Genomic DNA, 57050 nt, shown 5'->3' with positions numbered 1-57050 from the left:
GACCCGCTGGGTGACGATCGTCTGGGGATCGCTCGTGGGAGTCATCGCCGCGGTGCTGCTCGTCTCCGGCGAGGAAGGGAGCGGGCTGAAGTCGCTGCAGAACGTGACCATCATCGCCGCGCTGCCCTTCGCGATCATCATGGGGTTCATGATGATCGCCTTCATGAAGGATCTGCGGCGTGATCCGTTGATCCTGCGTGAGCGCTATGCCAAGGCGGCCGTTCGGCACAGCGTCATGGCGGGCCTCGAGGAGTACGGCGACGACTTCGCGCTGGTGCCGGTGGAGTACGACCACTCCGAGGACGACCTCGACTGGATCGACGAGTCGACCGTCGACGACTCGCTCGCCGAGGTGTACGAGGCCGCGACGGAGGCGATCGACATCATCCCGCCGGCGGAGGTCGATGCGGTCGTCGACGCGGCGCTGGATGCCGGCGCCACTGAGCCCACGGACCCCGATGCGACGGATGCTCCGGAGCGGCCGCGCACGGACTGAAGCGCGAGGTGGCCGGCACCGGCCCGCGCGGGATCAGGCCGTCAGGCGGGATCAGGCAGTTTCGCGTCGGATCGGCCTGATCCCGCGCGATCGCCTGACGTCGCCGTGCCTGCCTGCTCCGCCTCGGCCTGCTCCCCGCCGGCCTGTTCCGCGGCGCTCGTGATGCGCGCCGCCATGCCCGCGAAGATCAGCCCGTGGAACGGCAGCACTGCGAGCCAGTAGAGGCGTCCGCTGAGCCCGCGGGGGAAGAAGACCGCCCTCTGCTCGTACCGCGCTCCGGCCTCGTCGGGCACGGCGCGCAGTTCGAGCCAGGCCTCTCCCGGCACCTTCATCTCGGCACGGAGCCTCAGCAGGGATCCGGCATCCGTCGTCTCGACCGCCTCGACGCGCCAGAAGTCGATCGCGTCGCCCACTCGCGCGGCGGTGCGACTGCGGCGTCCGCGGCTGAGGCCCACGCCGCCGACGATCCGGTCCATGAAACCCCGTACCGCCCACAGCAGGGGGGAGGAGTACCACCCGTTCTCGCCGCCGATGCCCAGGATCACGCGCCACAGCTCCGCGGTCGAGGCGGTCGTCGTGACCGAACGGGAATCGGTGAAGACGGTGCGACCGGCCCACTCCGGGTCACTCGGCAGTGGGTCGCTGGGGGCGCCGGAGACCTCCGCATCCTGCCAGCTGGTCTCGATCGTGTCGGCTTCCAGTCGCCCGAGGGCCAGATCGACGGCCTTCCGGTAGGGGGTCAAGCCGTCTTCGGGACGGGGGATCAGCTCGTCGACCGCGTGGTCCTTCATGATGCACTCGTTCTGCAGCGACGCGACGAGCGGCCGGGCGATCGACCGCGGCACCGGAGTCACGAGGTTCACCCAGTGCGAGGCGAGCCCGGGAGTCAGCACCGGGAGCGCGGCGATGGCGCGCTGCGGGAGACCCGCCTCGACCGCGTAGCCGTTCATCATCTGGCCGTAGCGCAGCACATCGGGACCGCCGATGTCGACGGCCCTGTTCACGTCTGGTTCCACCCGCGCCGCCCCGAGCAGGTAGTGCAGCACGTCGCGTACGGCGATCGGCTGGATGCGATTGCGCACCCACTTCGGCGCCGGCATGTACGGCAGCACGTCGGTGAGGTGGCGGATCATCTCGAACGATGCCGACCCCGAACCGATCACGACGCCGGCCTGCAGCACGAGCGTCGGCACCCCCGACCGCAGGAAGATCTCCCCCACGTGCACCCGCGAACGCAGGTGCGGCGACAGCTTCACATCGTCGGGATGCAGGCCGCCGAGGTAGACGATGCGCTGCACCCCGGCCCGGGCCGCGGCTTCGGCGACCGTCGTCGCCGCGCGCTCGTCGCTGTCCTCGAAGCCCTTGCCCGCCGACATCGAATGGATCAGGTAGTACACGACGTCGACGTCGTCCATGGCTGAGGCGACGGCATTCGCATCGTCTGCCGAGCCCTCGAAGATCTCGCAGTCGGCTCCCCAGGGGAAGGATGCCGCCCGCACGGCATCCCGCGCCAGGACGCGCACGCGGTAACCGGCGTTGAGTAGCCGAGGCGTCAGTCGTCCGCCGATGTATCCGGTGGCGCCGAGAACGAGGGCACGCGGGGCGGACCCGTCGTCGCGCGGGATGGCGCGCAGCCCCTCTTCGCGGCCGGTGGGGTGGGTGAGTTCGGGCATGCCACGAGCGTAGGCCGGGCGGAGGACGCGAGGAACGGGGTTGCGGGGTGTGACGGCGGTCGCTAAGGGAAGGCTGCTGAACGGTTCGAGGGCACCGGCGAGGGCGTGGCGAACCGACCGGAGGACTCGTGTCGGCGAGAGCCCCCGCGGCACCGTACGATCGTAGGCATGGCTTCCATCGAATCGATTCGACGACCGGCGCCGGACCAGGCATCCCGACGCGCGCGCATCGCCGTATCCGCCCTGTTCCTGACCAACGGGGCCCTGTTCGCGAACATCCTTCCGCGCTATCCGGAGATCAAGTCCGCGCTCGGGCTCGACAACCTCGGCTACGGCTTCGCGATCGCCGCGTTCCCCGCCGGTGCGATCGCGGCCGGGCTCCTCGCGGCAGTGCTGATCCGCCGGTTCGGCTCGGCGCGCATCGCCGTGATCGGCACCGTGCTCACGAGCCTGGGGCTGCTGTCGGCCGCGCTCGCGCCGTCGGGCGTGTTGTTCGCCGTCGCGCTGTTCCTCGGCGGGGCCTCCGACGCCATCACCGATGTCGCGCAGAACGCGCACGGACTCCGCGTGCAACGACGCTACGGACGCTCGATCATCAACGGCTTCCATGCGATCTGGTCGATCGGCGCGGTGCTGGGCGGGGTGATGGCCGCCGTCGCGATCGCGCTGCAGCTGCCGCTGGGCGTGCACCTGGGTATCTCGACCGCCGTCTTCGCCACGGTCGCTCTCGTCGCCCTGCGATTCTGCCTTCCCGGCCGCGACCGCGAGGTCGATGCTGAGGGCGACGCCGAGACGACGGCCGAGCCGGGAGAAGTCGCCGGAGCGCTGCGCCGTGGCGTGACCCCGCGCACCGTGATCGCGATCATCGCCCTGACCCTCATCGCGATGGCTGGCGCTGTCGCCGAGGATGCCGGGAACTCGTGGGCGACGCTGTATCTCTCCGAGTCCCTCGGCGCCGCGGCCGCGATCGCCCCGCTCGGCTTCATCGCCCTGGTCGGCGCGCAGTTCATCGGCCGGATCATCGGCGACCCGCTCACCGACCGGTTCGGGCAGCGCTGGGTCGCCAGGATCGGCGGCATCATCGCCGCCGCCGGTATGACTCTCGCGCTCGCCTTCCCCACCGTGCCGGGCACGATCCTCGGATTCGCGGCCGTCGGCTTCGGCATCGCGACGCTGATCCCCGCAGCCATGCATGCAGCCGACGAGCTGCCGGGTCTGCGGGCGGGCGTCGGGCTCACGATCGTGTCGTGGTTGCTGCGTCTCGGCTTCCTGCTGTCTCCGCCGTTTGTCGGGTACATCGCCGAGAACGAGAGCCTGCGAGCGGGACTTCTCGTCGCCCCGGTCGCGGCCCTCGTGGCCGTGCTGCTGGCCGGCTTCCTCGAGAAGCGTCGGCCGCGGGACTGAGCCGCCGACCCGCATCCGCTCGATGCAGATGTCGGGTGGATGGACGCGCGTCGGGGGCCGGCCCGGCGTTTCGTCCTGCATCCGTGAGATCTCCCGACGGATGGTACGGCGGGCGGAAGCCTCTTCTGCAACCCGGGGGTTGCGCTAGCCTGGGCCGTGTGCAACTCTGGAGTTGCAGCTGGTCGATCGGCCGGCGGAACATGCGGGAAACCAGGAAAGGACCCATCATGGTGAACATGACCCATAACGAGGCATCCGTCGTCGACGAGGAGACCTTCTCGGTGCGGCGGAGCATCCAGATCGCAGCGTCCGTCGACAAGGTGTGGCGAGCGGTGGCTGAGCCGGAGCACGTCTCCCGCTGGTTCGGGCGCACTGTGCTCGACGGCGTCGGTGTCGGTGCGACCGGCACGATGAGCTTCCCCGACTACGACGTGATCCCGCTGCGGGTCGAAGAGTACGACGAGCCGCGGCGCATCACGTACCGCTGGAACAACGACGACGCCCTCGGGAAGCTGCCGGACGCCGTCGACGAGTCGACCTCGACCGTCTTCACCTTCACGCTCGAGGAAGCCGACGGCGGCACCCGCCTCACGGTCGTCGAGAGCGGATTCGAGCGCACCTCGGACCCGATCGGGAACCTCGAGTCGCACCGCACCGGCTGGGACCTCGAGCTCGACAAGATGGTCGCCCTGGTCGAGGGCGAAGCGTGACGACAGCCACGCTCATGCCCATGTTCGCGGCGCTCGCGGACGAGACGCGCTGGAGCATCCTGACGGCTCTCGGCGAGGGGGATGCCTCGGCATCCGCCCTCGCCGGGCGCCTTCCGGTGTCTCGCCAGGCGATCGCGAAACACCTCGCCGTCCTGCAGGAGGTCGGACTCGTCGAGCCCGTGCGGGTGGGGCGCGAGGTGCGCTTCCGCGTCGTCGGCGCCGAGCTCTCCGCCACGGCGGCGACGCTCGATGCGATCGGACGCGAGTGGGACCGTCGCCTCGCCGCGATCAAGGAGATCGCGGAAGGGCTGTAGGCACCATCCGGTCGGTGAGGCCACCGATATACGGCGGAGCCGCAGTATACGTATTCAGTCCAGCGTCTTTCTGAAAATATAGGCTTCCCTAAGTCCACTGCATACGTATACCATCGGCGTCATGGGACACATGAAGCATCGGACACTGCCGGTACTCGCCCTCGTGGCTGTGGGCATGGTTGCCCTCTCCAGCTGCGGCGCCGGGACCCGCACCGACAACGAGAACGCGACAACGGTGTCGTGCGACTACACCGCTCCTGAGGGCAAGACCACGGTCAACGTCCTCGCCTACAATTCCTCCGCCATCGACCCCTTCACCGACACCATGGTGTCGAGCTGCACGACTGACGACGTGCAGCTGAAGCACGACCCGATCGACTTCGGCGGGCAGGTGACCAAGACCACCGCCACCCTCTCCGGTGAGACGGGCACCTACGACATCGTCGAGACCTACGGGTTCGTGATTCCGAGCCTCGCGCAGGAAGAGAAGCTCGTTCCCCTGAACGACCTCTTCGACAAGTACGCCGACGACTACGGCCTCGACGCGATCAGCGAGTCGATGCGCGAGGGCATGTCCTTCGACGGCGAGCTCTACGCCCTGCCGATGCAGGCGCAGATGTTCGTGATGGCCTACCGCACCGATATCTTCGACGACCTGGGGCTCGAGGTGCCGACCACCTTCGACGAGATGATCTCGGCGGCCGACGCGATCAAGGCGGCCGGCCTCATGGACTACCCGATCGCCCTGCCCTGGCTCGCCACGAACGACGTCACGACCAGCTTCCAGGCCGCGATGAACTCGGTCGGCGGCGACTTCGTCGACGAAGGCGGCGACGTGACGCTCGATTCGCCCGAGGCGAAGCAGGCCGTCGAGGCGATGCTCGCCCTCAAGCCCTACATGGACCCGCAGGTGACCACCTTCGATCAGCCCAAGGTGCAGCAGCAGATGTTCAACGGCACCGCCGCGATGTCGATCATGTTCTCGGGTCGAATGATCGACCTGACCCTGCCCGCCAACTCCAAGCTCGCCGACTCGTTCGGGTTCGCGGGTGCGCCGAAGGTCTCCGACGATGCGGAGTATTCGTACAACCGCCTGTCGATCGACGGCTGGTCGATCCCGTTCAACACCAAGCTCGACCACGAGATGCTGTTCGTGATGATGGCCTCTGCCGTGAGCGAAGACGCCTCGAAGGCCTCGGTCCCCGCCGCCTACCCCGCACGGGAGGGCATGGTCACCGAGAAGAACTCGCCTTATGGAGCTGCCGCGAACGACTCGCTCGCCTCGGCCAAGCCGCCCATCGTATCGCCGGTGCTCGCCGACATCACGACCGGGATCCGTCCGATCCTGGTCGAGATCCTCAACGGCAACGTGTCCGTCGACGAGGGGCTGGCGCAGATGCAGGCCGCGGGCGAGAAGGTCGCCGGCTGATTCACACCCGCCAGTCGATGACTGTGGCCTGAGCATGACGTTCAGGCCACAGTCCGTCCAGGAAGGACGCACATGAAGGCCCGTGAGTTCTGGTTGCTCTTCGCCCCGAGCCTGCTGGTGATGTCTGCACTGCTGGTGCTGCCGCTGGTGCGCACGGTGCAGTGGAGCTTCGAACAGGTCCGTTACGGCAGTCCCGGCACATTCGTCGGGTTGGCCAACTTCGCGGATGCGCTCACCGATACGCGCTTCCACAAGGCAGTTCTGTTCACGGTGACCGTCACCGTGATCACCACGATCATCCTGCTGGTGGCCGGGTACATCATCGCCACCGGCATCAACCGCATCACCACATCGAGGCCACTCGTGCTCGGGATCATGCTGGTCTCGTACGTCTTGCCGAACCTCGTCGGCGCCGTCGCGTTCTCGTGGCTGTTCGACGACAACTTCGGCGGCGTCGTGAACCGGCTGATCGGCTTCTTCGGGGGCACCCAGGTGCTGTGGTTCACCGACCAGGTGCCCAACGCCATCCTCGTCATCGCGAACACCGTCTGGCACATGCTCCCGTTCGCGATGCTCATCATCCTCGCGGGACTCCAGGGCGTGCCTGCCGAGCTGAAGGAGGCGGCGAAGATCGACGGCGCGAACGCCTTCCAGACGCACCTCAACGTCATCATCCCGACGATCCGCGGTGTGCTGGGGTTCGTGACGCTGATCACGATCATGGACGTGCTGAGGATGTTCGACAACCTCATCCCGCTGTCGCCTCAGGCGCAGTCGATCGGGAACGAGTCGATCATGCTCTACGTCTACTCCGTCGCATTCGCAGACGGAGCCGAGAAGCTGGGGCTGGGCAGCGCGATTAACGTGCTCACGATCCTCCTGATCCTCGTCATGCTGATCCCGTTCATCCGGGGCATCTTCAAGGAAGCGAAGGCGGAACGATGAGTCTCCTGACGCCCGATCTCTCGACCAGGGCCATCACGACCGGCGGCTCTTCCAAACGTCGTCGTCGCGGTCCCTCGCGTCCTCCCGTCGTGACGGGTCTGCTGCTGGGTGTGCTCTGCATCGTGATGCTGAGCCCGTTCATCTGGATGACTCTCTCGGTCACCAAGCCGACCGACGTCGCGTTCGCCAATCCGCCGGTGCTGTGGGACTACGAGCCGACTTTGAAGGCGTTCGTGGACCTGTGGGAGACCACGTACTTCGCGGACTACCTGGTGAACACGGTGGTCGTCGCCGTGGTGTCCACCGTGATCGCACTGATCATCGGCATCCCGGCGGCCTACGCGCTCTCGCGGTTCCCGAGCTACATCTCGGCGCTGCTGCTGGTGGTCGCGCTGATCTTCCGGGCGCTCCCGCGGTTCGCCGTGGTGCTGCCCATGTACGACATCAGCCGTGCGCTGGGTATCTACGACACCACGTTCGCCCTGGCCATCGCCCTGGTCGCGATCAATCAGCCGTTCACCATCTGGCTGCTGCGCAACTTCTTCGCCGAGATTCCCAAAGAGCTCGACGAGGCGGCCATGATCGACGGTTGCACGAGGATCGGGATGCTGCGACGGGTCATGATCCCGCTGATGGGTCCCGGCATCCTCACCGCGGGCATCTTCGTCTTCCTGTTCGCGTTCCAGGAGTACCTCACCGCACTCGTGCTCACCGACACCTCGTCCAAGACGGTCCCGGTGTTCATCGCCACGCAGCTGGGGCAGACACTGCCGATGCTGCAACAGGCGGGAGCAGCGTCCATGCTGCTCACGATCCCGGTGTTCGTCATCGCGTTCATCGCACAGAAATACCTCGTCGCAGGCCTCAGCGATGGGGCGGTGAAGGGCTGACATGCTGCCGCTGGTGCTGCTCGCCGGCATGAACTGCACGCCCGATCTGTGGGCGGATGCCGGGCTGGGTCCCGTCATCCGCCCCCTGCTCGATCGTGGCGACATCGACGAGCAGGTGGATGCGCTGAGCGCTGTCTTGCCCGAGCGTTTCGTGCTGGTCGGGCATTCGCTCGGGGCCATCGTCGCGATGGCGCTCGCCGTATCGGCGCCGGAGCGTCTGGGCGGACTGTGCCTGGTGTCGACCAATGCCAAGGCTCCCACCGGCGCGCAGCGTGAAGGCTGGCGAGATTGGATCGCGCGGCTCGACGGAGGGGAGGACGCTCGTCAGCTGCAGTCGAGCATCCTGCCGGCGCTTCTGGGCGATGATGCCGTGCGCGAGCACCCCGACCTGATCGAGCGCACGCTCGCGATGGGCGATGACACCGGCGCCGACCTGCTGCGCTCGCAGCTGCACCTGCAGCTCAGTCGCCGCGATCTGCTCGGTGCGCTGCCGGGGGTGGCGACGCCGACGCTGGTCGTGTCCGGCCTCGACGACGTGATCTGTCCGCCGCACTTCCACACCGAGATCGTGACGCAGATGCCGGATGCGAGGCTGGTCACGCTCGACGCCGGTCACCTGCTGCCGCTCGAGCGTCCCCGGGCGTTCGGAGAGCTGCTGCGGTCGTGGAGGCAGCAGCTCTCGGGAGTTGGATCCCGCTGACGCCGTGCTCATCGCGTGGGGCGGAGAACTCCTCGTCGGGAGGACGGATGCTTCGCAGGCATCCTCCCGACGAGGAGAACTCCGCCTGACCCGGCGCGGCGGGCGGGCGGGCAGCGGCGGTCAGCGTGCGGGCGACGCCAGGTCGGTCAGGTGCACGAGCAGTGACGAAGCCAGGTTGTAGACGACGAGGTCGGCGCCCGTGGCGAAGGCGGCATCGGCCGCGGCTCTCGTGCCGACGATGTCCATCCGCAGCGAGCCGGCGGCAGCGAGGGCCGCGTGCACCGTGGAGATCGCCTCCGCAACAGGCCGGTCGTCGGGGGTCGAGCTCGCGGCGAGGTCGGCGGGGCCCACCATGATGCCGTCGAGTCGTGGCGTCGCGACGATCTCCTCGACGTTCGACACGCCCCGCGGCGACTCGATCATGCCGAGGACCAAGGTGTTCTCGAGCCACCAGTCGCGGTGCTCGGCGGGGTCGACCTGGCCGAACCGCCCGGCACGGCTGTAGGTCGCGAAGCCACGACTGCCGACCGGCGGGTACAGCGAGGCGTCGACGAGGGCCTCCGCGTCTTCGGGGGTGTCGAGGTGCGGGGTGAGAACACCCTCCGCACCCTGGTCGAGCACCCGCAGGATCTGCCCACGGTCGCCCTCCCCGACCCGGACGACCGTCGGCACCCCGTGCACGGCCGCGACCGCGATGTGCTGACGCAGCGCGACGATGTCGGCCGGCCCGTGCTCGCAGTCGATCAGCACGAAGTCGAACCCGGCGACGGCGAGCATCTCGACGAGCTCCTCCGACGGCATCCGCAGCAGCGCGCCGATCAGCTTCTCGCCCTCGTTCGCTCGCTCCCGCAGCGAGGCGCGATCGCGCGAGGCCATCACGCCACCATCCCGGCCGAGAGATCGACGTCAGCGCCGCACATGCCGGGCATCCCGAGCATCGCGACGACGGCCTGGCCGACCTCGGCCTCGGTGACCATGCGTCCGAGCGCGGCGCGCGAGACGAAGGCCTGCTCGGCGTCGTCGATGCTGGAGCCGGAGCGTTCGGCCTCGAGGCGGAAGTTCCGTTCCATCCGGGGGCCTGCGACCGGACCAGGCGAGAGCGAGTTCACCCGGACACCGGCGGGGCCGACCTCGAACGCGAGCGTCGAGGTCAGTCCGATCACGGCCATCTTCGACGCGCAGTACGGGGTGCGGTGCGCGAGCGGGCGCTTGCCCGAGACCGAGGCGACGTTGATCACGTCGCCGTCGCCGCGCGCGATCATTCCCGGCAGCAGCGCTTTGCAGAGCAGGAAGGTGCCGCGCACGTTCACGTCGAACACCTCGTCCCAGTCGTCCACGTCGATGTCGGTGAGCGCGGCGACCGGGCCAGGGATACCGGCGTTGTTCACGAGGATCGAGACGTCGGTGCCGTCGAGCGCTTCGCGCAGGGCCTCGACGGAGGCCGCATCCGACACATCGCACGACAGCCCGCGCGCCCTCGACCCGAGCTCGGCCGCGACCGCGGCGAGCTTGCGCTCGTCGCGGCCGACCAGGATGACCTCGGCGCCGGCGGCGTGCAGCGACCGGGCGATGGCCGCCCCGAGTCCGCTGCCGCCGCCGGTGATCACGGCACTGCGGCCGGTGAGGTCGGTCATCGTGATTCCGCGCCGACCGCGTGGCTCTCCTCGATCCAGGCGAACTCCGTGCCGGCGTGGCGCCAGGCGCGGGCATCACCGGAGCGTGCGTGCCCCTCGAACAGCTCGACCCGCGCAGCGCGACCGCAGACAGCGCCGAGCTCGGCGGACGACGCGGTGTTCTGCACCTCCTGGTAGGTCACGGTGCGCAGGTACTTGCCGACCCACAGCCCACCCGTGTAGCGGGCGGCGCCGAGCGTCGGCAGCACGTGGTTGGTGCCGATGACCTTGTCGCCGTAAGAGACGCAGGTGTTCTCGCCGAGGAAGAGCGCGCCGTAGTCGTGCATCTTCGTGAGCGCCTCGCGCGGGTTCTCGGTGAAGATCTGCACGTGCTCGAAGGCGAAGCCGTCGGCGATGCGGTACGCCTCGTCGAGGTCGTCGGCCACAATCACCTGGCCCCAGTCGCGCCAGGCGGGACCAGCGTAGTCACGCGTCGGCATGCCGGGGAGGATCTTCTCGATCCAGTCGATGACCTCCTCTGCGAGCTGCTGCGACGTCGTCACGAGCACGGCGGGGGAGTCGGGTCCGTGCTCGGCCTGCGACAGAAGGTCGACCGCCGTGAAGAAGGGGTCGGCGTGCTCGTCGGCGACGATCAGGATCTCGGTGGGGCCGGCGAACAGGTCGATGCCCACCTCGCCGAACAGCTGACGCTTGGCCTCGGCGACATAGGCGTTGCCAGGGCCGGCGATCATGTTGACGGGCTCGATCGAGTCGGTGCCGACGGCCATCGCCGCGACCGCCTGCACGCCGCCGAGGAGGTAGATCTCGTCGGCGCCGGCCATCTTCATGGCGGCGACGGTGGCGGCGGGGATCTCGCCGCGGATCGGCGGGGTGCACGCGACGACACGGGGGACGCCGGCGACCTTGGCGGTGATGATCGTCATGTGCGCGGATGCCGTGAGCGGGTACTTGCCGCCGGGGATGTAGGCGCCGGCGGCCTGAACAGGCACGTGCTTCTGCCCGAGGAAGACACCGGGCAGCGTCTCGACTTCGATGTCGACCAGCGAGTCGCGCTGTGCCTGGGCGAAGCGCCGCACCTGCGACTGCACGAACTCGATGTCGGCGATGACCTGTTCGGGGAGGGTGCCGATGATCTCGGTGATCTCGTCCTCGGACAGGCGGTACGAGTCGCGGCTCCAGTTGTCGAACTGCTCCGCGTACCGCCGAACGGCGACGTCGCCGTTCTCGCGGACGTCGCCGATGATCGTCCGAACACGCTCGGCGACATCCTGCTGAGCGGTGTCCGCGAACGTCTTCGTCGGCGCGGTCTTCAGATGCAGGGGCATGGCCCGTCCTTTCATTGCATACGTATGTGCTGATTATGACCGCGTATGCATTCCGGCGTCAAGGGCAGTAGAATCCCCAGGAATCGAGGGGGAGGCGTCGAATGGTCGTCACGAGTCGTGATGTGGCCCGGTTGGCGGGCGTCTCTCAGCCGACGGTGTCGCGAGCGCTGCGCGACGATTCGCGGGTCTCCGACGCCACCAAGCTCCGCGTGCGCGAGGCCGCTCAGCTGCTCGGCTACGTGCCGAGCGAGGCGGGTCGGGCGCTCTCGTCCGGTCGCACGCGGCGCATCGGCCTGCTGCTCACCGACCTCGACAACCAGTTCTATTCGCACATCATCGCCCCGGTGCACCGCGAGCTCGAGGAGCTCGGCTATCAGCTGATGCTGCAGACCGAGAGCGCCGACAACGACACGGTCGTCGAGAGGCTCGTCGCGAACGGACTCGACGGCGTGATCCTCGCGACCACCACGGTGGATTCGGTGGTGCCGCTGCGCCTGCGGGACCGCGGCCTGCCCTTCGTATACTTCAACCGCACGGGCGCGATGGTCGATGCCGACGCCACGGTCGTCGACCCGGTCCCCGGGTATCGGGAGGCGGTGGCGCGGGCGGTGGAGCTCGGGCATCGACGCGTCGCAGCGGTTCTCGGCCCGAGCAATACCAGCACGGCACAGAGTCGGGAGGCGGCCCTGCGCGACGCCCTTCTCGCGAACGGCCTCGCGTTGAGCGAGGGCGACACGCGCCGGGTGCCCTACGACGCCGCCGAGGGCGAGGCGGCTGCGGCCGAGCTCCTCGCGGCGGACCCCCGCGCGACGCTGCTGTTCTGCGGCAACGACGTGGTCGCATACGGCGCGCTCAACGCCGCCCATCGTGCGGGGCTGCGGGTTCCGGATGATCTGTCGATCATCGGCTTCGACGATCTGCCTGAAGCGGCCTGGCCGCTGATCGACCTCGCGACCGTCGGCTACGACATCGCCGGCATGGCACGCGCCGCCGCCGGCCTCATCGTGCGTCGGATCGAGGATCCGACGGCAGAGCGCGAGAGCACCCGCTTCGGGTCGGCCTTCGTTCCGCGGCGCACTCTGGCGGCCGCGCCCTCGCACTGAGCTCGCGACCGCGCGCCCCGCGGCGTTCGGTCCAGCGATGATCACGTGTGCGCTGAGATGGCTCTTGCGCCTCGCTGTGCATACGCATACACTGACGAAAACGAGGCCTGCGATCACGGATGAACCGCAGACTCTGATCTCGAAGGAGCGAAAAGCGTGTCTCTCGACCCGGTTGCCTATCTGCCGTACAAGGACCCCGACGACTTCATCCGCGAAGTCACCGACCTCATCTGGGTCGATCGGTCGATCCACTACATCCGTGAGAACTACGAGCCCGACTCGATCGTGCATGGCGGTCTCGGTACGTCCTCGAACCGCGATGAGGTGATCGAGGGATCGCTCATGCGCATCTCGGCGACCCCCGATCGCACCGGCCAGGCCGAAGACGTCATCTGGGAGCAGCGCGGCGACGACGCGTTCCTCAGCTCGCACCTCGTGCTCTCCGGTCACCTGCAGACCTCGGAGTTCAGCCGTACGATCGCCAACTGCCTGTACCGCCGAGGCCGCATGGTCGAGGAATGGGTCGTCCGTGACACCCTCGCCGGCCCGCTCGCCCGGGGCGAGGATCTCGACGAGGTCGCCAGGGCGCAGACCTTCCGCGGCTTCTCCGGTTCTTGGAACGAGCCCGCCCCCGTCGACCCGATCGCGAAGGGCGACTCCGGTGTCCGCCCGGATGAGTACCGCTCCGAGGTCGAGACCGTGATCGATCTGATCAAGACCGTGTGGAACGACCGAGACCTGCAGAAGGTCGAGAAGTTCTTCGAGCGCGACCTCGTGCTCCTGACGGTCGGCAACCGCCTGGTCATCCGTCCGGAGGGCTACCGTCGGGCGCTGTTGCGCTTTCTCGAGTCGTTCCCCGGCGGACAGTTCGAGATCCGTGACGTCCAGACCAACTACGACGTGCGGTACGCGGGCCTGCGCGTCGCCGTCGTGTGGAAATTCGTCGGGGACTACAACGGCGCCCCGAACTACGGTCCCCTCACCGGCAAGCCCGTCGACGTGCTCGGTATCTCGCAGTTCACGTTCCACAACGGTGCCCTCGTCAAGGAGGTTCGCCTGTGGGACGACATCGCCCTTCGAGCCCAGATCCAAGGCCAGCGAGACGACGAGCCCGTCGCTTTCGCCAACATCTACTGATTTTCTGAAGGAGAAAAAGAAATGAGCAACGCCATCGTCGACGCGGGCGACGTCATCGTCGACGCGAACGAGATCGATCGACGGACGATCCGCCGCACCGATTGGGTGCCCTGCAACTCGGCGTTCATCGACTGCCGCACGCCGGGGTCCGACCGCAAGGAGAACTACGCCTTCATCGGCGCCGGGGTCTCCCAGAACGCGAACCAGTACGTGAACCTCGAGGAGAACCACGGGTTCAACACGGGCGCGGCCGGCATGCCCAACGGCATCTCGAACAACCTGCACCTGCACTTCACGGCCGAGGTGTTCATCAACCTCGGCGGCGAGTTCCGCCTCCGTTGGGGTGTGGACGGCAAACAGGGCGAGTACATCAGCCACGACGGCGACATCGTGACCATCCCGACCTGGATCTTCCGCGGGTTCACGAACGAGGGACCGGACGAGGGCATCCTCTACACAGTGCTCGGTCGCGACGACAACGGTGGCATCATCTGGGGCCCGTCGGTGCTGCGCGAGGCGGAGTCCTACGGCCTGCACCTCACCGCCGACAACCAGTTGATCGACACGGTCGCGGGCGACGTGCTGCCCGACGACGTCGCACTGATCACGCCGATGAAGCAGCACTACATCGACGAGCTCACGACGTTCACGGTCGAGGACATGCGCTCGCGCGTGATCCAGCCCGGTGATCGCAAGTACTCCGCAGCCGCGCTGCTGTGTGCAGCGGTCGAGGGTGGTCGCGTCGAGCTCGCCACTGCGATCGGCTACGGCATGAGCGAGAACCGCCGCCAGGCGCCGAACGTGCACGAGCCCCACTCCTTCAACCTCGCGTGGGTGAAGGCCGAGCCCGGCCAGGGCGTGCTGCGCCACCGTCACGACAAGACGCAGGCGCTGCTGTTCAAGACCGGTCGCTGGGAGGTCACGCTGAACGACGACTCGACGACGACCGTGAACCTCGGCCCCGGCGACGCCTTCTCGGTGCCGGAGGGCGCCTGGCGCTCGTACACCTGCGTCGAAGGCGACGAGAGCGGCACCGGCACGGTGCTCGTGATCAACGGCGGTGACGACCGCGTCTACCTCGAGTGGGCACCGGAGGTCGTCGAGGCGGCCGCTGCGGCCGACTGGACGATCGACCCCAACGGCTACCTCGCACCGCTCGGAGTGATGGTGACCGCCACCGAGGATGACTGAGAACCACGGAGCGCGAGGGGCCGATGGCTCCTCGCGCTCCGGCGTCTCCACTGCCACCGTGTCTACCGCTCCACTCTCAGCCGTCGAGATCAGGGCCATGGCCCTTTCGCCGGAGATCGTGCTCGGCGACGTAGACGGCAACCTCGCCCGCATCCGGGATGCTGTCGCGGCAGCCGCCGCGCGGCGGGCTCGGCTCATCGTGCTGCCCGAGCTCGCCACGAGCGGCTACGTGTTCGCCGATCGGGATGAGGCGTGGGAGGCGGCGATCGCCGCCGACGATGATCGTTGGGATGCTGTGCAGGAGGTCATCCCCGACGATGCGGTCGTCGTGGTCGGCTACGCGGAACGGGCCAACGACGAGCTCTTCAACACCGCCGCCGTGCTCACGCGCACCGCGCGTCTGGCCGACTACCGCAAGTCGCATCTGTGGGGCACCGAGACCCTCGTCTTCGACCGCGGGTCGGAGGCCGGCATCGTGGTCGACGCTCCCTTCGGCCGGCTCGGTGTGGCGCTCTGCTACGACAACGAGTTCCCCGAAGTGCCGCGGAAGCTCGCGCTCGCCGGGGCCGACGTCCTGGCGCTGCCCGTGAACTGGCCGCTCGTGTCGCGGCCGGAGGGGGAGCACGCCCCCGAGCTCATCCAGGCGATGGCCGCCGCTCGATCGTCACGGCTCCCGGTGGTGATCGCCGACCGTTGGGGGTCGGAGCGGGGCGTCGACTGGACCGACGGCACCGCGATCATCGATGAGCAGGGATGGATCGTCGCCTTCCGCGCCGTGATGGGTGCCACCGCGCAGCTGTCGCTCGCCGCCGCCCGGGACAAGGCGCTGGCTCCGCACAACCACCTCTTCGAGGACCGTCGGGCCGAGCTGTACTGAGTCTCTGCGTGGTGCGGAGTCTCTGCGTCGTGCTGAGTCTCTGCGCGGCGCGTCGTCTTTGCGTCGTGCGTCGTGCGTCGTGGGAGGAGAACTCGGCGTCGGGAGGAGCCTCCGGACGCCAAGCTCCTCCCAACGGCGTGAAGTCCTCCTGACCGTGAGGGGTGTTCAGCCGAGCGGAGTGCGTCCACGGTGCTCGGGAAGCCGCTCGCGCAGCATCCGTTCCGCCAGTTCGGCGAGCCGCTGCGTCGCCGGGGACAGCAGCATCCCTTCGCGTTGCACGAGCGCGATCGTGTCGTGCATCGGCTCGGCGAACGGGAATGTGCGGATGCCGGCGGGGAAGCCTTCGGCCTCGGCGATCGAGCGCGAAACGATCGTGTCGGCCGTGCCGGCGGCGACCAGGTCGAGCGCGGTCTCGACGTGCTCGACCTCGATGGCCGGCTCTATCGAGAGCCCCTGCAGGCGGGCGCGTTCGAGCAGCTGCCGACGGGTCGGGTCATCCCAGCCGGCGAACGCGTCATAGAGCACGAGCTTCGCCTCGACGACCTCGTCGATCGTCACGGAGCCGGCGCCCGGTTCGCGCGTGGCTGAGGCGTAGAGCACCTCGTCGCGGAACAGCGGGCGAACCTCCAGTCCGTCTTCGTCGACCGGCAGCACGAGCAGTCCTGCCTCCAGCTCGCCGTTCGCGATCGAGCGCGCGACGTGCGCGGAGTTGATGCCCACCAGGCGCAGTCGCACGTTCGGGTGGCGGTGATGGAAGGTCTCGGCCAGGTCGGCGAGGGCGTAGTACGCGGCGTTGCGCAGCACCCCGAAGGTGCAGGTGCCGCGATCGAGCGAGGTCAGCGCCTGGATCGTGTCGATGCCGTTCTGCACCGCGCTGACGGCCTGGGTTGCGTGCGGGCGCAGTTCGAGCGCGGCCGTGGTGGGCACGAGTCGGCGGCTGCCGCGTGTGAACAGGGCGACGCCGAGCTCGCGTTCCAGGCGTGCGACGAGCTCGGAGACCGACGCCTGCGTCATCTCGAGGTGCACGGCCGCGGCGGTGAACGAGCCGTGTTCGAGGGCTGCCAGGAAAGCGGTCAGCTGGGTGATGGTCACAGCCAATGGTAAACCCGATGGAAAGGTATGTATCATCAGGCTTGTCGGATGGCTGCGGCGGATCTAGCCTTCCTGCATGCGTTACTCCTCAGCAGTGCTCGCCCGCTTCGACGGCGCGTTCCATCACCTCAAGACTCCGCTCATCGACGCACCGGCCGCCCAGAGGGATCCGGCCGTGATCGACACGGTCACCACGATGCTCGCCGACATCCGCGAGCGCGGCATGGACGCCGTGCTCGACTACGCCCGAAAGCTCGACAACTACCAGGGCGCCGACATCGAGCTCACCGCCGAGCAGATCGCGACCAGCGGCGACCGCCTCGCCCCCGATCTCCGTGCCGCGATCGAGCTGGGCGCCGAGCGCACACAGTCGTTCGCGCGCGCCTCACGGGAGCACCTCACCGACTTCGAGACCGAGTTCGTGCCCGGCATCGTCACCGGTGCCAAGTACATCCCCGTCGCCCGCGTCGGCGCGTATCTGCCGGCCGGACGCTTCCCGCTCACCGCGAGCGCATTCATGACGGTCGGTGTCGCGAAGGCGGCCGGCGTCCCCACGGTGATCGCCTGCACGCCGCCGCAGCCCGACGGGGGAGCGAACGATGCGGTCGTCTATGCCGCGTACCTCTCCGGTGTCGACCGGGTGTTCGTGATCGGCGGCGTGCAGGCACTCGCCGCGATGGCGTACGGGCTGCTCGGTGAGCTGCCCGTCGACATGCTCGTCGGGGCAGGCAATGCGTTCGTCGCCGAGGCCAAGCGGCAGCTGTTCGGCACCGTCGCGATCGACCTGCTCGCGGGGCCCAGCGAGGTCGCCGTGATCTCGGACGAGACGGCCGACCCCGAGCTCGTCGCGGCCGACTTGCTCGGTCAGGCAGAGCACGGGCCGAACTCGCCGGCCGCTCTCGTCACCACTTCGGAGGAGCATGGTCGTGCCGTGATCGCCGCGATCGACCGGCAGCTGGAGACCCTGGCGACCGCCGAGATCGCAGGAGCCGCATGGCGCGACTACGGCGTCGTGACCGTGGCGAAGGACCGCGAGACGGCCGTCGCCCTCATGGACGACCTGGCTCCCGAGCACCTGGAACTGCTCACCGCCGACGACGACTGGTACCACGAGAATCTGCGCAACTACGGCTCGATCTTCCTCGGCCCGTGGAGCACGGTCGCCTACTCCGACAAGGGCATGGCCGGCACGAACCACGTGCTGCCGACGGCGGGGGGAGCCAAGCACAGCGCCGGTCTGTCGGTCTCGCGGTTCCTGAAGCCGCTGACCTATCAGCGCATCACCCGGGAGGCGACGCCCGAGCTGGCCAACGCCGTGCAGGTCATCTCCGACTCGGAGGGCATGGCGGCGCACAGTGCGACCGCGACCCTGCGCCTGGCCGCGCTCGATGCGGCCTCGGTGGTCGGCTGACCCATGCGGCATCTTTGATGCCGCATGCCCGTCGCAGAGCGGAGTTCCGGATGGCGGATGGGGATCCACGTCGCTCACTGCTGTTGTTCGAGCAGACCCAATCTCTGTGCGCGCGCCAGCGCCGATGCCCGGTCGCTCACGCCGAGCTTCCCGTAGATGCTCACGGTCTGCTTCTTGATCGTGTTCACCGAGAGGGTCAGCGCCTCAGCGATGACGGGAATGGTGTCGTGGAGGAGCATCTGCCCCAGCACCACCTCTTCCCTCGATGTGAGGGCGATGAGCTCGCCGCTTTCCGGGTAGCCGCCTCGGACCGTGCCGAGCAGCGCCTCCTCCTCCGGCCGCAGCGTGATTCCGCTGAGCTGGAGGAGGAGGTCGCGAATTCCGGCCGGCATCCGTGCGTGGGGCGCGAGCGTGTTCGCCTTCTCTGCGAGTTCATGCGCATGCGCAAACGCCTTCACGGCATCCGCGGGGTGTCCCAGAGCGAGGTCAGCGGTCGCGGCGATCAGAAGCAGGTCGATCCGATCACGGGGCGTCGTCCCTGTCCGCCACGCGCCCGCACCGGCGAGGCTGTGCGCCCCGGCGGCGTTCCCGGCGATGAGTTGGAGGCGCGCCCTCGGTACGGCGAGCCATGGCCCATCCGTTTCCACCTCCGCCAGATGCCTCTGGGCGCGGTGGAGCTCCCCGAGTGCGAGGAGGAGGTCAGCCGTGCATCTGTCGACGATGCGTCTTGCGGCGCTGTCAGCCCGTAGCACCTCAGGATGAGACGCCGCGAGGCTCTTCAGCGTGGCCAGTGCCCCCATAGGCTCGCCGAAGAGAAGGGCGTGCTCGACCATCGCACTCGCGAGAAAGGCCCACATCTCGATCGGCTGTTCCGGATCCCCCGCCAGCAGGAGCGCCTCAGCGGCCCCTTCCTCGTCCAGTCTGTCGAGCGCACGATGGATGCGGGCTATCCGTGCGGGGAGCGCGACGAGGTGCGCGACCCACTGGTCAGCCATGTCGAACCGGCTGTGCTGGACGAGCCAACGTTCTGCCTTGATGGGTTCCCCATCGAGCGCGTGGATGAGCGCGAGCTGTGCGGAGGCGTTCGCTGCGACGAAGTTCGTCTCGACCCGGGCGGAGGCGCTGAAGGCGCGCGCCGAGATTTCGGTGGCGCGCGTGGTCTGCCCCGCCAGAAGGCACGTCATCGACCATTGCATGAGAAACCATGCGAGCTGCGCGGCCGACGGCTCGGGCTCGCCCAGCGTCCGCCGAGTGATTCGCTCGGACTCGACGCGCAACGCGACCTCGAGAGCCTCGCGGAGGAGGCCGTCCGAGCGCAGTGAGACCATTCCGGCTGAGGCCGCTCCCAGAGCATCATCCACCGAGGTCGTCGAGCTCAGTTGGTTCAGCCTCCGCTGCCCCGCCGTCGCATATGCGCGGATCAGGACCGATCGTTCCTCCTCATCGGGATGATTCATCAGACTGCTCACGACCGCTACGGGAATCACCAGCGAGGGGAAGGCATCCACGACCTTCGTGGGGATATGGCCGTACGCACCGATCGCCGCAGCCCGGAACTCGAACGTGAGCCGCAGCGCGTGCTTCGCGTAGAGATGGGCGAGGAAACCCCAGTCCTCCCCGCGCCGAGCGTGCAGGAGCGCCTCACCGAGCGACTGCGCCTCCCCCTGTTCTGCGAAATGAACGGCGAGTTGCCGATGCACCTCTTTCGCCTCACGCGGGTACTGCGCCTCGTAGGAATCGACCAGCTCGCGGCGAATCGGGGCTGGGAATGCCCACCTTCTCGCACCTTCATTCCGCATCGGTTCAAGAAGCCCCGCACGCTCCAGTCCGTCGAGCATTTCGCGCGTCGGCATCGTCAAGGGAGCGCGCTTGTGTACCGTCACCTTCAGCCCCAGAAGGAGTTCGGCCCGTGCGGCCGTGATCGTCTCGGGGAGGGACAGAAGCCCGAGCTGTACCGGGAAGGCGGCCTCATCGACGTCAGGCAGCACGACTGCGCGAATGAAGCGACGCGCGCGCTCGCTCAGCGAGACCGCGTCCCCTGTGCGTCTGCTGTCGAGGGCAAGCTTTGCCGGGGTGAGCCACCCACCCACAAGGCCATGGAGCTGTCGTGCCTCATCCACACTGAGAGGGTGCCCCCAAGCGCGCGCGAGTTCGACGAGTTCGAGGGGGTCCGCCGCCAGATCGCCCGCAGACAGCACATCGATCTCGATTCGCCGGCCCTCCGCAGCGGCGATGAGCGGATGCCGAACTCGGCTGATCACGACGACGTGCAGCATGAAGTCATGATCGAGCAGCGCGCAGAGATCGTCGATCGCCCGGGCATGCGTCAGGTGGTGGGCGTCGTCGATGACGACGATCAGGCGTGCTCGCGCCGTTCGATGGGCTTTCGCCTCCTGCAGCACGGCATCGAGCACGTTCTCCGAATCGCCCGTGGCGGTTGCCGTCACCCACAACACGGTCGCCCCACGCGACTGCTGACCCCGCGCCCAGGCGCCGACCAGAGCAGTCTTCCCGAAGCCGCTCATCGCATGCAGCACCGTAACTGCGGCGAGCCGGTCGAGCCTCTGAACCAGACGCTCACGCGTGACCAAAGCGGCTGCCAATCGGGGGACCCGAAAAGGAGGAAGACCGCGCTCCTTCGCGTCGGTGGCTGCCTCGACCACCGACTCCGGCATCGCCGCTGACATTGCTCTCCCCGCCTGCACGCCGTCCAGCGCCGCTCGCCACTTTCCACGCTCAGAGTAGCCGAACCGATGTCACGCTCAGCGCCGCCCGTCCCGGTTCACCGCCCGGACTTCCCATGGTTCGGTCCGACCCGACTCGCGGCAGCACCTCTTCGTGATCCGCGGGATGGACCAACCCGTGGACCAAATACGAGCAGAACCCTCTTCTGGCATTCATCCCACCCCTTTGATGGTGACTGGCTCCCTCATCGGAGGCCGCACATTTCTCTGAGGGAGACCACGCTCATGCGCGCGCACAGATCGATACCGACCGGTAGCAACGGGGTCTGGGGGCGTTGGGTGAGGCTCATGGCCGCTGTGGCCACCGGTGTCGTCCTCGCGACATCACTCACCGGGATGGGCCTTCTCTTCGGAGGGCAGAGCGCACAGGCCGTAACTCAAGGCTCCAGTGGCGCGAACCTCACCGGGTTCGGTGACGAGACCGCCCGGTTGGGAACCAACACGTTCTACGCATACGTGAAGGCCGGAGAGACCATCAACGCCAACGCGACGAGATTCTCCGGCGCTGGACTCAACTCCACGTTCCGTCTGGTCGATCAGGCGGGCACGAACCGCGCACTGAACACGAATCACACAGCGACCGCTGATGGCGTCTGGGCGTTCACCGCCTCCAACCCCGCCGGCCAGGTCGGCGACCGCTATTACAACTGGTCCGTCACGGTCCGCGCGAGCGGAGTCGAGAAGCCCGGACGCGTGTGGTCGAACGAGTACAAGATGAACAACGTCAACTCGGCCGCCAGCCCGCTGCTCAATTTCTGGGCCGTGAACAACGTCGGCTACGTCTACAAACTCGACCTCACCAACTACAACGGCATCAACTCGGCTGTCCAGGCGAGCGCTTCAGGCAACCCCATCTCGGCAGCCGACTGCGCGGTTCCGAGCTACCAGTCCAGGGTCACCGCGGGCCTCGCTGCCTCGTGTTCCGAGCCCTACAGGCTGTTCTTCGAAGCGCCTGCAGCCGACCTGCCGCAGACTGCCGTCAGCGCGTCGGGCCCTCTCACCGTGATGCCGACACCGCTCACAGAGGCCGAACTCACCGTCTCCGACCTTGCCTTCACCGCGACCTCGGGCGGTTCGAATGCCGGCACGTTCGGCTGGACGATGCCTGCTCGCTTCTCCGGCTCCTACACGCTCGACATCGACACGAACGGCAACGGCATCTACGGCGAGCCCGTCGACCGCTCCATCCTGATGGGGGCCGACGGCAAGAACTTCGCCGAGACCTACGATTTCGACGGCCTCGACGGCACGGGAGACGCGATCGCCGACTGCCAGCTCATGAACGCGCGAGTGCACTTCGACAAGCTCGGCGAGATCCATATCCGGCAGGAGGACGTGGAGGGCCGTGACGGCATCCGGCTCACTCGTCTGAACGGACCGAATGCACCGAACTCCACGCTCTACTGGGACGACACCGCGCTCGCCGAGCCGCGCGCCAACAGCACTCCGGTCAAGGACGGTCGTGCCGGGACGAACAGCAATGTCGGCCAGGGCGTGCACGGTTGGGCTTTCAACGGGAACTCGTGGGGCAACAACACCTCGATCGACGACTGGAGCTATGCCGCCGTCGACACCACCGGCCAGGAGATCGCCATCGGCGGCCGTTGCCTCGAGCTCTCGAAGACCTCTTCCGCACCTGCACAGGTGCACCCGGGCGACACCGTCACCTACACGATCACGGTGACGAACGCCGGTGTCGTCGACTATACGGATGACGCCCCGGCGCGCATCGAGGACGACCTCTCCGGCGTGCTCGACGACGCCACCTACAACGACGACGCCTCGAACGGCGCGACGGTGGACGGCGCGCTCCTCCAGTGGTCCGGCGCACTCGCCGTCGGAGAGACGAAGACCATCACGTACACGGTGACTGTCAACGACCCGGCGACGGGAGACCGCATCATGGGCAACACCGTGGTCGATCCGACCGGGGGCGGCACCTGCACCACGGTCGACGGGTGCACGACGAACAACCCGGTCCAGACGTACACGGTCAACAAAGCGGTCGACAAGACCGACGTCCTGCCCGGCGACGTCCTCACTTACACCGTGACCGTGACCAACACAGGTCAGGCCGCGTATACGACGGCCGCACCCGCGACGTTCACCGACGACCTGGCCGCCGTGCTCGACGACGCCACCTACAACGAGGATGCGACGGACGGTGCGAGCGTCACGGCAGAGAAGCTGATCTGGTCCGGTGCCCTCGACATCGGCGAGACCAAGACGATCACGTACTCGGTGACGCTCGGCGACCCGGTGCCAGGAGACCGTACCCTCACCAACGCGGTCCTGCCCGACGCCACGATCGGCGGGAGCTGCGACGTCACGTGCGTCACCACCACGACCGTGAGCTCCTTCCAGGTGCACAAGACCGCGTCGACCTCGACGACGCTCCTGGGCGGCGTCGTCACCTACACGGTGACCGTCGTCAACACCGGCACCACGGATTACACGACCGACCGACCGGCGAGCTTCAGCGACGATCTCGGAGCAGTGTTCGACGACGCCGCGTACAACGACGACGCCACCGAGGGTGCGACCGTCAACGGCAACACACTCACCTGGGCGGGTCCGCTCGCGATCGGTGAGACGAAGACGATCACGTACTCGGTCACGGTCAACAGCCAGATCACCGGCGATGCGATCCTGACCAACGTCGTGGTTCCCGATGAGACGGGTGGCGGCACCTGCACGACGACCGCCGAGTGCACGACGACGACCACCGTCAACGCATTCACCACAGCGAAGTCGGTCTCTGCGACCTCGGTCGTCCCCGGTGATGCGCTCACCTACACGATCACCGTCACGAACATCGGTGGCGGCGCATACACCGATACCGCACCGGCATCGTTCGTCGACGACCTCTCGGCTGTCCTCGACGACGCCGTGTACAACGACGATGCCGACAACGGTGCCGTCTACGACGCCCCCTCGCTCTCCTGGGCCGGCGCCCTCGCCATCGGCGAATCGAAGACGATCACCTACACGGTGACGGTCAACGACCCGGCGACCGGTGACGGAACCCTCAGCAACGCGGTGGTTCCCGACCCCGCGACCGGCGGGCAGTGCGCCACGGCCGAGGACTGCGTCACCAACACGCCGGTGCAGTCGTTCAGCGTCTTCAAGGAGACGTCCGCGACGAGCGTGGTCGCCGGCGACGTCGTGCCTTTCACGATCACCCTGACGAACACCGGTCAGACCGCCTACACGACGGCTGCACCGGCATCGTTCACGGATGATCTGAGCGACGTGCTCGATGATGCCGTCTACAACGGCGACGCCGACAACGGTGCTCTCTACACGGCGCCGACGTTGTCGTGGTCCGGTCCGCTCGCTGTCGGAGAGACCATCACGATCTCCTACTCGCTCACGATCAACGACCCCGTCACCGGCGATCAGCGGCTGAAGAACACGGTCGTCACCCCTGACGGTTCCGGCGGCAGCTGCCCCGCGGACGGCAACAACCTCGACTGCACAGCGCAGGTCCCCGGGCAGTCGTACACGGTCGCGAAGAGCGCATCATCGAGTTCGGTGCACCCGGGTGACGATGTCACCTACACGGTCACCGTCACCAACTCCGGTGCCGTCGACTACACGGACGTGGCCCCCGCCACGTTCACCGACGACCTCTCCGCCGTGTTCGACGACGCGACGTACAACGACGACGCATCCGGCGGAGCCACCATCACCGGTACGACGCTGGCCTGGTCCGGTGCTCTCGCGGTCGGTGAGACCGTGACCATCACGTACTCCGTGCAGGTCAATACACCGCAGACCGGCGACGGCATCCTCACGAACGCCGTCGTTCCCACCACCCGCGGTGGTACCTGCGACCCCGAAGCCGAATGCATCGCGACCACCACGGTCGCCTCGTACACCGTCGCGAAGAGCTCCGACGTGGCATCGGTCGTCCCTGGTGGTGTGGTGACGTACGCGGTCACCATCACCAACACGGGCCAAGCCGATTACACGACGGCAGCACCCGCGACTCTCACGGATGACCTGTCCGGTGTGCTCGACGACGCGGTCTACAACGATGACGCCACGAACGGTGCCAGCGTGACCGGGTCGACACTCACGTGGTCCGGTCCGCTCGCGATCGGTGAGTCCGCGACCGTGACCTACTCGGTGACCGTCGGCACCCCGCCTGCCGGAGACCGCACACTGCACAACGTCGTCGTCCCGGGCGACAACGGTGGCAGCTGTGCCGCGGAGGGCGACTGCGAGACCACCACACCGGTCAGCTCGTTCACGGTCGCCAAGACGGCGTCCACCGCGACCGTGCTTCCGGGTGCGACGGTCACCTACACGGTGACCGTGACGAACACGGGACAGACCGATTACACGGAAGCGGCACCCGCCGCATTCGCGGACGATCTGTCGGCCGTTCTCGATGACGCGAGCTACAACGACGATGCCACCGGCGGCGCGACCGTCACGGGCACGACCCTCGCATGGTCCGGCCCACTCGCCGTCGGCGCCACCGAGACCATCACCTATTCGGTGACGGTCGGATCACCGGCGACGGGAGACCGGACGATGACCAACGTCGTCGTCCCCGACCCCACTACGGGCGGATCCTGCACCACGGCCGACGAGTGCACGACGACGACTCTCGTCCAGAGCTACTCGGTCCTGAAGACGGCCTCGGCCACGACTGCGGTGGGCGGCGACACCGTCGTCTACACCGTGACCGTCACCAACACGGGAGCCGTCGCCTACACGACCGCGGCGCCCGCCTCGATCACCGACAACCTCGCCGGTGTGCTCGATGATGCGACGTACAACGACGACGCATCCAACGGTGCGACGGTGGACGGCAACATCCTCACCTGGACCGGTCCGCTCGCTGTGGGCGCTTCCACGACAATCACCTATTCGGTGACGGTCAAGGCCCCCTCGTCCGGCGATCACAGTCTGGTCAACACGGTCACCACGCCTCCGGGCAGCGGCGGCGAGTGCGAGACCTGCGGCACCGTCACGCCCATCGCAGCCTTCACGGCGCTGAAGGCTAGTGATTCCGACGCGGTCATCCCCGGAGCCGTCGTCACGTACACGATCACTCTCACCAACACGGGAGCGGTCGACTACACGGAGGAGAACCCCGCGTCCTTCACCGACGACCTGTCCGGAATCCTCGACGACGCGACGTACAACGGCGATGCGACCAGCGGTGCCGCCTACACGGCGCCCGTGCTGTCCTGGTCCGGGGCGCTGCCGATCGGCGAGACGGTGACCATCACCTACTCCGCGACCGTCAATGCACCCGCAACCGGTGACGGAACGATGGCGAACACCGTCGTCACCCCGCCCGGCATCGGTGGCTCGTGCGAATCGGGTTCGACGAATCCCGAGTGCTCCGTGAGTCTCCCCGGCCCACGGCTCGCTCTCGCCAAGACGCAGTCGACGGACTCCGTGCTCGCCGGCGACACGGTCACCTACACGGTGACCGTCACCAATGTGGGAGACGCCGACTACACGACGGCATCACCCGCGGCCTTCACGGACGACCTGTCTGCTGTCCTCGATGACGCCACCTACAACGATGACGCGAACAACGGCGCGACTGTGACCGGTGCCGTGCTCTCCTGGACGGGGCCGCTCGCGGCCGGGGCGACGACCACGATCACGTACTCCGTGACGGTGGACGCACCGCTCAGAGGTGACCGCGTGCTCACGAACGTGGTCTCCACGCCGCCGACGATCGCGAGCAACTGCGTGATCGGCTCGACGGATGCCGACTGCACGACGACCGCCCGGGTCGCATCGTTCACCACGGCGAAGGTCGCCGATGTGTCAACGGCAGCCCCGGGCGACACGGTGACGTACTCGGTCACGGTCGTGAACACCGGCCAGGTCGCCTACACGGGCGCTGCTCCCGCGGCCTTCACAGACGACCTGTCTGCGGTGCTCGATGATGCCACCTACAACGAGGATGCCTCGGGCGGCGCGACGATCTCCGGGGCGACGCTCACCTGGAGTGGCCCGCTCGCGGTGGGGGCCAGTACCGTCATCACCTATTCCGTGACGCTCACGACACCGGCGACGGGCGACCGTTCGCTCGTCAACGTCGTGCTCCCGGATGCCTCCGCCGGCGGCGAATGCGCTACCGAGGGTGGCTGCACCGTGACGGTCCCTGTCTCGTCCTACGACGTGACGAAGGTGGTCTCCGTGACGAAGGCGAAGGCCGGTGGTGTCGTGGCCTACACGATCACCGTCACCAACACCGGTCAGGTCCCGTTCACGGACGCTGCTCCGGCGACGTTCACCGACGACCTCGGCAACGTGCTGCGGGCGGCGGATTACAACGACGATGCCACGGCGACGACGAACGGAAAGTCGACGAACGCGGGGACGACGAGCTACAGCACGCCCGTGCTGGCATGGTCCGGTCCGCTCGCGGTGGGCGCAACCGCCGAGATCACATACTCCGTGACGGTCAAGAACCTGAAGGACGGCGCGAACCTGCACAACCTCGTGGTCGTGCCGGCGAGCTCCGGTTCCGGTTGCGTCGTCGGATCCGGTGATCCGGCGTGCGCGGCCGACACCCTCGTCGACCCCCCGGTGTCGACCAACCCGGGCGGTCCGCTCGCGATCACGGGTGCTGAGTCCGGTCTGCTGATCGCGCTCGCCACGATGCTCCTCGCCGCAGGGGCGGGCATCCTGTTCGCTCGCAACCGCAAGCGGGTGAGCGCCAGCTGAGCGACGAGCAGGCGGTGAGGTCGACGACCTGACCGACGGTCTGGCGTCGCGCCCCCACGGCGACGGCGAACGACCAGACGGGGCAGAGCCGCCCGAGGCTCTGCCCCGTCGCAATGCCCGCAGGGCGCGGATGCAACGAATGCGGCCGTGGAACACCACGGCCAGGACCAGGAGAACACCGATGCGCATCGTGACCCGAGTCATCCTCAGCCTCTGTCTGTTCGGCACTTCCTTGCTCGGAGTGGCGAACAGCGCCGCCGTCGCGCCGTCGGGGCTTTCGGTCCACATCGACGACAGCGTCACGGAGGTCGATGCCGCACAAGAGCTCGTCTACACGGCCCAGCTGCGAAACACCGGCGCCGCAGCCGTCGATGCGACGGTGGTGGTGACGGTTCCCGACTATCTCGAGGTGACGTCTGTCGAAGGAAGCGATGCCGAGGGCGTCGTCGACGGCGGCACGGCCACCTGGCCCGTCTCTGTGGGGCCGGGTGAGACCATCACGTTCGTGACAGCCGCCCTCGTGGGGACGATTCCGTCAGAGGAGCGCCGGGTCACGACGATCGTCAGCGTCTATCTCCCCACGCCGAACGGGGAAGACCGGGGCGCGCCCCTGATCCGCTCCGCCGACTCGAATCGGATCGTCGGGATCGATGACGCCGGTATGCGCACGGATGCTGCCGATCCCCCCACGTCGGGGGTGGCGACGTCCACAGTTCTGTTCGTGTCGGTCGGAGCCTTCTGCGTTCTTCTCGGGGCCGCCGCCTTCTTCTACGTCGCGTACAGGCGGAGCCGAGCGCCGCGGAAGTGACGCGTGACGCGGGAGGGAGGACGCTGCCGCCCACCCGTCGAGGAGCGTGAGCCGCGGCATCCGTTCCCCGGGTGCCGGCTGTGCAGCGAAGCGCCGGATGACGTGTGGTCATCCGGCGCTTCGCCATGCGTGCAGCCTGTCGTCAGAGCGCGGTGTATCCGCCGTCGACCAGGTGGTAGCTGCCGGTGACGAAGCTCGCGGCGTCGCTGGCGAGGAAGACGATGAGGTTCGCGACCTCGTCGGCCTGGCCCAGGCGTCCGATCGGGTGCTTGCTCACGAGGAAGTCCTTCGCCTCGTCGCCCATGTTCGCCAGCAACGGGGTGTCGATGAAGCCGGGGCCCACCGAGTTCACGCGCACGCCCTTCGCGGAGTACTCGAGCGCCGCCGACTTGGTCATGCCGACCACGCCGTGCTTGGCGGTGACATAGGCGGGGGAACCGGCGAAGCCGACGCTGCCGAGAATCGATGCGATGTTGACGACCGAGCCGCCGCCGTTCGCGAGGATCGAGGGGATCTGCGCCTTCATGTTGCGGAACACCGCGTTGAGGTTGATCGCGATGACCTTGTCCCACGCCTCGTCCTCGTACTCGGCCGTCGGGGCACTGGCGCCGCCGATGCCGGCATTGTTGACGCCGATGCGCAGTGGGGCGAGAGAGTTGGCGAGCTCGATCGAGGAGGCGATCCATGCGGCATCCGTCGCATCGCCGACCGATGCCTCTGCGGTACCACCGGCGGCGCGGATCTCTTCGACGACCGCGTTCGCGTGCTCCGCATTCAGGTCGTTGACCACGACCGATGCGCCGTTCTTCGCCAGCAGGAGGGCGGTCGAGCGTCCGATTCCGCTGCCTGCTCCCGTCACGATCGCCGAGCGGTTCGAGACGTCGTACTGAGCCACGAGTGACTCCACTTCCGGGCGGGCACGGTGCCGGGAGATCTTCTCGGACGGTCCGTCCTTCTCTCCAGCCTACGCCTGGAGTCGGGTGGTGGATTCACTTGAATGGAAAGCGCCGACGCCTATCGGGTGGGAGTCCAGAGCGGTTCGGGGGTCACCGCGCTGGAGATGCGTCGACTGGCGGAGCCCAGCTGTCGAGCCTGCGCGGTGGTGAGGTTGTCGAAGATCAGACGTCGCACCAGCGCGTGATGCCCTGGAGTGGATTCGGCGACCTTCGCGTGGCCTTCCTCGGTCAGGACGCCGAGGGTGAACCGACCGTCCGTCGCGTCGACCTCACGGCGAACCCAACCTTTGGACTCCAGCCGGGAGACGGCTCGGGAAAGCCGGGACAGTGTGCAGCTCGCGTAGGAGGCGAGGGTGCTCAGTCGCAGGCGTCGATCCGGAGCGGAGTCGAGGGCGAAGAGGATGCCGTGCTCGAAATGCGTGAGGGCGCTGTCTTCCTGCAGCTGGGCGTCGAGTGCGGTGGGAAGGCGCTCGAGCAGGGTGGCGATCGATGACCAGATCTCCAGCTGCTCCGGGCTCAACGGGGAGTCGGTCGGCTGCGCGGTCATGGGATCAGGATACGTCACCTGCACCGTTTCGCCCACGGGTTTGAGTTGCTCAAGCAACTGAAATAGGCGTAGTCTCACTTGCTTGAGCAAGTCAGAAGGCATCGATGCTGTCGGGAATCGGGAGTGGATATGGATCTGCAGTTGCGGGGTAAGACGGCGTTCGTCAGTGGTTCGAGTCAGGGGATCGGCTATGCCATCGCCTCTGCGCTCGCCGCAGAAGGCGTGAGCGTGGTGGTCAACGGACGCGACCGGGCCCGTGTCGATGCGGCGGTCGCGCGACTGAAGGGGGAACACCCGGAGGCGGACGTGTCAGGGCTCGTCGCCGACTTCGCGGAACCGGAACAGGTGGAGCGTCTTCTGGCAGAGATCGGCGAGGTCGACATCCTCGTCAACAACGTGGGGCTGTTCGGCCTCGCGGAGTTCGATTCGATCGCCGACGACGAGTGGGCGCGATACTTCGAGGTCAACGTCATGAGCGGCGTGCGGCTGTCCCGGCAGCTGCTCGGAGGGATGCTCTAACGAGGATGGGGGCGTGTGATCTTCATCAGCAGCGAGTCCGGCGTGAACGTCCCGGTCGACATGGTGCACTACGGCATGACCAAGGCGGCGATGCTCGCTCTGGGAAACGGTCTCGCGAAGCGCACCCGCGGTACAGGCGTGACCGTCAACTCTGTGCTGGGCGGCCCTACGTACTCCGACGGCGTCGCGGCGGCGGTGACGGCCGCGGCGGAGGATCAGGCGGTTCCGGTCGAGGCCATGAAGGCTTCTGTCATCGGTCAGAACACCACGTCTCTGATCGAGCGCTTCCTCGAGCCGGAAGAAGTGGCTGACCTGGTCGCATTCCTGGCGAGCCCTCGCGCGTCCGCGACGAATGGGGCGGCGCTGCGTGCGGACGGCGGGGTTCTCACTGCGATGCTCTGACGGCTGCGGCTGCGGCTGCGGCTGCGGCTGCGGCTGCGGCTGCGGCTGCGGCTGACCGCTCGACACTGCTCGCCGAGCGTTCGGAAGCTTCCCAAACCGATTCGTGAGGAATTCCGTCCCTCGTACGTCCTATCCGTGGAGCCCAGTAACGCTCCCCGGATCGCCTCATACGAGTGGTGCTTCCGGCCACACGAATCAGATAGGACCAGTCATGGCAACCGAGGACCAGAAGAACAGCACCGCCGCCACCGACGCTCCGGCAGCGCCGAAGTCGGCAGCTTCGACCGGACGTGTCGACCGCTCGTTCGCGTCGTCGCGTCTTCCCGGCGACGAGAACGCCGCAGGCAAGACGGTGATCGCCGATGGCGTCGTCGCCAAGGTCGCCGGAATCGCCGCCCGTGAGGTGCCCGGTGTCTACGCTCTCGGCGGCGGCGGAGCCCGCGCGTTCGGCGCCATCCGCGACGCCATCAACGCCACCGACCTGACGCAGGGCGTCAAGGTGGAGGTGGGCGACACCCAGGCCGCTGCCGACCTCACGATCGTCGTCGAGTACCCGGCGCCGATCCAGGATGTCGCGAACAACGTCCGCGCCGCCGTGGCCGGAGCGATCAGCCGTCTGGTCGGCCTGGAGGTCGTCGAGGTCAACGTCGAGGTCAACGACGTGCACCTGCCCGGTGACGACAACGATGACAACGAGGAGTCGCGAGTCTCATGACCCCGACCGTCGTCGGCGCCCTGAGCGGCGCCATCCTCGCCGTCTCCGCCCTCGTGTTCGGCTTCTGGGGATTCCTCCTCGTCGCCGTGCTCATGGGCGCCGGCGCCCTGATCGGTCGGATCGTGTCGGGCAAGCTCGACATCCGTGGCCTCGCCGACGCCTTCACGGGTCGGCGCACCTCGTAATGGCGATCACGACCGCACCCGCCGGCGGCGGCCCCTCGGGGGCTGCCGCCGGGGAGGCGCATCCCTACGCGGGTCGCGTCGACGTCGCCGAACGAGTGCTGCGGAAGGTTGCTCACGAAGCGGTCGCGACGACGGTCGGAGTGGGTCGCGGTGATGTGTCCGTCGACGTCGCCGAGTTCCGTGGCGGCATCGCCGTCCGCGCGAGCACTCCGCTGCCGATCCCGAACCTGGAGGACACCGCGGCGGTCGAGAACACGAAGCCGGTGCTGGAACGCATCGGCGACCTGCAGATCGAGCTCCGTGACGGCCTGTCCCGCCTTCTGGGGCGAGACATCACCCGCGTGAACGTCACGATCACCGGCGCGGTCATCCCCGAGCGAAAGAGAGTCTTATGAGCACCCCCGCACTGCGGAGAGTCGTGCGCCGAGAATCCCACTCTCCGCGGACCGTCGCGATGTTCGTCGCGGTGATCCTGCTGATCCTCGCCCTCATCTACGTCGGCGTCGAGATCGTCCTGTCGCTCCTCGCGCAGCCTGCGCTTCTGCTCGGTCCCGCCGACGCTGCTGCGTGGCTGGTCGGGATCCCCACTGCCACACCGCCGGCGCTCGTCGCCACGGGGGGCGCAGTCGTGGCGCTGATCGGACTGATCTTCGTCATCCTGGCAATCACCCCCGGGCGCCTGCCCAAGCACCAGATGACCTGGAACGACCGGGCAGTGCTGGTCGACAACGGCGTGCTCGCCGCATCACTCGCGCAGCACCTGAGCGCGGAGACCGGGCTCGCCCGCAATCAGATCACCGTCGGTGTCGCGCATCGCAGCGTCGATGTCACCGTTCGACCCGCAGGTGGCGAGCCGATCGAGCAATCCCGCGTGCGCAGCCTCGCCGAGGCGGAGCTTGCCACGTACCGGCTCGTTCCCCCCGTGAAGACCCGCGTCCGGGTCAACCGTCCCAAGGAAAGCGAGTTCGACTGATGAACAACACGAATCGCGCGGTGAATCGTCTCCTGCTGCTCATCATCGGGATCGTGCTGCTCGGAATCGGCGGTGCGGTGATCGCGGTCGGCGTCTGGCCTCAGGCGGCCGACGTGTGGACCGGCGCCGCACGGACCGCGGAAGGATGGCTCGGCCAGGCTCTCGAGACCACCCGCATCGGTGCGACCACGCTCACCTGGGTCGCCGTCGCAACCCTCGCAGCGCTCGTGCTGCTGGTGATCCTGCTCATCGTCGCTCTTGCCAGGATCGGTGGTCGCCGCTCGCACGCCGTGCTGCGCTCCGCCGGTCAGGAGAACCCTCTCGGGCGAGTGACAGTCAAGGATTCGTTCGCCTCCGATGCCCTGAAGAACTCCCTCGGGGTCAGGGGAGACATCCTCTCCACACATGTCGCGGCCAACGACATCCGCCGCGAATCCGTGATGCACGTCAGCATCACGCCACGGCAGAACACCTCGCCCAAGGACGTCGTCGAGCACGTCGACAGGCTCGTGACCAACCTCGCGACGCTCACCGGCCGTGATCTGCCGACCTACATCTCCATCCACTCCGGTCTGCGCGCGCGACTCGCCGCAGATCAGTCGCGCCTGTCCTGACCTGACGTCGGGCGGTGACCCGTGCTTCATCGCGGCCTCACGAGCTCAGGCGAGCTCATACACAGAACGGAAACACCCATGGGATTCTTCGGATTTCTCCTTCTCGGCCTCATCGCCGGGGCGATCGCAAAGCTCATCCTCCCCGGAAAGCAGGGCGGCGGCTGGTTCATCACCCTGCTGCTCGGCGTCGTCGGTGCGCTGCTGGGCGGATGGATCGGCGGCGTCATCTTCAACGCGCCCCTGCAGGAGTTCTTCTCGATCCAGACCTGGCTCCTCGCCATCGGCGGATCGATCGTGGTCCTGCTGATCTACGGCCTCATCGTCGGCCGCAAGTCCAGCAACAAGTAATAGACCGGTGAGGGGCGGGACTCCCCAGCGTCTGCCCCTCACCTTCCCGCGGATGCCGTGATGACCTTGCGGCACCGGCTCAGTCACGAAAGGGAGGCTCGCCATGAGCGCAGTCATCGCCGTCATCTGGAACCCGTCGAAGACCGAGAAGGGCGTGCTCGAAGCGGCCCTGGCCGAGTCTGTCGGCAGGCGCACCGCCAGGGAGACCGTCTGGTTCGAGACCACGGAGGACGACCCGGGGCAGGGCGCCGCAGCGCGAGCACTCGCCGCCGGGGTCGAGCTGATCGCCGTCGCCGGCGGAGACGGAACGGTGCGCGCGGTGGCCGAGCATCTCGCCGAGAACTCGGCTGACGTGGATCTCGCGATCATTCCGCTCGGGACAGGGAACCTCCTCGCGCGGAACCTCGATGTTCCCCTCGGCGATGTTCCTGCGGCGTTCGCCCGCGCTGTCCGAGGCGAGCCCAGGCCCGTCGATGTCGGTTGGGTCGAGGTCGCGCTCGATGGCACGACCGCACGGCACGCTTTCGTCGTGATGGTGGGCTTCGGCATCGATGCCCAGATGATCGCGGAGACCGATGATGACCTCAAGGCAAAGGCGGGCTGGCTCGCCTACGTCGAGTCTCTCGGCCGGGCGGTGTCGAACTCCGATGTCCTGAGCTTCCACATCACCCGAGACGACGAACCGGCGACCGACGAGGAGGGCCATACGCTCCTCATCGCCAACTGCGGCTCCATCCAGGGCGGGATCACCCTTCTGGCAGACGCCGACCCGTCCGACGGCGAGCTCGACTACCTGATCGTGAGCGCCGACAGCGTCGGGCAGTGGGCCGAGACGGCGAAGAGCATGCTCTGGGACAACGGCCTCAAGAAGCTGTTCACCAAGAGCGACGAGACGGTGAGCACCGAGACCATCGGCTACGGCCGGGCCAAGACCATCGACGTCACGCTGCCCGAACCCCGTGCCTTCCAGATCGACGGCGAGCACATGGGGGAGACCCGGGGATTCACCGTCACCATCCAGCCGTCGGCTATTCGGGTGAGGTGAGGAGGCCGGCCTCCGCAGCATCTGCGGCATCCGAGCGCGTTCGGGGCCAGGTCCAGGCAGAGCGCAGGATGAAGGCCAGGATCAGCACCTCGATTCCGATCGAGAGGATGTAGAAGAACGCCCAGTCCCAGGACTCCCCTGCCGCGTTGAACACCGAGTAGGGGATGTAGAGCGATGCGACGATGAGGTTCGTGGTGCGGCTGACACGGGCGGGCAGCGTCGCGGAGAGCAGCACCATCAGGGCGGGGATCGCCACGGACGTGAGCATGAGCGTCAACAACGGTGGGCTGATGTCGAACTCGAAGACGACGCCGGCGCGGAGGTTGTCGATGACGCCGGGCTTGTGCAGGTGGAAGTAGTCGACGTAGATGTACAGGAACATGAAGCTGGTCCAGGCCGCAGCGAGCGCCGTGCGCACCGGGATGCGCTGTTCGTCGAGTGGGGTGGGGCGTCGATGCGTTCTCATGGGGGACTCCTAGATCTCATCCTTACGACCGTAAGGATGAGGGCGATGCTAGCCTTACGCCCGTAAGGAGTCAATGCCCTCATGAATGCCCGCGCAGTGCTCAGCAAGGATCGGATCGTGGAGGCGGCCGCAGCAGTCGCGGACCGAGGCGGTATCGCCACGGTCAGCATGCGGTCCGTGGCGGCCGAACTCGACGTGGAGGCGATGTCGCTCTATCACCACGTCGCCAACAAGAGCGCGCTGCTGGATGCGCTCGCGGACTGGGCGTTCGAGCAGATCGAAGCCCCCGAAGTCGACGCCCCCTGGCGGTCGGCAATGGCCGGCCGGGCCCGATCGGCAAGGTCGGTGCTCGTGCAGCATCCGTGGGCGCTCGGCATGATCGAAGCACGCCCTCGGCCTGGGACTCCGCTGCTCCGGCACTTCGATCGGATCTACGGATGCCTGTTGAACTCCGGCTTCTCTGCCGCGCTCGCCACGCACCTGTTCTCGGCGATCGACGCCTATGTCTACGGCTTCGCCCTCACGGAGTCCACCCTTCCCTTCGTGCCTGCCGAGGGGGCGGAGAAGTCATTCGCCGAAGACGTCGCGCCGAGTCCGGAGGAATACCCGCATCTCACGCGGGCGCTGGGCGAGCTCATGGGCGAGCTCATGGGTGACGAAACGTACTCCTTCGCCGATGAGTTCGATGTCGGCCTCGACCTCATCCTCGACGGGTTCGAGCGACGACTCGCGCAGGACTCCTGAGTTCTTGTGGTGTGACGGGAGGGGCCTGTCGTCAGGCTCTCTCGGCAGTCATTGCCGCATCGATGCGCCGCGCTGACGGCCTCAGGTGACTTGGAACGTCGGGCTGGTGGCGAGCAGCGTGAACCCGTCGTCGGCGAAGAAGCGGAAGTTGTACGTTCCTCGTGTCGAAGGCGCGGTGAACGCGATCGTCGCCGACGTGCGGCCGCTCGAGGGTGGGGTGGTCTGACCGTTGAGGTACTTCTCGTCGACTCCGCCGGCATTGTCGGCATCGTTCGCGCGGTAGAGGCCGACCCAGTCGCGGCGGCCACCCGGGCCGTTCGCGACGGTGGCGCGGATCGTGCCGCCGCGGCTCACGGTGGTGCGGTCGGCCGTGACGGTGGCGCCGGTGGGCGTAGGCGTAGGTGTAGGCGTCGGTGTCGGCGTTGGGCCCCCGGAAACGAGAGGCTCCTCCATGGTGACGCAGTGCGCGCCGCCCCCTCCCTCGCCCATCAGGACGTCGAGGTTCAACTGCACACACGGACGGCCGAATGCAGCGGAGAGGGCGTTGCGAGCCGCGGTGTCGGTCGTGGCGTCGCCGAACTGCGCGGTGATGACCGATCCAGAGGTGACGATGCAGTTCAGGTACCCGTCGAAGAACGTCGCCTGCGCGGACGAGGGAATACGGGGGAGTGAGGCGGGGCCGTAGATGGTCGTGACCTGCAGCTGCCGACCTTTGGCGTCGGTTGCCGCAGCGAGCAGATTGCGGGTCGCGATCGCGGACTGCGACCAGATGGTCGACGGCCGCGCGGGATTGCTCAGTTGAACGAGCACCTTGCCCGGGCCCGTGTACAGGACGGTGGCGTCGATGTGGTCGTCGGTGATGTCCTGACTCGAGATGCCCTGGCACCAGATCATCTTCGACGCACCGTACATGCGAAGGAGCTCGGTCTCGATCTGGGCTGCCGTCTTGCCGGGGTTGCGGGCCGAGTCGACCCAGGAGCTGCGGTTCGCGATGAGCGTCCCGTCGCCGTCGGTGATCACGCCTCCGCCTTCTCCGACGACGTTCGCCGCAGTGAAGGCGAAGTCGTTGTATTGGGCGATTCGCTGAGCGACCAGTGCGTCCTTCGCATGGGTCTGCTCGTTGCCCCAGCCGTTGAAGTTGAGGCCGATCGCGTCGATGCCGCCGACTCCGTCTGTGCGGAACACCGCACCGGAATCACGCATCCAGCAGTCGTTGACCGGAATGGAGCTGATCACCGTCACGTTGGAGCTGACGCGGCTGCGAGCCGCGGCTGCGGCGCTCGCTCCGTCGGCGCACATGACGACCGGCGTCGTCTTGACGATCTCATTCGCGATCTTGGCGATGTCGCCCTGGATGCCGTTGAGGAGGCTGCCCCAGATCGAAGTACTGGAGGGCCACGCCATCCAGATCCGCTTGAGTGGCCCGGCCTCTCCTGGCACGGCGAAAGACCCGGCGGCTTGGGCCGCGTCTTGGGTGGTGATGGCCCGGATGGTCGGGCCGGCGACCACCAGGCCGGCGGCGGCGATCCCCGCAAAGGCCAAGAACTGCCTGCGGGGATAGCCCGCGGTCATGATGCTGCTTCGTTGCTCGCTCACGTCTGGTTCCTTCCGTCGTCCACGCCAGTGTGGAGGTGGGCATTGCGTCCATATTTGGACAAGATCCAATTCCTTGGCCACAGTCTTCACCCCGGTGTGCTGGATGTCAAGGGCTCGATGGAGCGGCGCATCGAGGAACCCTGTCGCCCGCGGGGACATCGGGCCTAGGATTCGATCCAACGGAAGTCCGGCGGTACTATTGGATGACATCTAATTTATGGAGGTCGGACATGGCTGCGTTTGAGGTCACGCGGAGAGGGCTGCTCACTGCCACGGGGCTCGGGGTGCTCGGCACGGCTCTGATCGGGTGTGCACCGGGCGGATCCGTCGCCACGGGTGCGCCTTCGGGCGGCACGGAGGCGCGCGCCAACAGGCGAATGGGTGCTGAGTGGGACAGTCACGCCCTGACGGTCATGTCGTGGCCGACCGCGCTGATCTGGGACGAGGACACCGCCTACGTGCGTGAAGACATCGCGAACATCGCCCGTGCGATCGCGGAGTTCGAGCCGGTTGTGATGCTGGCCTCGCCGGTCGACGCCGAGGATGCGGCTCGCGAATGCGGTGCCGCGGTCGAGATCGTCGAGCTGGCGGTGGACGATCTGTGGGCGCGCGACACCGTTCCCGTGTTCGTCGAGGGGGCGAGCGGCCTCGAAGGCGTCGACTTCAACTTCAACGGCTGGGGTGACAAGCAGGTGCATCCGAATGATGCCCTCGTCGCCCGGGAGTTCCTGCGCGAGTTCGAGATCCCGCGCATCCAGGCGAACCTCGTCGGCGAGGGAGGCTCGCTCGAGACCGACGGCCTCGGCACCTTGCTCGTGACCGAGAGCTCACTCGTGAACGACAACCGCAACCCCGGGCTGAACCGCGACGAGATCGAGAGCAGGCTCAAGAAGCTGCTGGGCATGCAGAAGGTGATCTGGTTCGACGGCGTCTACGACGAGGACATCACCGATGCCCACATCGATTCGCTCGTGCGTTTCACGGCGCCGGGGGTCGTGTTGCTCGACACCCCTGGCGAGGGCGCACCCGATGATGTCTGGTCGCGTTCCAGTGCGCAGGCTCGATCGGTGCTCGCGGAGGCGACCGATGCCAATGGCGACGGCTTCGAGGTCGTCGATCTGCCGCAGCCCGACTTCGGTGAGATCCGCGGATCCGGGGACGACTTCCTCGCCTCTTACGTGAACTTCTACGTCGGGAACGGCGCGGTGTTCGTTCCCGAGTTCGGCGACCGCCGCGCTGATGATCGCGCCCAGGGCATCTTGCAGGACCACTTCCCCGACCGGGAGATCGTGCCGCTGGACATCGATACGGTGGCGTCCGGTGGAGGCGGCATCCACTGCGCGACGCACGACATGCCGGGGGATCCAGAGGAGTGAGTATCCGTTCGCGACCATAGCGAACGCCATCGTTCGAGTTCGTTCGGACGGGAAGGAGGGCGATGGTGGACGGGATGAGGACGCGATCGAGACGGTTGCGCGTGATTGCGGCGGTAGCAGTGCTCATCGCGCTGGTCGGCGGCGTGGCGGCATGGTCCCAGCTCAGCAACACGATGGGCGGTGGCGGCGGTGTGCAGTCGGGTCCCGGTGACGACCCGGATCGTGTCGATGTCACTGCCGCGGTCATCCGCGTGGATCCGTCGAGCGGCGAGCTTCTGTTGCGCCTGCTCGTCGTGCCGCGGGGTGATCTGACCACCGAGGGCGGGCTCTCTCCCCGCGAGGATCTCGAGATCCTCACCTCGGCGGCGATGAAGACCGATCCCTTCTTCCCGGCGCTCGAGCGCATCGGCAGCGTCGATGTTCCTGTCGTGCTCAGCGGCACCGGAGTCACCGCCTATCCGTTTGATCGGTACATGGCGACGATCGAGTTCACGGCGAAGATGGGGGGCGAGACCGTGCCTGTTCACTTGACGCTCTCCAACCGTGACGCCCTGTTCGGTGCGGCGATCAACGCCCACCAGGATTCGGATGCGGCCGTCGCCGAGCTCACTCTCACGCGGTCTGTCGGCGTGCTCACCTTCGCGGTGTTCATGATCCTCGCGATGTGGGCGCTCGCTATCGCCGTCGTGACGGGTGCATGGCACCTGCTGTCACGTCGTCGCGGGCTCGTCTGGCCGGCACTCGGCTGGATGGCGGCGACGCTGTTCGCGATCGCCGGGTTCCGCAACGCAGCCCCGGGTTCGCCGCCGATCGGTTCGCTCATCGACTACCTCGCGTTCTTCTGGGCGGAGGCGATCATCGCGGTGTGTGTGTTCGCCGTGGTCATGATCGGGGTGCGAACCGAGCGCGCTGTGGAGGAGAGTGCGGCGACTGCGGCGGCTGAGGTGCCAGCGCAGTCCCCTGCCCCGGAGGGCGTCGTCCCGGAGGGTGTCGCCCCGGATGAACCCGATGAACGGGCGACGGACGCGGGCGCAGGATCGGCGCGCTGAGGTCGGGAGCTCAGCCGCCGGACGATCGCGCGCGGCACTCGGGCGCGCCCGACATCGTGCGCTGTTCGTCGAGCGTGCCGGGGCTTCGGAGGTCCCGCGGTTGACAAGCAGGACGAACAGCCTCAAGATAATTGGATATCATCCAAATCCGCTCCGGTGACGCTGTAGTCCCGGGAGACAGGAGGAATCATGGCTCCCGTCATGAAAAAGACGCTGTCGCTTCTGACAGTCGTGTTTGTGGCCGCCGGACTCAGCGCGTGCAACGGTGAAGGCTCGAGCCCCTCGACCGACGCCGAGAGCACGCTGCACGTCGCGCGCTCCGAATCGTTCGATGGGTGGGACCCCGACAAGGCCGCGGCGTACTTGACATATCAGACCCTGCAGGGCGTGCTCGAACCGTTGCTGCGTTTCGCGCCGGAGGGTGATCAGGTCGAAGCCGGGATCGCCACGGAGTGGACTTACGACGCCGCGGCGCTCACCTGGACCTTCACGCTGCGCGACGACGTCATGTTCAGCGACGGCACGCCGCTCACCTCGGACGACGTTGCCTTCTCGGCCGGAGTGTGGGCGGAAGGGTCGAACTACGGCGGTCTTTACGCGAACATCACCGACGTGTCGGCACCCGACGAGCACACAGTCGTCTTCGCCCTGGCCGAACCCGACACCACCCTCCCGGTGCTGATGACCTGGTCGTCGTCGGCGATCTTCCCCACCGACTTCGGCGGTCTGAGCAAGAAGGACTACTTCGCCGCCCCCGTCGCCGCAGGAGCCTTCACGGTCGCCGACTGGTCGCCCGGTGGTCGGATCGTCCTCGACAAGAACCCGCACTACTACCAGGAGGGGCGCCCGTATCTCGATCAGATCGTCATCGAGGTCGTCCCTGACGCGACCGAACGCGGCGCGCAGTTCCAAGCAGGACAGATCGACATCTCGGAGTACATCTCCCCGATCGACGCGAAGCAGTACGGCGACGCCCTGGTGGCGCTGCCCGCGAGTCAGATCGAGCATCTGAGCTTCAACACCACCGGCGGCCCACTGGCAGATCCGACTGTGCGACGAGCCCTCGCCCATGCGATCGACTACGAAGCGATCGCGGCCGGCCCGTTCCGGGGGATCGGTGCCGAACCACGCGGCATCATCCCGCCGAACCTCGCGAACTGGGCGCCGCCCACCGAGCAGCCCTTCACGAAAGACCTCGACGAGGCCGAGAGCCTGCTCGCGGAGTCGGGCGCGGATGTCGCCTCGCTCGAGCTCATCTACGACGCGGCGAACCCGACCGACCACCTCGTCGCCCAGATCCTCAAGGAGAATCTCGCCGAAGTGGACGTCGATCTCAGCCTCACGGCGCTGGAGACGGGGGCCTTCCTCAGCCGCGCCTACGGGCTCGATGCCGACATGGTCCTCTGGTCGTACGGTGCCGTCTCCCCTGATGTGGTCGATCCGCTCGGCTGGATCACCGGCACCTCCTGGCTGTTCACGGGGTTCGAGACCGACACGGTGACCGCGCAGTTCTTCGCCTACGGGGCGACCGAGTCGGCCGATGAGAAGCAGGCGATCGTCGCACAGGTGCAGGACGATGCGCTGCGCAACGTACAGGCGATCAGCCTCACCGAGTTCCAGGTGCAGCATGCGGTGAGCGACCGTGTCTCCGGATTCGCCTCGGCACCCTGGGGCATGTACTACTGGGACACCATCCAGGTGAGCGAGTAGAGCCGTGGGACGCTACCTCTTCATCGTCAAACGGCTGGCACTCGCCGTCCCGCTACTGCTCGGCATCGTGCTCCTGGTCTTCCTGATCCTCAAGATCACCCCCGGTGATCCCGCGCGCCTGATCGTGGGACTGCGCGCGCCGGAGGCGGAGCTCGAGCTCGTCCGTGAACAGCTCGGGTTGAACGACCCGGCGATCGTGCAGTACTTCGCCTACGTCGGGCGCCTGCTCACCGGAGACCTCGGATACTCGTTCAAGTCGAATGAAGCGGTGTCAGCCATCGTGGCCGAGCGGCTGCCCGCGACTCTCTGGCTCTTGGGGGCTGGTGCGCTCATGTCGCTCGCGATCTCGGTGCCGCTCGCGATCCTCTCGGCTCGCCGTCCGGACGGACCGATCGATCACGGGGCGAGGGCCTTCGGGCTCGTGGCGTTGTCGATGCCGTCATTCTGGGTCGGGATCGTGCTGATCCTCGCTGTCGCGGTGCCGACAGGGTGGTTCCCCGTCGGCGGATTCGGATCGACACCTGCTGAGCACCTGCATTCCGTCCTCTTGCCCGCATTCACTCTCGCTCTCTCGATCGCCCCGCTGCAGATCCGGAGCCTGCGGACCAGCATCATCGAGGTGCTGGGCGCCGAGCATGTCACGACAGCGCGCTCACTCGGTCTCTCGAACGGGCGCATCATGTCGCGCTTCGTGCTCCGCAACGCTGCACCACCGACCGTCTCGATCCTCGCACTCAACATCGGCTACCTGCTGTTCGGTGCGGTCGTGGTCGAGACCACCTTCGCCCTCCCCGGCATCGGGCAGGGTATCGTCCTGGCCGCTCGTCAGCGCGACATCCCGACCATCCAGGGCTACACCCTGCTGTTCGCGCTGGCAGTCGTCGTGGTGTTCCTCATCGCCGACATCGTCACCTCGATGGCCGATCCGCGACTGGAGGTCGAATCATGAGTGCCATCACCGCCGACACGGTCGGAGCGCTGTCTCCGAAGACCCGGCTGATCGTCGCTGCAGAGCGGACCCGTCTTCCCCGGCGGGTGTGGGTGGGGATCTCGATCGTGGCTGCATACGTGCTCACCGCTGTCTTCGCCCCGCTCATCGCGCCGTACGATCCGCTTGCGCAGGACGTGGTGAACTCCCTCGCCGCTCCGAGCGCTGCGCATTGGCTCGGCACCGACGAACTCGGGCGCGACGTGCTCTCCCGACTCATCTACGCGTCACGGATCGACCTGCTCGTCGGTTTCCTGGGTGCGGCGCTGCCCGCCGTGCTGGGCACGTTCCTCGGGGCCGTCGGCGGCTTCCGCGGCGGGTGGCTCGACGGCGTGATCATGCGGGTATCGGATGTCGTGCAGGCGTTCCCCACCTACATCCTCATCATCGCCCTCGTCTTCGCGCTGGGCCCCGGGGTGACGTCGATCCTGGTGGCATTCACGCTGATCGCATGGGTCTCCTATGCGCGGCTGATCCGCACCGAAGTACTTCGCGAACGAGGGCTCGACTACGTCTCGGCGGCGAGGGCATCCGGCCTCTCAGGTCGCCGAACACTCTGGAGGCACGTCTTCCCGAACTCGGTCGGTCAGACCCTGGTCTATCTGCCGTCGGACATCGTGGGGGCGACCCTCGGGCTCGCGGCGCTGTCGTTCCTCGGACTCGGCATCCAGGCTCCGACGCCGGAGTGGGGCGCGATGATCGCCGCCGGCCAGCCGTATATCCGCGAGCAGTGGTGGCTCTCGACCGTGCCAGGGCTGGTGGTCGTCGGCTTCGGGCTGGGACTGAGCCTGGTCGGAGAGGGAATCGAAGAATGGACGAGGAAATGACCCGGAACGTGATCAGCGTGCGAGACCTGCACGTCTCGCTGTCGCTGGGAGGCAACATCGTGACACCGGTCGATGGGATCTCTTTCGATGTCCGCGCCGGGGAGTCCTTGGGAATCGTCGGCGAGTCCGGGTCGGGCAAGAGCCTGTCCCTGCGTGCGGTGCTCGGTCTGCTGCCGCGCGACGGGACATCGACCGGATCCGTGCGGTACGCGTTCGCCGACGGCAGGATCGGCGCGGATGCCGAGCGTGTGCGCGGACGGGGAGCCGCGATGGTCTTCCAGGAGCCGATGACCGCGCTGAACCCGACGATGCGCGTCGGCGACCTCATCGGAGAGGCAGTGCGGGTCACGGGCGTACGTTCCCAACGAGCGGTCAAGGCGCGGGTGATCGAGCTCATGGCGAGCGTCGGCATCCCCGAACCGGCGCGCCGCGCCCGCATGTGGCCGCACGAGCTGTCGGGAGGACTGCGTCAGCGCGTGATGATCGCCGCAGCCCTCGCCACGGGGCCGGAGATCTTGTTCTGCGACGAACCGACTACCGCGCTCGACGTGACGATCCAGGACCAGATCCTCGGACTGCTGCGCGGCCTGCAAGAGGAGCGCGGCATGGCGATGGTCTTCGTCTCGCACGATCTGGCCGTCGTCTCCGAGGTGTGCGATCGCATCGCGGTGATGTATGCCGGCAGGGTCGTCGAGACCGGGCCCGTCGCCGAGGTGCTGCGTTCACCGCGGCACCCCTACACGAGAGCGCTGCTGGCATCTGCGCCCTCGTTCGCCGGCGGAACCGATGAGTTGGCGACGATCCCCGGTACCCCACCCGACCCGCGTGACTTCCCGAGCGGATGCCGATTCGCTCCGCGCTGCGCGTTCGCGCAGGAGGAGTGCCTCCGGGCGCCGTACACCCTCGACGGAGATGGCGAGAGAGCGACCGCCTGCATCCGCCCCGAGGTGCTCGAGGCGGTGGCGGCATGAGCGTCCTCCTGGAGGCACATGACCTCACCGTCAGCTATCGAGTGGGATCGGCGCTCTGGGCGCGCGTGCGCGGGCACGCCGTTCCCGAAGTGCATGCGATCGAGCAGGTCGACCTGGTCGTGGAGCGCGGCTCGGTGGTCGGTATCGTCGGCGAGTCGGGCTGCGGCAAGTCGACGCTCGCCAAGGCGTTGGTCGGACTTGCGCCGCTCGCCGGTGGGTCGATCACGCTCGACGGTGAGGCTCTGAGCCCGCGCCGCACGCCGCAGCAGACGCGACGTGTACAGATGGTCTTCCAGGATCCGAGTGCATCGCTCGACCCCTCCATGACGATCGGGCAGACGTTGCGCGAGCTCCTCCGTGTGCACCGCATGGTGGCGCCCGCCGATGTGCAGGCGCGGGCAGAGGAGCTCCTGCGACGGGTCGAGCTTCCGGTGTCGCTGTTGCAGGCGTACCCGCGTCGGCTCTCCGGAGGGCAGAGGCAGCGCGTCGGAATCGCTCGCGCGCTGGCGCTCGAGCCGGAGGTGCTCGTCGCCGACGAGTCGGTGGCGGCGCTGGACGTGTCGGTGCAGGCAGCGATCCTCAACTTGCTGCAACGGCTGCGCGCGGAACTCGGGCTGACGATTCTCTTCATCTCGCACGACCTCGCTGTGGTGCGACATCTCTGCGACCGCGTCGTGGTGATGTACCTGGGAACGGTGGTCGAAGACCGGCCGACGGAAGAGCTCTTCGAGGACCCTCGGCATCCGTACACGGCGGCGCTCCTGTCGTCCGCACCTCGGTTGGGCTTCGAGAAGCTGTCGGGAGGATCTGCGCTCAGTGGCGAACCCGGCAGCCTGCACTCGGTGCCGTCCGGCTGCCGGTTCCATCCGCGCTGCCCCGTCGCCAGGGACGAGTGCGCCGACCGAGTGCCGGCTTTGGCGGGGCCCACACCGGATCAGCGCGCGGCCTGTCATTTCGCATGGGACCCCGACGTCCTACCGCCGGAACGTACGGGATCACTGACACGCGGCGTGGATAGGATGGAGCCACTATGAGTGGGGTGACCGGTCGGCTGGCGAAGGGTCAAGCGCGCCAGCAGATCGTGGTGGATGCCGCGGCGAAAGCCATCGCCGATCTCGGGCTCGCGAACGTGCGGGTGTCGGATATCGCCGAACGGGCAGGAATGACCTCCGGCCACGTGACCTACTACTTCCCCTCGAAGACCGATCTGCTCATGCTGGCCATCCGTCGAAGCGAGGAGTCGCTCGTCGATCAGGTGGACGTCGAGCTTGACGGCGTTGAAGAGCCTTGGGCGCGGTTGAAGCGCCTCATCGAACTGTCGGCATCGAATGGACGCGGCGACACCGGCTGGATCCTCTGGTTCCAGGTGTGGTCGGATGCGGCGACCGACGACACCGTCGCGGACGTGCACAACGAGCTCGATGACCGCTGGCGGCAGATCCTGCGCAATGTCCTCACCTACGGGCGAGAACGCGGGGCCTTTTCCTTCGACGACCTCGATGACGTGTCGCAAGTCATCTCGGCGTCGATCGACGGCCTCTCTGTGCAGCTCACCGTGGGTGCACCCGGATTCGACCATGAGCGGATGCTGCAGTTGTGCATGCGCGTCTGCGCCGCCTTCTTGGGGGCCGGCTCGGGCTCTCCGGCCTGAAGCCGGATGACGGAATAGCGCTCCCCTCGAGGAGCGCTATTCGTCGTGCATGGCGATGCTCCTTTTTCGTAGCGGGCGGATCGTCCATCCGGGTTGCGAAAGAATTGGATGAGATCCAATATGGTGTGAGTACACGAAACCAACGGAGGTCCGCCGTGATCGACACGAACACCACCCCGGCCGATGCCGGCTTCTCGATGCCCGCCGAATGGGCCCCGCACTCCGGCTGCGTAATGGTCTGGCCGGCTCGCGTGGCGCTCTGGCGGGACCGACTCGATGAGGCCAAGCGCGACTACGCGACGGTGGCCAGGGCGATCGCCGCGTTCGAGCCGGTGATCATGCTGTGCAACCCCGGCCAGTCCGCCGAGGTCATCGATCTGTGCGGTGCCGGGGTCGAGCCACTCGAGGTTCCCGTCGACGATTCCTGGGCACGCGATAGTGGGCCGGCATTCGTCACGAACGCTCGCGGCGAGCTCGCTGCAGTCAAGTTCGGCTTCAACGCCTGGGGTGAGCGCTGGCATCCGCACGACCAGGACGCACTGATTCCCGACCGCCTCGCCGCGCACCTCGGCATCCCGCTGTTCCGTGCGCCGTTCGTGCTCGAAGGTGGCGCCTTCTTCGTCGATGGTGAGGGGACGCTGCTCACGACGGAGCAGTGCCTGCTCAACCCGAACCGCAACCCCTCGATGTCGAAGGGAGAGATCGAGCAGGGGCTGCGCGACTACCTGGGTGTCTCCACGATCATCTGGCTTCCGTACGGCCACAGCCTCGACGTCGGGCCGGCGGGTACCGACGGACACGTCGACGGAGTCGCCCAGTACATCGCACCCGGACGCGTTCTGCTCGAAGTGCCCAGCGACCCCGCATCCACCGAGTATCTGCGTTCGCGTGCCAACCTCGCCCGACTCCGCGAATCCCGTGATGCGGCCGGCCGCGAGATCGAGGTGGCGCTCCTCGACCCGCATGTCGACTCCGAGGTGGCGTTCGCGAACCACTACCTCGCTGATCGCGCCGTCATCGTGCCCGTCGGCGGCGATGCGCACGACGAACCGGTGCTCGAGTTCCTGCGCGCGACGTATCCCGAACGAGAAATCGTCGGCGTTCCCGGCGCGACCATCGCGTTCGGCGGGGGCGGCCCGCACTGCATCACTCAGCAGATTCCCGCCGCGACAGGCCGGAGCGCGAGGTGACAACCCAGGCGTCAGGCGTCGACGTGGTCGAGGCGTCGATCGCCGAACTGAGGGCAGCACTGGAGGAGGGGCACGCGACGAGCGAGTCGCTCACTCTCGCCTACCTTGCACGTATCCAGGCGTATGACCGACCGGGAACCACCACCGCCCTCAACGCTGTCGTGGTCATGAACCCGGACGCGATCCTCGACGCCCGTGCTTCCGACGACCGCCGCGCGCGAGGAGCGACACTCGGTCCTCTCGACGGGATTCCCTACACGGCCAAGGACAGCTACCTCGTGCGCGGCCTCAGCGTCGCGGCAGGCAGCCCCGCCTTCGCCAACCTCGTCGCTCAGCGGGATGCCTTCACGATCGAACGTCTGCGCGCGGCTGGCGCGGTTCTGATCGGGCTCACGAACATGCCTCCGATGGCCAACGGCGGCATGCAGCGCGGACTGTACGGACGAGCCGAGAGCCCCTACAGTGCCAGGTACCTCACGGCTGCTTTCGCCTCGGGCTCGTCCAATGGGTCGGGAACGGCGACGACCGCATCGTTCGCAGCATTCGGGTTGGGCGAGGAGACGTGGTCGTCGGGTCGCGCGCCAGCCTCGAACAACGCGCTGTGCGCCTATACGCCATCGCGTGGCGTGATCTCGGTGCGCGGCAACTGGCCGCTCGTCCCGACGATGGATGTCGTCGTTCCGCACACCCGTACCATGGCCGACCTGCTCGAAGTGCTCGACGTGATCGTCGCCGACGATCCGGAGACGCGCGGCGATTTCTGGCGTGTGCAGCCGTGGGTGAGCATCCCGAGCGCATCGTCCGTGCGTCCTGCTTCCTATACGGCGCTGCGCCCCGCAGGCCTGACGGCCGCGCAGGATCGATTGCGGGGTGTCCGGTTCGGCATCCCCCGCATGTACATCAATGCGGATCCGGATGCGGGCGTCGCGGAGCCGGAGCAGAGCGTCGGAATCGGGGGTCCCACGGGGCAGCGGATCGAGACGCATCCCGCGATCGTTCGACTCTGGGAGGCGGCGCGGCGCGACCTGGAGGCGGCAGGGGCGGAGGTCGTCGAGGTCGACTTTCCCGTCGTGTCGAACTACGAGGGGGACCGCCGCGGTGCGCCGACCATCGCGACACGCGGGCTGGTCAGTCCCGAGTACTTACGGCGCGAGATCGTCGATCTCTCCGCCTGGTCGTGGAACGAGTTCCTCGAGGCCAACGGCGACCCGGTTCTGCACCGGCTCGCGGACGTCGACGGCTCACAGATCTTCCCGCCGGACGAAGGCACGCTCCCGGATCGCTACACAGGGTTCGATGACGACGTCTCCGACTACCCGGATTGGGCGCGCGCCCATCCGGGAATGACTCTGGATGATATGCCGGAACTCGCTGAGGGCCTGCGCGGACTCGAGGAGACTCGGCGCGTCGACCTGGAGCAGTGGATGGACACGCTCGGACTCGACGTGATCGTGTTCCCCGCCGCTGCTGATGTGGGCGCTGCGGATATGGACGTGAACCCGATCTCAGCGGCGCGAGGCTGGCGCAACGGCGTCTGGGTCGCGAACGGCAATCTCGTTCCGCGACATCTCGGCATCCCCACCGTGACGGTGCCGATGGGCACCAGGGTGGACATCGGGATGCCGGTCGGGCTCACCTTCGCCGGACGCGCCTATGACGACACCGCGCTGCTCGAGATCGCCGCCGCCTTCGAAGCTACGGGTCGCCGACGCACGTCACCATCGCGCACTCCGCGGTTGGTCCACGCGTGCCAGGGCGGGTCGGATCAGCTCGTGTTTAGCGAGGGAAGTGCTCTCTGAATCGCTCTTGACATCCGCTCCGCTCAGGCATAACGTACAACCAAATGGTTGCACAAAGAGAACTGAGCGAAGCGGAGGTCGACCGTGTGTTCCACGCACTGGCGACGTCGACCCGGCGCGACATCCTGCGCCGGACGATCGAGCGTGAGCAGTCCGTCTCGACCCTCGCCTCCGAATACGAGATGTCGTTCGCCGCGGTGCAGAAGCACGTCGCCGTGCTCGAGGCCGCGAACCTCATCGTCAAGCGCGCCGAGGGACGCGAGCGGCTCGTCCGCGCGAACCCCGAGATGATCGCCCGCGCCAGGGCGCTCCTCGCCCGATACGAAGAGCTGTGGCGGTCGCGCATCGCCCGGCTCGACGATCTGCTGGCCGAGACGCCTCGGTCCGGCTCAACCGACAACAGCGACACCAAGAAGAACGAACAAGGAGACTGAACATGCCTGTCACCGACGTCACCACCGATGCCGAGAACTTGACGATGACCGTCGTCGCAGACTTCGCCGCCCCCATCGAGCGGGTGTGGAGCGCATACTCCGACCCGCGTCAGCTCGAGCGCTTCTGGGGTCCTCCCGGATGGCCGGCCACCTTCACCGCCTGGGACCACACCGTCGGCGGGCGTGCCGTCTACTCGATGAACGGACCTCGCGGCGAGAAGTCGTCGGGGGCGTGGGAGTTCGTGTCGATCGACGCACCGAACGGCTTCGAGGTCATCGACTCCTTCGTCGACGAGAACGGCAAGCCGCTCGACGGCTTCCCCGCCCAGCGGATGTCGTTCGCGTTCGAGCCCACCGCAGGCGGCACGCGCATGGTCACGACGAGCCATTTCGACTCGGTCGATGCGCTCGAGCAGGTCGTCGAGATGGGGCAGGTCGAAGGCATCAAGATGGCGATGGCACAGCTCGACAGCGTGCTGCAGGATCTTCGCGACTACGCACAGGGCAAGGGCACGCGGGTCGAACTGCTCGACGACACCCACGTGCGCATCACGCGTCTGGTCGAGGGGCCGCGCGAGCTCGTCTGGCGGGCGCACTTCGAGCCTGACCTCATCCGCAAGTGGATGCTCGGACCCGACGGCTGGGAGATGACGGAGTGCGTCTCGGCCACCGAGGTGGGCCAGTCGTACCGGAACTCCTGGGCGCCGGTCGGCGACACCGAAGGACAGCCGTTCGGGTTCGAGGGTGAGGCGCTCCTGATCGACGCCCCGCGCCGCGCCGTCACCACCGAGCGGATGCAGGGCCTGCCGACCGAGACCCTCAACGACCTGAACCTGTACGAGGAAGACGGCGCGACCCTCGTCACGCTGCTCATCGAGTACCCCGACCTGGAGACGCGCGACATGATCCTCGCCACCGGCATGGCCGACGGCATGGAGTCGTCGTTCGCTCGCCTGGAGCGGGAGCTGCTCTCCGTCTGAGCGTGCACGCGTTCACGGCTAAGGATGGACCGGCCGGATCCGCGCGGATCCGGCCGGTTCTGCCGTGTGCGGGCTGCTTCTTCCTGAGTTGTGAACGCGCGCGACGGCGGCACCACACCGCGCGCCGAGGCAGAACCCGGCCGCTCGGGATAAAGTGGCGACACGATGAGGATCACGCGCCGCACTCTGCTCCTCGGCGCCGGAGCCGGTGTCGCTTCGGTGCTTCTCGCCTCCTGCACCCCGGAACCGGCCCCCACGCCGACGCCCACTCGCACGCGTGAGCCCGAGCCTCCGCCCGGTGTCCCGGCCGCAGCAGGCAGCATCCGCAGCACCTGGACCACCGATCCGTACGCCCTCGGCGCGGCCAGCTTCACCCCCGTCGGTGTGCTCGCCGGCACCCGCCTCGCGCTGGGGAAGCCCGTCGACGGACGCCTGTTCTTCGCGGGCGAGGCGACCGATGAAGACGCCCCCGGCACGGTGCGCGGTGCGATCAGCTCGGCTGCGCGCGCGGCCGAAGAACTCCTGATCCCGGCGACCTCGGGCGAGCGCGTCGCGGTCGTGGGTGCAGGGCTCGCCGGCGCCACCGCTGCCGCGCTGCTCGCTGCGGGCGGGCTGGAGGTGACGGTGTTCGAGGCCAGGGACCGCGTCGGCGGACGGGTCTACTCCCGCGTCGACGACTCGTGGCCCGTGCCGGTGCAGCTCGGCGCCTGGCTCTTCGGCGCGGATGACGCCGAGGTGCTCGACCGGATGAGCCGCGGAGAGGTCGGCATCGTCGATCTCGCCGGTGAACTCTGGCGCGGACCCGACGGAGACCTCGACCCGGTCGACCCCCAGCCCTTCGATGCAGCGATCACGACGGCACAGGCCGCCCCGGAAGACTCCTCGGTGACCGACGCCCTGGCCGCCGCCGGCATCGACCCCGCCGATCCCGCGACGGCTGCACTGCTCGCGATCCTCGCCGCCCGCACCGGCGCCGGAGCCGACGAGCTGTCGAGCTGGTTCGCGCCGCCGCTGCCCACGGGCGACCCGAAGGCTGCGACGGAAGACCTCGCGCCGTTCATCGAGCAGGCGCTCGACGGCGTCAAGGTGGGGCTCAACTCTCCGGTCGCCCGCCTCGCGTACGACGACTCCGGGGTGAGCGTGCGCCTCGGCACCGGTGAGGCCCTGTCATTCGACCGCGTCATCGTCACGGTGCCGCTGGGCGTTCTCCAGGACCGCAGCATCGAGTTCGACCCGCCCCTGCCGTTCTCCAACCGCGGAGCCGTCTCGGCGCTCGGCATGGGCGCGATCGAGACCGTCTGGCTCCGTTGGGAAGAGCCGTTCTGGGAGAACGAGGAGGCGATCTGGCACGCGGTCGGTGCCGACGTGGCGATCCCGACGTGGATCAACCTGCGCCCCGCAACCGGCGAGAACGTGCTCGTCGGCATCGTGGGAGGGGCGGCGGCCGCCGAGTTCGCGAAGCTCGATGAGGACAAGGCCATCGAAACGGCCCTCGCCTCTCTCGCTCTCTACGTCTGAGCGACCCGTTCGCCGACCGTCGCCTGCTGCGATGACGCCGCATCGGACGCGTCTTCGCCCTCCGTGCGCAGCCGCCGCGGCAGCGGCATCCGGCTGATGAGCACGAGCAGGGTGGCGACGGCGGCGAAGGTGCCGAGCGCGATCGCCGACGAGACGAGGAACTCCGCAGGGCCGCTCACCTGCCGCGGGTCGAGGAAGTAGTACGGGTACCAGCCGATCAAGGGACCGCGGATCATCGTGGCGATGCCCCAGATCACGGGGTACGCGAGTGTCACCGGGATGACCCGCCAGGGCACCGAGCGGTGACCGGGCGCGAGGGCCCACGCTGCCACGGTCACGGCGGGAAGCCAGAAGTGCAGCACCTGATCCGACCAGGGCACATCGATGCGGATACCGCGGATCCCGGCCTGCCAGACCAGGATCGCGAACACGAGCCCGGCGGTGATCGTCCAGGTCAGCACGAGCGCCAGGGCCACGGTGAGCCAGCGAGGATCCCGCACCCGGCGCAGCGCGATGATGCCTGCGACAGTCAGCAGCACCACGAAGGCGATGTTGGACTGGTTGGTCAGATACGCGAAGAAGTTCTGGCTCGCGATGGTGTTCGACGCGAGGCCCCAGGCGAGCCGATGGATGAGCGCCACCAGGCAGACGGCGGCCGCGCCGAGGCGGAGCAGGCCGAAGACGGTGCGGGCCTTCACCGCTGCGTCACCGCCCATTCCGTCATCAGCCGAGTCTACGGACCTCAGCTCGGAGGGCCCGTCGTGCCTCAGAGGGCATGCTTCAGCGTCGGGGTTCGCGGGTCGACCACAGCGCCAGTGCGACGAGCGCGGGCTGGAAGAACAGTCGCAGGAAGCGCTTCATGTCCGTGTCGAGACCGAAGCCGTCGCGGTGGTGCATCCACTGCGCCACGTTGCCGGGGAACACGGCGACGAAGAACAGGGCGGCGATCGTGCCGACCGTGCGCCGACGGCGTCGTGCCAGCAGCAGGGCGGATCCGAGTGCGACCTCGGCCACGCCGGAGGCGAGCACCGTGGTGTCAGGGTCCAGCGGCAGCGAGTCGGGAACCTGCGCCTGGAACTCCTCGCGCGCCACCGTGAGGTGGGAGACGCCCGCGAAGACGAGGGAGGCGCCGAGGAAGATGCGGCCGATGGTGCGGGCGGGAGTCGACATGGTGCGAGTGTACGCCGCAGTCGCCGGGCTCAGATCAGGCGGCGGAGGGCCTCTTCGAGGGAGACCCCCTGAGCCTCGGCGCGATCGCGGAGGCGGGCGTGCTCGTCGGACGACAGCGGGATGCGCAGCTCGATCGGGTCGTCTTCCGGTGCATCCAGACCGTCGAGGAGGTCGGATGCCTCGGCCCACAGCGGCTCCGCGACCGAGGTCGACGCGGCGGGGGAGGTGGATGCTGCGGGACCGGCCGCGGATGCGGCGACCGGTGCCGACGCGGCGACCGCGGCTCCGGCACCCGTCGCGAGGGTGAAGCCGGGGCCTCGACGCGGCTCCTGCTTCGCCTGGTAAGCCTTGGCCGCGGCGTTCGCGCGCTCGTCGGCGGCCTCGTTCAGAGGGTGCCCCGCGTGTCCCTTGACCCAGGAGAACTCGACGTCGCGGCCGCGGATCGCTTCGTCGATGCCTTCCAGCAGGTCACGGTTGAGCACGGGCCCGCCGTCGGACTTGCGCCAGCCTTTGCGCTTCCACCCCGGCATCCACTTCGTCACGGAGTCGATCACGTAGCGGCTGTCACACTCGATCATCAGCTTTTCGTCGATGCCGGTCGTCGCGAGCAGCAGTTCGAGAACGGCCCGCAGCTCGCCCTGGTTGTTCGTGCCGTGCGGGGAACCGCCGGCCGCCCAGTTGTCGTCGTCGATGTACCAGGCCCAGCCGTTGGGGCCGGGGTTGCCCAGGGCGGAGCCGTCTGCGGCGGCGGTGATCGTCATCCCTCAACCGTAACGGTGAGCGGCCTGCGGCCCAGCCGCCGTGAGTTGCCGAGATCGGTCAGTCGTCGACGGGGTCGTCGTTCTCGGGTTCGCCGTTGCCGGTCGAGGCTGCCTCGGGGACGGGAGGCGCGACCGGGAACAGGATCGAGCTCAGGTCGCCGCTGGTCTCCGCGCCGAGGCCGATCGACAGCGGATCGACGACGGGCGCGGTGTCGAGCACCTCTGCCTCAGGGCGCTCAAGCGGCTCAGAGGGCAGCACCCACTGGTTCTCTTCTTCTTCAGACTTCTGCTGGAACAGTCCCATGGGTCCATTGTGAACCCGTGTGCGAGCGGCCGGGCCGGATTCACACGCGATTTATCGGATGCCGTCGGTCGAGGCGTGCCGCTCAGGCCGAGGCCGCGCGGCGGAAGGTGAAGTATCCCGAAACGGCTCCGTGATTCACAACGCCGGCGCCCGTGCTCAGCACTCGTTCTGAGGTCGTGGCTCCTGACTCGACGAAGGCGTATCCCGTGTGCTCGAGCCGCCAACCGACCCGCTCGACTTGGCCGAGGAAGTACCCGATGCTCTCGTTCTGGAGGTAGTCGTTCGCGGCCGAACCCCACGACGAAGGCGCTCCGATGAGGCGGCTGACCTCGACGTGCAGGTGAAGCAGCGGGTCGCCTCGGGTGTGCGCTTCGCGCGCCGCGCCGAGCAGTCGTTCTGCTTCGTCGGATGTCAGCATGATCCCCCTTCGCGCCGGTGTCGCCCGGAGCTTCACCTGAGAGCGTACGTCGCCTGATGGCGTCAGGCCGATGCCGCGCGCACAGCTTCGACGAGGGTGAGCCAGGGGCCGTCGAGCGCGGAGTCCGGCAGCTCGCGCTCTCGGCGCTCCGATGGCGTGCGTGCTCTGATGCTCCACACGAACCGGTCGGCGCCGACGCCGGCATCCGTCTCCTGGTCCCACGGGCACCGGTCGATCAGGTCGATCCACTCCACGGCCGCGTCGTCGGATTCCGCCTCGACCTGCCACTGGCGGCGGATCCCGGCGATGCCGCCTGTGCGCACCACCGCGATCACGACCTGCGCGTCAGTCGGTGGAGGGGACTCGCTCATCTTCATAGACTCCCACGGTCGTCCACGCCCGTCGAGCCGCTGCGGCTGTGGCGGCATCGATCGCGGTGGCTGCAGCGACCGTGGCGTCGGCGAACTGCGTGAACGTCGCGGTGCTCGACAGACCGCCGGTGAGAGCGCGGTACCAGACGGTTCCCGCGCGCTCCCAGGCCTTGCCGCCGAGGTCGATGGCGAACAGGGCGAACGCGCGGTTGGGGATGCCGGAGTTGATGTGCACCCCGCCGTTGTCCTCGGTCGTGCGCACGAAGCCGCTCATGTGGTCGGGCTGCGGGTCTTTGCCGAGCTCGTCATCGTCGTAGGCGGTGCCCGGCGCGATCATCGAGCGCAGCGCGGCACCCTCGACGGCGTCGGTGAAGATCTCGGCGCCGATGAGCCACGTCGCCTGATCGGCCTTCTGCCCGAGGGCGTACTGCTCGGTGAGGGCGCCGAACACATCGGCGATCGACTCGTTCAGAGCGCCGGGCTGCCCCTGGTACTCGAGGTTCGCGGTGTGCTGCACGACGCCGTGGGCGAGCTCGTGGCCGATGACCGTGAGCGAACCGGTGAAGTGCTGGAAGACCTCGCCGTCGCCGTCGCCGAAGACCATGCGCTCGCCGTCCCAGAACGCGTTGTCGTAGTCGACGCCGTAGTGCACGGTCGCATCCAGCGGTGCGCCGGCATCGTCGAGGGAGTTGCGGTCGAAAGCGGCCAGCAGCATCTCGAACGTGGCGCCGAGTCCGTCGAAGGCCTCGTTCACCGCGGTGTCTTCGACCGGGGCGTCGTCTTCGCCGCGCACGACGGCGCCGGGCAGCTGCTGCGTGTTGCCGGCGTCGCTGATCGTGCGGTTCGGAGCATCCGACAACTGCGCCACGAGGTCGCCGTTCTCGTCGATCGACAGATCGATGCGGGCGCGGAACGGCGGACGCCCGGCCGTCAGCGTCTGCCGTGCGGCGGCGGCGGCCTTCGGGAAACGGCCCGACTCGGCCAGGCGTGCGAGCAGATAGGAGGGGACCACTCCATGACGTGTTTCGGATGCTGTGCTGCTCATGCTGCGACCCTACGCCGAGGGGCGGACGTTCGCGGCGGTCGCGCGCGCGTTCCGGGGAGAACCGCGCCGGGCGGACTTGGCGTGGGGCGGAGTTCTCCGGGTCGGGAGGAGCCGTGAGGCGTGGCTGTCCGCCCGAGGCCGAGTTCTCCGCCTGACACGTCGACCCGAGGTCAGTCCCGTTCGATGCTCAGCACGGTCGTCCGCAGGCCGTCGGACTCGTATTGCACCGGCATGCCCGGATGATCGATCGAGAACCAGAAGACGCCGTCGTCGGTGTCGTACCTGCGGCAGGTGAGGTCGCCGAGCGGTGTCGACAGGCGCACGGTCGACACACTCGTCGTGTCGGCGTCGAACGCCGCGTGGCCCTGGAGCTCGGCCCAGGTCACGCGGTTCGAGACGACGGCACTCGGGTCTTCGGCCGCCCACCGCGCGAGGGTCGCGCCCTCTTCGTCGGTGTCGCTGAAGCGGTTGACGTGTTCGCCCATCGGGCCGTCCGGTCCCTCCAGGAGGAGCCGGATCAGCCTCCCGGCTCCGGTGGCGTCACGGATCTCGTCGGCGGTGAACGGTGTCGGCAGGAGCCCTGGTCCGAGCAGGTGCGGGTCGGAATCGGTCATGAAGACAGTCTGCGCCCTGGTCCGACTCCTGCACGGTCGACTTCGTCCGGTTCGGAAGGTCGGGTGCACGGCTTGGCGTCGAATGCACGGGCTCTGCGCGCGAAGATGCCGTGCACTCGGCAGCATCCGGTGCACCCGACCTTCCGAACCGGACGAAGTCGACCGGGCAGGAGTCG

The 57050-nt window shown here is 67.8% G+C and carries 54 protein-coding genes and 1 pseudogene (1 of these 55 running past the window's edge); 37 read left to right on the top strand and 18 right to left on the bottom strand.

The features are described 5' to 3' along the window. A protein-coding gene (locus tag CQ040_RS15180) for a BCCT family transporter (protein ID WP_105527584.1) crosses the window boundary here: on the top strand, nt 1-496 show its end. The gene continues 1514 nt to the left of window position 1, outside the view; the window shows 496 of its 2010 coding nt (coding positions 1515-2010); its start codon lies beyond the left edge, outside the window; the stop codon is at nt 494-496. Between the two features lie 41 nt (nt 497-537). Here the strand turns inward: CQ040_RS15180 and CQ040_RS15175 are convergent, their stop codons facing one another. Then, the gene (locus CQ040_RS15175; protein WP_105527583.1) at nt 538-2169 is read right to left on the bottom strand and encodes an SDR family oxidoreductase; all 1632 of its coding nucleotides are present in this window, start codon (nt 2167-2169) and stop codon (nt 538-540) included. 168 nt (nt 2170-2337) lie between these two features. On the opposite strand from CQ040_RS15175, the gene CQ040_RS15170 reads away from it, so the two are divergent. From CQ040_RS15170 to CQ040_RS15140, 7 genes are all read left to right on the top strand, one after another. Continuing rightward, nucleotides 2338-3573, top strand: a complete 1236-nt coding sequence (locus CQ040_RS15170; protein WP_105527582.1) for an MFS transporter — start codon at nt 2338-2340, stop codon at nt 3571-3573. Between the two features lie 236 nt (nt 3574-3809). Beyond that, complete coding sequence (locus CQ040_RS15165) at nt 3810-4283, top strand: SRPBCC domain-containing protein (protein WP_258131499.1); 474 nt, start codon at nt 3810-3812, stop codon at nt 4281-4283. Beyond that, the gene (locus tag CQ040_RS15160) at nt 4280-4597 is read left to right on the top strand and encodes a metalloregulator ArsR/SmtB family transcription factor (protein WP_308736904.1); all 318 of its coding nucleotides are present in this window, start codon (nt 4280-4282) and stop codon (nt 4595-4597) included. Before CQ040_RS15165 ends, CQ040_RS15160 begins: the two co-directional genes overlap by 4 nt. 121 nt (nt 4598-4718) lie before the next feature. Continuing rightward, entirely contained in the window at nt 4719-6026 is a 1308-nt protein-coding gene (locus CQ040_RS15155; RefSeq protein ID WP_105527580.1) for an ABC transporter substrate-binding protein, read from the top strand. Nucleotides 6027-6098: 72 nt separating this feature from the next. Beyond that, a complete protein-coding gene (locus CQ040_RS15150) occupies nt 6099-6971 on the top strand; it encodes a carbohydrate ABC transporter permease (RefSeq protein ID WP_028503936.1) in 873 nt (290 codons plus the stop codon). Next, the gene (locus tag CQ040_RS15145; protein WP_105527579.1) at nt 6968-7861 is read left to right on the top strand and encodes a carbohydrate ABC transporter permease; all 894 of its coding nucleotides are present in this window, start codon (nt 6968-6970) and stop codon (nt 7859-7861) included. The genes CQ040_RS15150 and CQ040_RS15145 overlap by 4 nt, the downstream gene beginning before the upstream one ends. Before the next feature lies 1 nt (nt 7862). After that, nucleotides 7863-8561, top strand: coding sequence for an alpha/beta fold hydrolase (locus tag CQ040_RS15140; RefSeq protein WP_105527578.1), 699 nt, complete (start codon nt 7863-7865; stop codon nt 8559-8561). Between the two features lie 120 nt (nt 8562-8681). Here the strand turns inward: CQ040_RS15140 and CQ040_RS15135 are convergent, their stop codons facing one another. The 3 genes from CQ040_RS15135 to hisD (CQ040_RS15125) are packed head-to-tail and all read right to left on the bottom strand — an operon-like array spanning nt 8682 to nt 11520. Further along, nucleotides 8682-9437, bottom strand: a complete 756-nt coding sequence (locus tag CQ040_RS15135) for an HpcH/HpaI aldolase/citrate lyase family protein (protein ID WP_105527577.1) — start codon at nt 9435-9437, stop codon at nt 8682-8684. Next, nucleotides 9437-10195 (bottom strand): SDR family NAD(P)-dependent oxidoreductase, encoded by a 759-nt coding sequence (locus CQ040_RS15130; RefSeq protein WP_105527576.1) that lies wholly within the window; start codon nt 10193-10195, stop codon nt 9437-9439. Before CQ040_RS15130 ends, CQ040_RS15135 begins: the two co-directional genes overlap by 1 nt. Further along, the gene (gene hisD, locus CQ040_RS15125; protein ID WP_105527575.1) at nt 10192-11520 is read right to left on the bottom strand and encodes a histidinol dehydrogenase; all 1329 of its coding nucleotides are present in this window, start codon (nt 11518-11520) and stop codon (nt 10192-10194) included. The genes CQ040_RS15130 and hisD (CQ040_RS15125) overlap by 4 nt, the downstream gene beginning before the upstream one ends. Nucleotides 11521-11621: 101 nt before the next feature. Between hisD (CQ040_RS15125) and CQ040_RS15120 the strand changes: the two genes are divergently transcribed. From CQ040_RS15120 to CQ040_RS15105, 4 genes are all read left to right on the top strand, one after another. Beyond that, nucleotides 11622-12623 (top strand): LacI family DNA-binding transcriptional regulator, encoded by a 1002-nt coding sequence (locus tag CQ040_RS15120; RefSeq protein ID WP_105527574.1) that lies wholly within the window; start codon nt 11622-11624, stop codon nt 12621-12623. A 156-nt stretch (nt 12624-12779) separates the two neighbouring features. Continuing rightward, nucleotides 12780-13760, top strand: a complete 981-nt coding sequence (locus tag CQ040_RS15115) for an ester cyclase (RefSeq protein ID WP_105527573.1) — start codon at nt 12780-12782, stop codon at nt 13758-13760. Between the two features lie 21 nt (nt 13761-13781). Beyond that, nucleotides 13782-14951: a cupin domain-containing protein gene (locus CQ040_RS15110; protein WP_105527572.1), complete on the top strand. Its 1170-nt coding sequence runs from the start codon at nt 13782-13784 to the stop codon at nt 14949-14951. A gap of 58 nt (nt 14952-15009) precedes the next feature. Beyond that, nucleotides 15010-15828 carry a nitrilase-related carbon-nitrogen hydrolase gene (locus tag CQ040_RS15105; RefSeq protein ID WP_219844733.1) on the top strand — a complete coding sequence of 273 codons (819 nt, stop codon included), beginning with the start codon at nt 15010-15012 and terminating at the stop codon, nt 15826-15828. Between the two features lie 165 nt (nt 15829-15993). Here CQ040_RS15105 and CQ040_RS15100 read toward each other — a convergent pair whose 3' ends face one another. After that, nucleotides 15994-16920 carry a LysR family transcriptional regulator gene (locus CQ040_RS15100; RefSeq protein WP_219844732.1) on the bottom strand — a complete coding sequence of 309 codons (927 nt, stop codon included), beginning with the start codon at nt 16918-16920 and terminating at the stop codon, nt 15994-15996. 76 nt (nt 16921-16996) lie between these two features. Here CQ040_RS15100 and hisD (CQ040_RS15095) point away from each other — a divergent pair, with 76 nt between their 5' ends. Continuing rightward, nucleotides 16997-18331 carry a histidinol dehydrogenase gene (hisD, locus tag CQ040_RS15095; protein ID WP_105527569.1) on the top strand — a complete coding sequence of 445 codons (1335 nt, stop codon included), beginning with the start codon at nt 16997-16999 and terminating at the stop codon, nt 18329-18331. Between the two features lie 74 nt (nt 18332-18405). Here hisD (CQ040_RS15095) and CQ040_RS21055 read toward each other — a convergent pair whose 3' ends face one another. Next, nucleotides 18406-21018: a hypothetical protein gene (locus tag CQ040_RS21055; protein ID WP_105527568.1), complete on the bottom strand. Its 2613-nt coding sequence runs from the start codon at nt 21016-21018 to the stop codon at nt 18406-18408. A 345-nt stretch (nt 21019-21363) separates the two neighbouring features. On the opposite strand from CQ040_RS21055, the gene CQ040_RS15085 reads away from it, so the two are divergent. Both CQ040_RS15085 and CQ040_RS15080 read left to right on the top strand, forming a co-directional pair. Continuing rightward, nucleotides 21364-27780, top strand: a complete 6417-nt coding sequence (locus CQ040_RS15085) for a DUF11 domain-containing protein (protein ID WP_105527567.1) — start codon at nt 21364-21366, stop codon at nt 27778-27780. 181 nt (nt 27781-27961) lie between these two features. Next, entirely contained in the window at nt 27962-28588 is a 627-nt protein-coding gene (locus tag CQ040_RS15080) for a hypothetical protein (protein WP_105527566.1), read from the top strand. Between the two features lie 142 nt (nt 28589-28730). Here the strand turns inward: CQ040_RS15080 and CQ040_RS15075 are convergent, their stop codons facing one another. Beyond that, nucleotides 28731-29483, bottom strand: coding sequence for an SDR family NAD(P)-dependent oxidoreductase (locus CQ040_RS15075; RefSeq protein ID WP_105527565.1), 753 nt, complete (start codon nt 29481-29483; stop codon nt 28731-28733). Nucleotides 29484-29602: 119 nt separating this feature from the next. Further along, nucleotides 29603-30091, bottom strand: a complete 489-nt coding sequence (locus CQ040_RS15070) for a MarR family winged helix-turn-helix transcriptional regulator (protein WP_105527606.1) — start codon at nt 30089-30091, stop codon at nt 29603-29605. Between the two features lie 129 nt (nt 30092-30220). On the opposite strand from CQ040_RS15070, the pseudogene CQ040_RS15065 reads away from it, so the two are divergent. From CQ040_RS15065 to CQ040_RS15030, 8 genes and pseudogenes are all read left to right on the top strand, one after another. Further along, a pseudogene (locus tag CQ040_RS15065) lies at nt 30221-31012 on the top strand (SDR family NAD(P)-dependent oxidoreductase). A 211-nt stretch (nt 31013-31223) separates the two neighbouring features. Next, complete coding sequence (locus CQ040_RS15060; RefSeq protein WP_028503924.1) at nt 31224-31727, top strand: Asp23/Gls24 family envelope stress response protein; 504 nt, start codon at nt 31224-31226, stop codon at nt 31725-31727. Next, nucleotides 31724-31912: a DUF2273 domain-containing protein gene (locus CQ040_RS15055; RefSeq protein WP_028503923.1), complete on the top strand. Its 189-nt coding sequence runs from the start codon at nt 31724-31726 to the stop codon at nt 31910-31912. Before CQ040_RS15060 ends, CQ040_RS15055 begins: the two co-directional genes overlap by 4 nt. Further along, a complete protein-coding gene (locus CQ040_RS15050; RefSeq protein WP_028503922.1) occupies nt 31912-32307 on the top strand; it encodes a hypothetical protein in 396 nt (131 codons plus the stop codon). The genes CQ040_RS15055 and CQ040_RS15050 overlap by 1 nt, the downstream gene beginning before the upstream one ends. Next, nucleotides 32304-32885 (top strand): DUF6286 domain-containing protein, encoded by a 582-nt coding sequence (locus tag CQ040_RS15045; protein WP_105527564.1) that lies wholly within the window; start codon nt 32304-32306, stop codon nt 32883-32885. The genes CQ040_RS15050 and CQ040_RS15045 overlap by 4 nt, the downstream gene beginning before the upstream one ends. Further along, nucleotides 32885-33499: a hypothetical protein gene (locus tag CQ040_RS15040; protein WP_105527563.1), complete on the top strand. Its 615-nt coding sequence runs from the start codon at nt 32885-32887 to the stop codon at nt 33497-33499. The genes CQ040_RS15045 and CQ040_RS15040 overlap by 1 nt, the downstream gene beginning before the upstream one ends. A gap of 78 nt (nt 33500-33577) precedes the next feature. Beyond that, a complete protein-coding gene (locus CQ040_RS15035) occupies nt 33578-33847 on the top strand; it encodes a GlsB/YeaQ/YmgE family stress response membrane protein (protein ID WP_105527562.1) in 270 nt (89 codons plus the stop codon). Between the two features lie 103 nt (nt 33848-33950). Further along, entirely contained in the window at nt 33951-34892 is a 942-nt protein-coding gene (locus CQ040_RS15030) for a diacylglycerol kinase family protein (RefSeq protein WP_105527561.1), read from the top strand. Here the strand turns inward: CQ040_RS15030 and CQ040_RS15025 are convergent. After that, nucleotides 34876-35358: a DUF6326 family protein gene (locus CQ040_RS15025; RefSeq protein ID WP_105527560.1), complete on the bottom strand. Its 483-nt coding sequence runs from the start codon at nt 35356-35358 to the stop codon at nt 34876-34878. The genes CQ040_RS15030 and CQ040_RS15025 overlap by 17 nt on opposite strands. Nucleotides 35359-35439: 81 nt before the next feature. Here CQ040_RS15025 and CQ040_RS15020 point away from each other — a divergent pair, with 81 nt between their 5' ends. Further along, nucleotides 35440-36102 carry a TetR/AcrR family transcriptional regulator gene (locus tag CQ040_RS15020; RefSeq protein WP_105527559.1) on the top strand — a complete coding sequence of 221 codons (663 nt, stop codon included), beginning with the start codon at nt 35440-35442 and terminating at the stop codon, nt 36100-36102. An 81-nt stretch (nt 36103-36183) separates the two neighbouring features. Here the strand turns inward: CQ040_RS15020 and CQ040_RS15015 are convergent, their stop codons facing one another. Continuing rightward, entirely contained in the window at nt 36184-37698 is a 1515-nt protein-coding gene (locus CQ040_RS15015; protein WP_219844731.1) for an agmatine/peptidylarginine deiminase, read from the bottom strand. 230 nt (nt 37699-37928) lie between these two features. Between CQ040_RS15015 and CQ040_RS15010 the strand changes: the two genes are divergently transcribed. The 13 genes from CQ040_RS15010 to CQ040_RS14950 all read left to right on the top strand — a co-directional run bounded on the left by CQ040_RS15010 (nt 37929) and on the right by CQ040_RS14950 (nt 52191). Continuing rightward, nucleotides 37929-39074, top strand: a complete 1146-nt coding sequence (locus tag CQ040_RS15010) for an agmatine deiminase family protein (RefSeq protein ID WP_105527558.1) — start codon at nt 37929-37931, stop codon at nt 39072-39074. A 101-nt stretch (nt 39075-39175) separates the two neighbouring features. Continuing rightward, nucleotides 39176-40123 carry a DUF4436 family protein gene (locus CQ040_RS15005; protein ID WP_219844730.1) on the top strand — a complete coding sequence of 316 codons (948 nt, stop codon included), beginning with the start codon at nt 39176-39178 and terminating at the stop codon, nt 40121-40123. A 201-nt stretch (nt 40124-40324) separates the two neighbouring features. Further along, entirely contained in the window at nt 40325-41833 is a 1509-nt protein-coding gene (locus CQ040_RS15000; protein ID WP_181156968.1) for an ABC transporter substrate-binding protein, read from the top strand. 4 nt (nt 41834-41837) lie between these two features. Further along, on the top strand, nt 41838-42782 hold the full coding sequence (locus tag CQ040_RS14995; RefSeq protein WP_105527555.1) for an ABC transporter permease: 945 nt from the start codon (nt 41838-41840) through the stop codon (nt 42780-42782). Beyond that, nucleotides 42779-43648, top strand: coding sequence for an ABC transporter permease (locus CQ040_RS14990; RefSeq protein ID WP_105527554.1), 870 nt, complete (start codon nt 42779-42781; stop codon nt 43646-43648). The genes CQ040_RS14995 and CQ040_RS14990 overlap by 4 nt, the downstream gene beginning before the upstream one ends. Continuing rightward, nucleotides 43645-44619 (top strand): ABC transporter ATP-binding protein, encoded by a 975-nt coding sequence (locus CQ040_RS14985; protein ID WP_105527553.1) that lies wholly within the window; start codon nt 43645-43647, stop codon nt 44617-44619. Before CQ040_RS14990 ends, CQ040_RS14985 begins: the two co-directional genes overlap by 4 nt. Then, a complete protein-coding gene (locus CQ040_RS14980) occupies nt 44616-45653 on the top strand; it encodes an ABC transporter ATP-binding protein (RefSeq protein ID WP_181156966.1) in 1038 nt (345 codons plus the stop codon). The genes CQ040_RS14985 and CQ040_RS14980 overlap by 4 nt, the downstream gene beginning before the upstream one ends. Next, the gene (locus tag CQ040_RS14975) at nt 45650-46270 is read left to right on the top strand and encodes a TetR/AcrR family transcriptional regulator (protein ID WP_105527551.1); all 621 of its coding nucleotides are present in this window, start codon (nt 45650-45652) and stop codon (nt 46268-46270) included. Before CQ040_RS14980 ends, CQ040_RS14975 begins: the two co-directional genes overlap by 4 nt. 155 nt (nt 46271-46425) lie before the next feature. Continuing rightward, entirely contained in the window at nt 46426-47460 is a 1035-nt protein-coding gene (locus CQ040_RS14970; protein WP_219844729.1) for an agmatine/peptidylarginine deiminase, read from the top strand. Next, the gene (locus CQ040_RS14965) at nt 47457-49259 is read left to right on the top strand and encodes an amidase (RefSeq protein WP_219844728.1); all 1803 of its coding nucleotides are present in this window, start codon (nt 47457-47459) and stop codon (nt 49257-49259) included. The genes CQ040_RS14970 and CQ040_RS14965 overlap by 4 nt, the downstream gene beginning before the upstream one ends. A 44-nt stretch (nt 49260-49303) precedes the next feature. Continuing rightward, entirely contained in the window at nt 49304-49693 is a 390-nt protein-coding gene (locus CQ040_RS14960; protein ID WP_105527549.1) for a helix-turn-helix transcriptional regulator, read from the top strand. A gap of 2 nt (nt 49694-49695) precedes the next feature. After that, nucleotides 49696-50673, top strand: a complete 978-nt coding sequence (locus CQ040_RS14955; protein WP_105527548.1) for an SRPBCC family protein — start codon at nt 49696-49698, stop codon at nt 50671-50673. 165 nt (nt 50674-50838) lie between these two features. Beyond that, nucleotides 50839-52191 carry an FAD-dependent oxidoreductase gene (locus CQ040_RS14950; protein ID WP_105527547.1) on the top strand — a complete coding sequence of 451 codons (1353 nt, stop codon included), beginning with the start codon at nt 50839-50841 and terminating at the stop codon, nt 52189-52191. On the opposite strand, the gene CQ040_RS14945 is transcribed toward CQ040_RS14950, so the two are convergent. The 8 genes from CQ040_RS14945 to CQ040_RS14910 all read right to left on the bottom strand — a co-directional run bounded on the left by CQ040_RS14945 (nt 52182) and on the right by CQ040_RS14910 (nt 56874). Next, complete coding sequence (locus tag CQ040_RS14945; RefSeq protein ID WP_105527546.1) at nt 52182-52907, bottom strand: Pr6Pr family membrane protein; 726 nt, start codon at nt 52905-52907, stop codon at nt 52182-52184. The two genes, CQ040_RS14950 and CQ040_RS14945, sit on opposite strands and share 10 nt — an antisense overlap. Nucleotides 52908-52971: 64 nt before the next feature. Continuing rightward, on the bottom strand, nt 52972-53361 hold the full coding sequence (locus tag CQ040_RS14940) for a MauE/DoxX family redox-associated membrane protein (RefSeq protein WP_105527545.1): 390 nt from the start codon (nt 53359-53361) through the stop codon (nt 52972-52974). Nucleotides 53362-53390: 29 nt separating this feature from the next. Beyond that, complete coding sequence (locus CQ040_RS14935) at nt 53391-54122, bottom strand: ribonuclease H (protein WP_105527544.1); 732 nt, start codon at nt 54120-54122, stop codon at nt 53391-53393. Between the two features lie 58 nt (nt 54123-54180). Further along, complete coding sequence (locus tag CQ040_RS14930; RefSeq protein ID WP_105527543.1) at nt 54181-54426, bottom strand: hypothetical protein; 246 nt, start codon at nt 54424-54426, stop codon at nt 54181-54183. 82 nt (nt 54427-54508) lie between these two features. Further along, entirely contained in the window at nt 54509-54844 is a 336-nt protein-coding gene (locus tag CQ040_RS14925; RefSeq protein WP_028502985.1) for a hypothetical protein, read from the bottom strand. Nucleotides 54845-54906: 62 nt separating this feature from the next. Further along, nucleotides 54907-55215 (bottom strand): protealysin inhibitor emfourin, encoded by a 309-nt coding sequence (locus tag CQ040_RS14920; protein WP_105527542.1) that lies wholly within the window; start codon nt 55213-55215, stop codon nt 54907-54909. Further along, the gene (locus tag CQ040_RS14915; RefSeq protein WP_105527541.1) at nt 55190-56260 is read right to left on the bottom strand and encodes a M4 family metallopeptidase; all 1071 of its coding nucleotides are present in this window, start codon (nt 56258-56260) and stop codon (nt 55190-55192) included. The genes CQ040_RS14920 and CQ040_RS14915 overlap by 26 nt, the downstream gene beginning before the upstream one ends. 170 nt (nt 56261-56430) lie before the next feature. Beyond that, entirely contained in the window at nt 56431-56874 is a 444-nt protein-coding gene (locus CQ040_RS14910; RefSeq protein ID WP_105527540.1) for a hypothetical protein, read from the bottom strand. Nucleotides 56875-57050 lie beyond the last annotated feature (176 nt).

It is taken from the genome of Microbacterium sp. MYb54 (assembly GCF_002979515.1).
In the GTDB taxonomy this organism is placed as follows: domain Bacteria; phylum Actinomycetota; class Actinomycetes; order Actinomycetales; family Microbacteriaceae; genus Microbacterium.
Note: the sequence above shows the minus strand (reverse complement) of the source record. Positions and strands in the feature narration are given on the sequence as shown.

Excerpts from the sequence above, each read along its gene's own strand:
- CQ040_RS15175 (WP_105527583.1), bottom strand. The coding sequence starts at position 2,169 with ATGCCCGAACTCACCCACCCCACCGGCCGCGAAGAGGGGCTGCGCGCC.
- CQ040_RS15170 (WP_105527582.1), top strand. The coding sequence starts at position 2,338 with ATGGCTTCCATCGAATCGATTCGACGACCGGCGCCGGACCAGGCATCC.
- CQ040_RS15165 (WP_258131499.1), top strand. The coding sequence starts at position 3,810 with ATGACCCATAACGAGGCATCCGTCGTCGACGAGGAGACCTTCTCGGTG.
- CQ040_RS15155 (WP_105527580.1), top strand. The coding sequence starts at position 4,719 with ATGGGACACATGAAGCATCGGACACTGCCGGTACTCGCCCTCGTGGCT.
- CQ040_RS15150 (WP_028503936.1), top strand. The coding sequence starts at position 6,099 with ATGAAGGCCCGTGAGTTCTGGTTGCTCTTCGCCCCGAGCCTGCTGGTG.
- CQ040_RS15145 (WP_105527579.1), top strand. The coding sequence starts at position 6,968 with ATGAGTCTCCTGACGCCCGATCTCTCGACCAGGGCCATCACGACCGGC.
- CQ040_RS15140 (WP_105527578.1), top strand. The coding sequence starts at position 7,863 with ATGCTGCCGCTGGTGCTGCTCGCCGGCATGAACTGCACGCCCGATCTG.
- CQ040_RS15135 (WP_105527577.1), bottom strand. The coding sequence starts at position 9,437 with ATGGCCTCGCGCGATCGCGCCTCGCTGCGGGAGCGAGCGAACGAGGGC.
- CQ040_RS15130 (WP_105527576.1), bottom strand. The coding sequence starts at position 10,195 with ATGACCGACCTCACCGGCCGCAGTGCCGTGATCACCGGCGGCGGCAGC.
- hisD (WP_105527575.1), bottom strand. The coding sequence starts at position 11,520 with ATGCCCCTGCATCTGAAGACCGCGCCGACGAAGACGTTCGCGGACACC.
- CQ040_RS15120 (WP_105527574.1), top strand. The coding sequence starts at position 11,622 with ATGGTCGTCACGAGTCGTGATGTGGCCCGGTTGGCGGGCGTCTCTCAG.
- CQ040_RS15110 (WP_105527572.1), top strand. The coding sequence starts at position 13,782 with ATGAGCAACGCCATCGTCGACGCGGGCGACGTCATCGTCGACGCGAAC.
- hisD (WP_105527569.1), top strand. The coding sequence starts at position 16,997 with ATGCGTTACTCCTCAGCAGTGCTCGCCCGCTTCGACGGCGCGTTCCAT.
- CQ040_RS21055 (WP_105527568.1), bottom strand. The coding sequence starts at position 21,018 with ATGTCAGCGGCGATGCCGGAGTCGGTGGTCGAGGCAGCCACCGACGCG.
- CQ040_RS15085 (WP_105527567.1), top strand. The coding sequence starts at position 21,364 with ATGGCCGCTGTGGCCACCGGTGTCGTCCTCGCGACATCACTCACCGGG.
- CQ040_RS15080 (WP_105527566.1), top strand. The coding sequence starts at position 27,962 with ATGCGCATCGTGACCCGAGTCATCCTCAGCCTCTGTCTGTTCGGCACT.
- CQ040_RS15070 (WP_105527606.1), bottom strand. The coding sequence starts at position 30,091 with ATGACCGCGCAGCCGACCGACTCCCCGTTGAGCCCGGAGCAGCTGGAG.
- CQ040_RS15060 (WP_028503924.1), top strand. The coding sequence starts at position 31,224 with ATGGCAACCGAGGACCAGAAGAACAGCACCGCCGCCACCGACGCTCCG.
- CQ040_RS15055 (WP_028503923.1), top strand. The coding sequence starts at position 31,724 with ATGACCCCGACCGTCGTCGGCGCCCTGAGCGGCGCCATCCTCGCCGTC.
- CQ040_RS15050 (WP_028503922.1), top strand. The coding sequence starts at position 31,912 with ATGGCGATCACGACCGCACCCGCCGGCGGCGGCCCCTCGGGGGCTGCC.
- CQ040_RS15045 (WP_105527564.1), top strand. The coding sequence starts at position 32,304 with ATGAGCACCCCCGCACTGCGGAGAGTCGTGCGCCGAGAATCCCACTCT.
- CQ040_RS15040 (WP_105527563.1), top strand. The coding sequence starts at position 32,885 with ATGAACAACACGAATCGCGCGGTGAATCGTCTCCTGCTGCTCATCATC.
- CQ040_RS15035 (WP_105527562.1), top strand. The coding sequence starts at position 33,578 with ATGGGATTCTTCGGATTTCTCCTTCTCGGCCTCATCGCCGGGGCGATC.
- CQ040_RS15030 (WP_105527561.1), top strand. The coding sequence starts at position 33,951 with ATGAGCGCAGTCATCGCCGTCATCTGGAACCCGTCGAAGACCGAGAAG.
- CQ040_RS15025 (WP_105527560.1), bottom strand. The coding sequence starts at position 35,358 with ATGAGAACGCATCGACGCCCCACCCCACTCGACGAACAGCGCATCCCG.
- CQ040_RS15020 (WP_105527559.1), top strand. The coding sequence starts at position 35,440 with ATGAATGCCCGCGCAGTGCTCAGCAAGGATCGGATCGTGGAGGCGGCC.
- CQ040_RS15010 (WP_105527558.1), top strand. The coding sequence starts at position 37,929 with ATGGCTGCGTTTGAGGTCACGCGGAGAGGGCTGCTCACTGCCACGGGG.
- CQ040_RS15000 (WP_181156968.1), top strand. The coding sequence starts at position 40,325 with ATGAAAAAGACGCTGTCGCTTCTGACAGTCGTGTTTGTGGCCGCCGGA.
- CQ040_RS14990 (WP_105527554.1), top strand. The coding sequence starts at position 42,779 with ATGAGTGCCATCACCGCCGACACGGTCGGAGCGCTGTCTCCGAAGACC.
- CQ040_RS14985 (WP_105527553.1), top strand. The coding sequence starts at position 43,645 with ATGACCCGGAACGTGATCAGCGTGCGAGACCTGCACGTCTCGCTGTCG.
- CQ040_RS14980 (WP_181156966.1), top strand. The coding sequence starts at position 44,616 with ATGAGCGTCCTCCTGGAGGCACATGACCTCACCGTCAGCTATCGAGTG.
- CQ040_RS14975 (WP_105527551.1), top strand. The coding sequence starts at position 45,650 with ATGAGTGGGGTGACCGGTCGGCTGGCGAAGGGTCAAGCGCGCCAGCAG.
- CQ040_RS14960 (WP_105527549.1), top strand. The coding sequence starts at position 49,304 with ATGGTTGCACAAAGAGAACTGAGCGAAGCGGAGGTCGACCGTGTGTTC.
- CQ040_RS14955 (WP_105527548.1), top strand. The coding sequence starts at position 49,696 with ATGCCTGTCACCGACGTCACCACCGATGCCGAGAACTTGACGATGACC.
- CQ040_RS14950 (WP_105527547.1), top strand. The coding sequence starts at position 50,839 with ATGAGGATCACGCGCCGCACTCTGCTCCTCGGCGCCGGAGCCGGTGTC.
- CQ040_RS14945 (WP_105527546.1), bottom strand. The coding sequence starts at position 52,907 with ATGGGCGGTGACGCAGCGGTGAAGGCCCGCACCGTCTTCGGCCTGCTC.
- CQ040_RS14940 (WP_105527545.1), bottom strand. The coding sequence starts at position 53,361 with ATGTCGACTCCCGCCCGCACCATCGGCCGCATCTTCCTCGGCGCCTCC.
- CQ040_RS14935 (WP_105527544.1), bottom strand. The coding sequence starts at position 54,122 with ATGACGATCACCGCCGCCGCAGACGGCTCCGCCCTGGGCAACCCCGGC.
- CQ040_RS14930 (WP_105527543.1), bottom strand. The coding sequence starts at position 54,426 with ATGGGACTGTTCCAGCAGAAGTCTGAAGAAGAAGAGAACCAGTGGGTG.
- CQ040_RS14925 (WP_028502985.1), bottom strand. The coding sequence starts at position 54,844 with ATGCTGACATCCGACGAAGCAGAACGACTGCTCGGCGCGGCGCGCGAA.
- CQ040_RS14920 (WP_105527542.1), bottom strand. The coding sequence starts at position 55,215 with ATGAGCGAGTCCCCTCCACCGACTGACGCGCAGGTCGTGATCGCGGTG.
- CQ040_RS14915 (WP_105527541.1), bottom strand. The coding sequence starts at position 56,260 with ATGAGCAGCACAGCATCCGAAACACGTCATGGAGTGGTCCCCTCCTAT.
- CQ040_RS14910 (WP_105527540.1), bottom strand. The coding sequence starts at position 56,874 with ATGACCGATTCCGACCCGCACCTGCTCGGACCAGGGCTCCTGCCGACA.